Source organism: Rhizobium sp. Leaf341 (assembly GCF_001424325.1).
Classification (GTDB): domain Bacteria; phylum Pseudomonadota; class Alphaproteobacteria; order Rhizobiales; family Rhizobiaceae; genus Ferranicluibacter.
The window spans coordinates 1-55,224 of record NZ_LMPE01000016.1 but is presented as its reverse complement, the minus strand read 5'-3'; the positions used below and the strand labels follow the sequence as shown (position 1 = coordinate 55,224).

Sequence of the window (55,224 nt, the reverse complement as noted above, 5' to 3'; positions counted from 1 at the left end):
CGAGCGCGCGGGACATCGCACCGATCTCGTCGGTGCGCGTGGCGAACGGAATTTCAGCCGCATAATTGCCGCCGGAGAGCACGTTCATCGCGCTGCCGATCTCGACGAGCGGTCGGATCGCACGGCGGCGCACGAACCATAGCCCGGCAAGAAAGATGAGGACCGACGCGCCGCTGCTGAGCGCTCCGATCATCGTATAGGTCGTGCCGGTAAGGTCGGCATCCGCGACCGAGGTCTCGAGCCTGCCGCTTGCCAGCTCGGCGAAGGCCCGAACGTGTGCGTCGTGGCGATAGAACGCGTCCATGACCGGCTGCAGGTCGGCGGCTTCGCCGTTCGCCTTGGCCTCCTCGAAGGCCGTCGCCACCGCCCAGAAGGCCTCGCCGCTCGCAACGACCTGCTCGGCCAGTCCGTCGGCGAGTTTCGGGTCGAGATGCGCCGTTGCCCAGAAGTCCCTGCGCGTTTCAAACTCGTGCTTCAGCGCCTTCATCTTCTGGAGGTTGGAGGCCGCACGTTCCGGATGCGCCATCGTCTCGTTGGCGAGCATGTAGGCTTCCAGCGTGTAGAGCGGGGGCGGCAGGATGTCGGCGATCACGTCTTTCCCGTTCGCAATCTCGGCATAGACCGGTCCGCCGACCTTCAGCGTCTGCAAAGCCATGGTCTGCAGGCCGATGGATGCGACGAGGCCGCTGGTTACAACCACGCCAAAGAGTGCGAGCAGGCGCGAAATCGTCAAGCTTGGCATGAGACCCTCCAGGTCATGCATGCACGTGCGCGATCCGCCGTTCAGCATGCTGGCGACAAGTGATGGTCTGCGCCGGCTAAGAACTCGTAAATTCGGCCCGGTTTTTATCCTAATTTTGGGGTTGGCTTACAATTGCAAAGGAAGGTTGGCGGGCATGCATTCGACAGACCGTATCAGTTGCGAGAATGTGCCCGATCAAGCATCCGAGGTGAGGTCGGCATGCCACGCAGCATAGGGCGTGTTCCGTACGAGGTGCCGATTGTAGTCCGGTTCACCGTCCGTCCACCAGACCGGGCCGCGTTCGCCCAGAGCCGTCTTTGCCGCATCGACCCGCGCCCGCGCCTGTCGCGTCTGGTCGGGTTCTCCGCGCGCGTCGCGAATGGCGCGTCGCGCCGCCATCAGTTCGGAGACGAGGGTCACACGCTCGCTCACCGGGATGTCAGGATTGCTCGTTCGCCACAAGCGCCCGCGAACAACGAAATACCGGCCGTCCGGCGTATGGGGATGGGGCTCGGTCAACATCCGCTCCAGTCTCTCTCCGTCCCGCAACGGTTCAAGGCAGAGGCCGGTTCCCGGCCAAAGCGGGCGGGCTCAGCGTGTCGGCCAGCAGATCACGCATCTGGCTCATCGGGATCTCGCCCCCGGTCGCCGATGGAGCAAGGCCATCGCCGAACCCGTGCTGCCTGAACTGGTCGATGACGGCCTGGTCCCGGCTGATGACATGGAGCGGCACGGCGCGCGAGGCATTGGCGCCGGTGATGATGTTTGCCGGCTGATGGTCGCCGATGATGAGAAACAGCGCATCGCCACCGTAGCGGCTGATATAGTCGCCGAGCGTTTCCAGTGCGTAATCCACCGTGCGGATGTAGTGGTCCTGAATCTTCGCCGGATCGGCCCAGACCTCGGTCGGCGTCTCATCGGCGGTCGCCTGATCGTTGAAGGCCGATCCATCGCCGACGGCGGTCCAGTCGATCAGATGGGGAACGGGGGTCCAGGGCGCGTGGCTGGAGATCAATGCGATCTCGGCCATGACGGGCTTTCGGTCCGACCCGTCACGGACAAGGCGATGGAACGCGGAAAGCGTGAACTGGTCCGGCATCGTCACCCAATTGAAGGGTTTTCCGCGGTAGCCGAGGTCTTTTGCGGCAAGAATGCGGTCGTAGCCGTACCAGGCCGCCTCGGGCCAATCCATCGTGATGGCCGGCATCACCGCGACGCTTTGCCAGCCGGCAGCGGAAAACTGCCGGTTGAGGCTGGTTCGATCGCTGGTCATCAGGCGGTCGTAGCGCAGCTGGCTGTCGATCCAGAGGCCCGACACGAAGGTGCCGTGGGCAAGCCAGCTGAGGCCCGCCACCGTCGGCGAGCCGATCCACCGACTGGCCGTCGAGAAGCCGGCATCACCCAGTTGTCGGGTCATCTCATCGAGCCGCCGGTCGATCCGTGGTGCGTAGCGGGGATCCTCGATCGCGCTTCTGCCATAGGACTCGACGAAGATCAGGACGACATCGCGTCCGGCGACGGCGGCAAAATTCGGCGCTGCCCCCCTTCGGGGATCGACGCGCCGAAGCTCTGCGTCGAAGCGCCGGGTATCCTCGACCGACCGGGCGATCAGGCCGACGCGATCGGAGAGGTAGCTTGCCGAACTGGACGTAAAGCGCGGAAATGGCAGATGCTCGACCAAGGCCGGCCGTGCGACCGCAAGGCCTCCAAGCGCCGCAACCATCAGGAGCGGCAGGCCAAGCATCATGCGCGATCGTCCGGACAGCGATGCGGTGACCCTCATGCTGCGGCCGAGCAGGCCGAGAATGAGGAGGAAGACGGAGAGAATGGCGAGGCAGACGATCAGCGCGGCACCTCCGCCAAGCGTGCCCGACAGGAGGTTCCAGCCGTCCCGGAGCATCTTGCCGTCGAGATAGGGATTGAACGAACGCTGAAAGGCCGACTGCGTGCCAAGATCGGCAAGCTTCAGGAAGAGGAGGACGCCGAGGACGATGACCGCGAGGACAATGATGGGCGACCTCATCCGCCGGGGCATGACCAGCAGGAGGAGGCCGAGCAGGACCGCGTCCAGCGGAATTCTCAGAAACGCCGAGAGACCGATCGCATCCGGACGATCGGGCAGGTTAAGGATGGTACCGGCAATGACCACGAACAGCAGGAACCACAGGATGGCGAACCGGGGTCGTGGGGAAAGGGATGGACGGCCAGTCGGGTGATTCATTGGTCGGATCCAGTTGCGTGTCCGTTGCGTAGAGATTCGGATAGATTGTGTTCTCGGCTGCCAACCCGCTTGCCGTGCGCGAAAGGCCTCCTCTTGCTGCTTTTCAGATTTGCCACCGGGATCCTGTTGATCGGCGTTCTCGCCGCCTTGCTCCTCAACGTGGATATCTCCGCGGTCCTGTCGGCGCTGAACAAGGTATCGCCGGGACATCTGATGGCCGGCCTGGTCCTGGTGCAGGTGCAGATTGTCGTCTCGGCAGTCCGATGGCAATTCACGGCTCGGCGATTGTCCTTCTCGCTGTCGTTTCTGCATGCCGTCCGTGAATATTACGTGGCAACGGCCGTCAATCAGCTCGCGCCCGGCGGCATCGCCGGCGATGCGCTGCGGGCCTTTCGGCTCCGCCATGGTCAGTCCGGCGGCTTGAAGCGATCGGCGAAAACGGTCGTGTTCGAACGTCTATCCGGTCAACTGTCCTTCTTCCTGCTCTTTGCCGCGGGCGTATTCTTCTGGCCGCTCTTGCCCGGCGGAAGTGCGATGCCGGGCGGGATGCTGCTGCCGGCGGCGATCGGCCTTGCGGGTACGATGGCGGTTCTGGTCGTGGTCGTCATGCGCTACCGCGGGTTCGGCCGCGAGCTCGGCGCCGTCTTCGTGCGGCACTATGCCTGGGCGGTCCAGGCGAGCCTGAGCATCACCGTGGTGCTCGCCTATGTCGCGCTGTTCATGCTGGCGTCGCATGCCGTCGGTGCGCCATTGCCCCCCGTGTCCGCGCTGACCATCGTGCCGGCCAGTCTTCTCGTCATGCTTGTTCCCACAGGACTTGGAGGCTGGGGTACGCGCGAGGCCGCCGCCGCGGCGCTCTGGCCTCTTGCCGGTTATGGTGCAGCCGATGGTGTCGCGGCGAGCCTTGTCTACGGAGCTCTCGCGCTTGTCGGCGCGCTGCCCGGCATCGCCATTCTCCTGCTGACGAGAGGCTTGTCGGAAACTCCGGTCGCCGGCAACGCGGCGCAGACAGAGACAGCCGGTCACGATGAAAGCCGGGCGTAGATATCGCCGGAGCGCGCCGAGGTCGGCAGGTGGAGAAGGATGTCGCGAAGCGCCCGTGCGGTCAGCCATTGCCCATGGACGAAGTGCTGCTGTTCGCCAAGGACGCGATTGTACCGATAGTCGCCGAGTTCGCAGACGGCGTCGAGGGCCTGCAGGGCAAGGTCCGGCATGGCCGGAAGATACTCGAAGGCGATCCATGGAATGGGGTGCGACAGGCCTCCGATGATCTCGGCTTCGGCACCCTCGACGTCGATCTTGCAAAAGGCGGGACGACCGTATCGGGCGATCAGTCCGTCCAGCGTCACCATGGGAACCCTGATCGTCTGATCCCAGATGACCGCTTCGAAACCATGCACCGTTTTCGCCTTGGCAAGGAAATCCGGGGAAATGCTGGTCACGGTCGGATGACGGCTCGAGATTCGCAGATCGATCTCACCCGCCTGTCGGCCGACGGCGACGCGTTCCAGGCCTTCGAGCCGCGGCAGAAAATGCGTCTGGAGGAAGTCGGCAAAGATCGGTTGGGGCTCGACCGCCACGACCCGCGCGCCTGCCGCCAGCAGCGCCCGGCTGCGACTGCCGACATGCGCCCCGATGTCGAACACGAGATCGCCGGGTTCGATCAGCTGGCCGTAGAAACGTTTCAAGCGGGAGCGCTGCCACGGCCTGCCGTAGTAGACCACCAGCGAACGGGCCAGTCCGAGCGACGTTGCAAGGGAGCGGCTCACACGGTCTCTCCACGGCGCGCCATCAGGTACCGAACATCGACGAAGAACGAAGAGACCAGCAGGGCGAGGCCAACGGCACACAATGCGCCCGAGACGGGCTGCGAGACGATGGGCAGCAGGACGCCGCACAATGTCGCGACCTGAATGACGCACACCAGTTTGCGCCGAAACGACACGCGCAGCGATTTGGTCATCCAGGGAAACGGCCATTGCGCAAGCACGAAGGCATAGCGCAGCAGACCAATGAGCAGCACCCAGGGCCCCGCCTTTTCGAGGACGAGGGCGGCGACTGAGAGGACAAGAATCAGAAACGCGTCCAGCTCCATGTCGAACCGTGCTCCGAAGGCCGACTCTTGGCGATACCTCCGGGCGAGATAGCCGTCGACGCCATCAAGGAGGAGCGCCAACATCACCGTGGCGGCGGTCGCCCAAATGAGGTTTTCGTTCTGCTGCTCGCCAAACGCACCGGAAGACAGGACGATCGCGCACACGAGACTGATCATGCCGGCTCGGAGAGACGTGATGAGATTGGCCCAGCCGAAGCGCGGGTGGGCATGAAAGGGCAGGGCGCGGAGCACGAGGGCACAGATGGCGGCGAGCACCAGGCCGGCGACCACGGGAACATGATGCTCGATCGGCAGGGCGGCGGCAGCAGCGTACCAGCTCATCGCCGAAGCGAAATAGACGATCGCCAGGACTGTCACGCTATTGGCAAGCAGCCCATCGGGTGGAGCAGCGCCTCTACGCTCCGGTGCTCCATGATCTCCCTCGTCGATCGTCGCCATCGCGTCTCCTCCCGCGCCCATCGCCGCACCTATTCGGCAGCAACGAGCGTCTCGATGTCCAGCATATGCCCGGCACGCAGCGCCTTCGTGCGCAGGTAACGTTCGTTTTCGTTCGTCACCTGTCCCGTTACCTCTGCCCGCGAGTGAACGATGATACCCCCATCCTGCAAGGCCGCAATCTTGGTCGGATTGTTCGTGAAGACGATGACCTCGGAGATGGACAGAAGCCGGAGGATGGCGAGGGCCGCCTCGTAGCGGCGATGGTCGTCGCCAAGCCCGAGTTCGGCATCGGCGTCGATGGTATCGAGGCCGGCGTGTTGGTAGCCATAGGCGCGCATCTTGGCGCCGATTCCGGTGCCGCGCCCTTCCTGGTCGAGATAGACCAGCACGCCGCCGCCGCTCTGCTTCAGAAGATCGAGCCCATTGCGCAGTTGGTCGCCGCAATCGCATTTCAGCGAGCCGCAGAGGTCCCCGGTGATGCAGGACGAGTGTATCCGGACCGGGACCGGCTTGGCCATATCCGGGTTGCCGACGATGATCGCCACCTGATCCTTTTGCGCAAGCCCGCCCCGGAAAATGACGAACTCGCAGTCGCCGTAGTCTCTTGAGGGAACGCGCGTTCTCGCGACCTGCTGGAACGTCTGCCGGGCGACGGACGATTGCTGGAGCCGCGAGACATGCAGGCTGCAGCAGGCGCTGAAGAGGGGCTTTCTGTTTGTCACATCGGCGATGATCATGGCCGGCAGCAGGAGGGCCGTTCTCGCTAGGTCGGCCGATCGGGAGTCGAGTTCAGGGGCCGCCGTCCAGGTTTCCGGACGTTTCGCCCGAAGCGTGTAGGCGAGCCGGGAAGCATCGTCGAAACCCACGTCGGAGAGAGGGATTGCGATGTCCGTCCCGGACCGGATGCCGAGCCTTCCGGCGCGCGCGCGCGTCAGGAGCAAGCTGTGCGAGGACTCCACGACACGCGCGAACGTGCCGTAGACAGCGGGCGTAACCGCATCGAGCGCCAGCACGGCGAGGCTGCGCCGGTCGTCTTCGAGAAGCACCGGCCGGCCGAATCGCAGCTCGGACACCGCACGTTCGACATCGGCAGCAGGATCTGAAAAGTCTTTGGCAAAGGGGCTTGGATACGGCACGACAATCTCCCTGATGAAAGTGCCCGCGCTACGGCCTGCCTGACAAAACGGATTGCGAGGGGCCTGTAAACTAATAGTGATATGTCCTTGTCCGTGCGTTTGCACGGCTGCCCTCTAGATGCGATGTGCCATTCGAAACACCTTTGTCGACCTGCCAGCCTGAAGGAAGCCATGACCAATCCGACGCAGCCGAAGGACGTGCCCGCGAGCCGACCGGCAGCGCGCGCTCTGTGGTTCCCCGAGCGTGGCGCGTGCCACATCCGGGAGGAAGCACTTCCTGACCTCGGGAGCGGCGACGTCCTCGTCCGCAGTCTCTATTCGGGTATCAGCCGGGGCACGGAAGCCACCGTGTTCCAGGGTCTGGTGCCGCGATCGGAATACGACCGGATGCGCGCACCCTTCATGGCGGGTGATTTTCCGTTTCCGGTCAAGTACGGCTACTGTTCCGTCGGCGAGGTGATCGAGGGCGGCACAATGCACAGGGGCACCCGCGTCTTCTGCCTTTACCCCCATCAGGACTGCTTCATCGTGCCCAAGATGGCACTCGTCAGTCTGCCGCCGGATCTGTCGCCGGGCCGGGCGGTTCTCGCAGCCAATATGGAAACGGCTCTGAACATCCTCTGGGATGCGGAGGTACGCCCGGGCGACCGCGTTGCCGTCTTCGGCGCAGGCGTCGTCGGCGCTCTGACGGCCTATCTCGCGACCGGCATACCCGGCACGGAAACACAGCTGATCGACACCAATCCCGAACGCGCGGCGCTTGCCGAACGACTGGGCCTCTCCTTCGCGCCGCCCGGCGCGTTGAAAGGCGAATACGATGTCCTGATCAACGCATCCGGGAGGCCGGAAGCGCTGTCGAGCGCGATCGATCATGCCGGGCTCGAGGGGCGCATCGTCGAGGCCAGCTGGTATGGCGAGCGCCAGGCGACGCTGTCGCTGGGCGGGGCGTTTCACTCGCGGCGGCTCTCCATCAAGAGTTCGCAGGTGGGGCATGTCCCGGCGAGCCAGCAGGCACGGTGGCCGCTCGCGCGCCGTCTCGCCAAGGCGCTGGATCTGCTCGGCGACCCGCGCCTCGACGCGCTGATTTCGGGCGAGACGGCCTTTCCTGATCTGCCGGATCACTATCCGCGTATCCTCCAGGCAACCTCCACGCTCTGTCATCGCGTGCGCTACTGACAAGGAATTCTCCATGTATGCCGTCGAAGTCCGCGACCACATCATGATCGCCCACAGCCTGCCGCGTCCTGTCTTCGGTCCTGCCCAAGGCATGCATGGCGCGACCTTCGTGGTCGATGCCGCCTTCTTTACCCGCGATCTCGATGACGACGGGCTGGCGGTTGACATCGGTCTTGCCACCACAACGCTTGCCGACGTCCTGAAGCCGTTGAACTATCAGAATCTCGATGCACTCGAGATCTTCAAAGGCCGTGTTTCCACCACCGAAGTCGTGGCCAAGCATATTTTCGACAGGCTGGTCGACGCCGTTTTCGAAAACAAGCTCGGTCCGGGCAGCGGCCGCATTTGCCGGATTCGCGTTCTCCTGCACGAGAGCCATGCCGCCCGTGGATGGTATGAGGCCGACCTTTGAACAACCGGCTCGTCTTTGCCTATCCCGGGGATCTCTCGCTGAAAACGGGCGGCTATGGCTATGACCGGCGGCTTATCCACGGCTTGGAGCAGCTGGGTTGGCACGTCGAACCTGTGAGCCTTGGTGAGGGCTTCCCGATGCCGACGACGGATGTCCTGGCACGGGCCGAAGCGCAACTCTCAGCGCTGCCGGACGGTGCTTTGGTGATGATCGACGGTCTCGCTTTCGGGTTGATGGACCGGTGGGCGAAACGGGAAGGCGCGCGTTTGCGTATTGTGGCGCTCGTGCATCATCCACTTGCGCTGGAGACCGGGCTCCCTGCCGCTGTCGCCGCCCGCCTGTGCGAGAGCGAGCGTGAAGCCCTGCGCTTCGTGCGCCATGTCGTGGTGACGTCGGCGGAAACTGCGCGAACACTCTCCGAAGATTACGGTGTAGCCCCGGCCGAGATCACGATCGCCGTGCCCGGTACGGATCGACCGCAGCCGGCAAACCAAGCCGCACGTGACGCCGGTCCTCCCCATATCATCCCTCCCCACATCATCAGCGTCGGCACCCTCACGCGCCGCAAGGGTCATGATGTGCTGCTTGCCGCGCTGGCGAAGCTGAGAGACCTTCCCTGGCGCGCCAGCATCATCGGCAACCAGACACTTGATCCCGTGACCGCTGCGGCTCTTGCCGACCAGGTGGTGGCGCTTGGTCTGTCCGATCGCGTGACGCTGTGCGGCGAACGCGATGACGTCGCCGGCGAACTGCAGACCGGCGACATCTTCGCCCTGGCAAGCCGCTACGAAGGTTACGGCATGGTCTTTGCCGAGGCTTTGGCGCAAGGCTTGCCCATCGTGGCCTGCCACGCGGGCGCGATACCCGAGGTCGTGCCCCCGGAAGCAGGCGTGCTGGTGGCGGTCGACGACATCGATGGATTTGCGGACGCCTTGCGAACGTTCATCACCGACCCTCTTGTCCGGCGCCAGTTCGCCGATGCGGCCGCCACAGCCGGACGCCTGCTGCCGCGTTGGCAAGACACGGCACGCACGGTTTCCGATCGATTGGAAGGCGTGACATGAGCGGTTTCGAGACGGCATGGCTCGCCCTTCGCGAACCGGCCGACAAAGCCGCCCGAGCCGCCAATCTGATGGCTGAGCTCGTCGCGCACTGCGAACGTCTCGAAGCGCCGACCATCATGGACATCGGATGCGGCACGGGCGCCACCCACCGCGTCCTTTCGGCCCATCTCCCGACAGACGCACGCTGGTACCTCGTCGACAATGATCCGCGACTGCTTGGCGAAGCCGAAAGGCGGATCGGAAGCATCGGTGTCCGCTATATCCAGAAAGACCTCACGGACCTGGAGTCGCTCGACCTGCGCGGCATCGACCTCATGACCGCGTCCGCCTTCTTCGATCTCTGTTCGCAGGCATTTTGTGACGATCTGGTCGAACGTCTCAGCAGGCAGAACATCGCCTTCTATGCCGCCCTCAATTATGATGGTCGCATCCGCTGGAGCGATCCGCATGAACAGGATCGCGACGTCGTCAACGCGTTCAACCGTCACCAGCGCGGGGACAAGGGGTTCGGTGCGGCACTGGGGCCGGAGGCTGCAGCCTGGCTCGAGCGTGCGCTCCTGTCCCGCGGATATCGAATAGCGCGCGCGGACAGCCGCTGGGAACTCGATGGATCGCACGCCGCGCTTCAGGACGCATTCTTGCGCGGCATGATGCCCCCGGTCGCCGAGATCGGTGACATCCGTCCGGATGATCTCGAGGCGTGGCTCGCATTTCGTCTTGGCAAGGTTCGGGATGGCGGATGCCTTGTCGTCGGCCACACCGATCTATTGGCGCTGCCGAAATGAGCCGGCCGGGCGTCCTGCGGCGAGGTCACAGTCGTACAGGATGTCGCGCCCGACGCTGTAGAGGGTAGTCTCGGGTCGACGGGCCTCGGACAGTGTCCGGATCGGCGGGAGACAGATGCCGGACGGGCCCGAACCAATGATGAGCGGTGCAATGGACACATGCAGGCGATCGACAAGATCGCGATCGAGAAAGCGCGAGATCGTGCGCGCGCCGCCTTCGACCAGCACCTTCAAGAGATGGCGTTCCGCAAGGGCGTCCAGCATTTCTTCTGGACAGAGGCCGTCCGACGTCTGGTGCAGGCGGATGACGTCCACGGGATAGTGTCGTCGGGGCGCTTCTTGCGACTGGATAAGAATGACCGGCGCGCCGCCGTCGCAAAACACGCTTTCTTCGCCCGTGAGGTCGGCTCGGCAGTCGACAATGACCCGGACAGGATCAGGGCCTTCCACGTCGCGTACGGACAACCTCGGATGATCGGCCTTGACCGTGCCGACGCCGACGATGACCGCATCGACAAGCGCGCGGCATCGATGCAGATGCGCAATACCCTCGGGCCCGGATATATTGCGCGCATCCCCGGACGGCGTGGCGACCCGACCGTCGAGCGATTGTCCCACCTGCGCCAGAACAAACGCGCCTGTCGCAAACGCGATCGGCCCGTAAAGCGCAGCGCCTGCATCGGCCGCTTCATAGGGCGTTTTCGCGCGCGCGGACGATGCCGCGAGCAGCCTGCACCAGGTTTCATCTGTGATCGTCAGGCGACGAATGATCGACTCATCACATGTCATCAGAGCATTTTATACAAGGTGTCGTCCCGGCGCAGGACATGATGAAACAGGACGCCGCCAAGATGCAGAGCAAGGAGCCCAAAGAGGATCCAGGCACTCCATCGGTGAACCGTCGACAGCAGCGGGGCGATCCCGGGCGTCTTGTCGAGCGGGCTATAGACGGGAAGGATGTCGAACCAGACGAGTGCAAATCCATGGGCATTGGTGGCCAGGAAGCCGCTGACCGGCATCAAGATCAACAGGAGATACAGGCCGGCGTGCACCAGGCGCGCCATCCCGGCCATCGCGTCGGCGTCGCCGCTGCGGGGAACGCGCGACGTGAGACGAATGCCGATACGGGCAAGCATCAGCCAGAGGGCCATGAAGCCGAGCGACTCGTGCAGAAGGTAGGCGTCTGGCTTGATATCGTCGCACACGAATTTGATCACCATCCCGAGAGGCCAGGTGACGAACACCAGCATGGCGACCAGCCAGTGCATGATCCGCATGGCACCGGGATAGCGGATCGTCTGAATCTGATGGTCGTGTGTCACTTGAGAACACCCAGCACAGTCCCTCTCGCTCCCAAACTAGACAATCTCTTGCAAATCGCCTCATCACGAGCGCGCGAGATATCCAGCATTCAAGCGTAGGGCAGCCGGCGGGGCGGACGGACGGATGGCCTACGCAGCCTCGCGCGGAGATTAGCTCAGCCCTGCTCCTCGGGTCGAGCGGCAATCTTGGCCTGCAGGACGACCACGACCAGAAGGAAGAGGCCGCGAATGACGGACTGCCAGTAGGCCGACAGCGAGATCCAGCCCAAGCCGTTTTCGAAATTCAGGACATTGAAGACCATGCCGAGCAGGAGCACACCGGCGAGGGTCGCCCCGACCGATCCTGCACCCCCGCTGAGCAACGTGCCGCCAACCACCACGGAGGCGATGGCGAAAAGCTCCCAGCCAACGCCCTCTGTCGGCTGGCCCGCTCCGAACTGTGCGGCGAGCACCGTTCCGGCAAGCCCGGCGAGCAGGCCGGAGACGGCGTAGACGGAGAAGACGGTGCGCCGGACCTTCAGTCCCATCAAGAGCGCCGTGGCCTCCCCGTCGCCAACGGCCAGCACATGGCGGCCGGCCGGCAGCCGCTCGAGAAAGATCCAGCCGAGGATGTAGGCGGCAAGGGCGATCCAGGCAGGGATCGGGAAGCCGAGGATGTCGTCCTGCCCCAGCATGGTGAAGGCCGTGTCGTAGGAAACGGAAACGGACTGGTTGTCGGCCAGAAGCAGCGCCGTACCGTAGGAGGCCAGCATCGCGGCCAGCGTCGCGATGAAGGGCTGTATCCGCATCTGCGTGATCATGATGCCATTGAGCACACCGAAGGCAAGCCCCGCCGCCATGCCGGCGGCCAATCCGGCGGCCCAGCCGTAGGGGGAAGCGAATGCCGAGACGACGCTGGCAAGCGCCGCAACGCCTCCGACCGACAGATCGATCCCGCCGGTAATGATGACGAAGCACATGCCGAGCGCGATCAGCGCAAACATCGCATTGTAGCGCAGGAAGCTCAGGATGTTGAAGGACGAGAGAAAATTGTCGTAGCGCAGGGCGCCGAAAAGGATCAGCGCAAGGAGAGCGACCATGACGCCGAGGCGGGCCAGATCGCCCGAGGTTTTCGGACGGAGAAAGGCGGGGATGAAGCGAGCTGCGGACATCTGGACACTCCTCACGAACGGTCTGCGCGTTGCTGCACGTAGACGGCCACCACGATCAGGCCCGCCTTGACGACGAGCGCCGCAGCATCGGGGACGCCGTTTGCCAACAGCGTGTACCGCACGAGCTGAATGACCAGCGCGCCGAGAAGCGTCCCGAAAATGTTTGCCCGGCCACCCGTCAGCAGCGAGCCGCCGACGGCGACGGCGGCAATGGCGTCGAGCTCCATGCCGAGGCCGACGAGGTTGGCGTCGCTTGCGGAATTGCGCGCGACCACAACAAGCCCTGCAAGCCCGGCGAGCGCGCCGGAGATCAGATAGACGAGCATCTTGACCCGCCGGACAGGGATGCCGGCCAGGCGCGCCGCCTTCTCGTTGCCACCGACGGCAAGGACATGCCGGCCGAACATCGTCAGCCGGATCAACGCGAAGGCGAGGGCGGCAACCACCAGCATCAGCACCACCTGGGCTGGAACGCCTGCGACATGGCCCATGGCGATGAACTGGAAGGACGGGTTCTTGAAGACCTGCAGGTTGCCGTTGGTGGCGACTTGCGCAATGCCGCGGCCTGCAATGAAGAGCACCAGCGTGGCGACGATCGGCTGGATCGCGTATCGCGTGACCAGCAGGCCGTTGAACCATCCGAAGGCCATCGTGACAAGGATCGGCAGGACGAAGGCGAGACCCACGGCAAGGCTCGGATTGTCGATGGGAAACAGCGTACCGAGAAAGATCATCGGCGCCACAGCCCCGGCGATCGCCATCAGCGAGCCGACAGAGAGGTCGATACCGCCTGTCGCGATGACCAGCGTCATGCCCGTGGCGACGATGACGATCGGGGCGACCTGCGTCAGGTTGACGTTGAGCGTCTGCCACGAAACGAAATTTGGCGTCATCACCAGATTGAAGACGATGAGCAGCACCAGGGCAGCAGCGGTGCCGTATCGGCTGGCGAGTGCGAGCATCGACAGCTTCGGGCGCGTCTGCGGCGCTGGCGGGGCGGTGTCCGTGATCGTCATGTCATTCCCCCTGATGCGCCATGGCGGCGAGAAGCGCTTTTTCGGACATGGCGGAGCGTGGCAGGACGGCGACCGACGCGCCGTCGCTGAGGACCGTGATCCGGTCGGCGGCAGCCAGCAGTTCTTCGAGTTCGGACGAAATCATCAGGACGCTGAGGCCCTCGTCGGCCAATTGGCGCAGCAGCTTGAGGATTTCTGACTTCGCTCCGATATCGATGCCGCGCGTCGGTTCGTCGACGATGAGCACCTTCGGATCCGTGCACAGCCAGCGGGCCAGCAGCACTTTCTGCTGATTTCCGCCGGAAAGCTCCTTGATCGGCTGATCGGGTGAGGCGCATTTGATGCGCAGCGCCGTGATGAAACGCTGAACGATCTCATCCTGCCGTGCGCGGTTGATCACGCCGGCCTTGCGCAGCTTCGGCAGCAGCGCCAGCGTCATGTTCTCGCGGATGCTCATGTCCGGGATAATGCCGTCTACCTTCCTGTCCTCGGAGACGAGACCGATGCCGTCTGCAATGGCGTCGGCGGGTTCAGTGTAGGTCCGCGCCTGGCCACCGACCCGCAGCGAACCGCGCTCCAGCCGGTCCATTCCGAAGATGATGCGCGCGGTCTCGCTGCGGCCTGAGCCAAGCAGGCCGGCCAGCCCGGAGATCTCGCCTTCGCGCACGGTCAGATCCACCTGACGCACGCGGGTTCCCGAGCCGGCAGCTTCGAGCTCCAGGCGCACGGGGCGCTCTTCATGACCCTCCGCGCTCTTGCTCAGCGCTTCGAAGGCCGCAAGTTCGCGCCCGAGCATGTGCCGCACCAGCTCCATCTTCGAGATGTCCTGCATGGCGCTGACGGCGACGGTTTGCCCGTCACGCATGATCGTGACGCGGTTGCAGATCGCGTAGAGCTCGTCCAGCCGGTGCCCGATGAAGATGACGGCGACGCCGCGCGCCTGCAGGGTGCGGATCGTGTCGAACAGGATGGAGACTTCACGCTCGTCCAGCGAAGACGTCGGCTCGTCCATGATCAGGAGCTTGGCATTCTGTTCGACGGACCGGGCAATGGCCACCATCTGCCGCGTCGCGGCATTGAAGCTGGCAACGGGCCTGTCGACATCGATGTCGAGATGGAAGGCCTCCAGAACACGCCGCGCACCTTCGCGCATGCGGCGATGGTCGAGCAGGCCGAAGCGGCGGGGCTCGCGCGCGAGATAGATGTTCTCGGCAACCGACCGCTGGGCTGCGAGATTGATTTCCTGGTAGATCGTCGCAATGCCCGCCGCCTGACTGTCGGCCGGCGAGGTGAAGGTCACGTCGCGACCATTGAAGGCGATCCGGCCCGTCTCGACCTTGTAGGCTCCGGTAAGGATCTTGATCAGTGTCGATTTGCCGGCGCCGTTCTGACCGACCAACGCCATGATCTCACCGTCGGCGACATCGAGCGTGGCCGACCGCAGGGCCGCGACTCCGGCGAACGACTTGGAGATGTCCTGCATGGAAAGCAGCATCGAAGGTCCTCTTGCACAGGAAAACATGTCGCCGGCGGGATACCCGCCGGCGACAGCCATGATCGGCAGGTGTCCGGTCAACCTCTTAGGGTCGGCCAGACATTGCCTTGCCTGCTTTGCCTTGCACGCCTTGCCTCAGTAGGCGTTGGCGAGTTCGGCCTTGGCGTTCGAGCTGTCGTAGAACTTGTCGTCGTTGATGACGCGGGGCTCGATCTTTTCGCCCTTGGCATAGCGCGCCATGGTTTCGAACGCCTTGGGTCCGAAGCGCGGATTGCACTCGACGACGGCCGCGATCTTGCCTTCGGCCACCAGTCCGACGGCTTCCTTGCCGCCATCGATCGACAGCACGAGGACGTCCTTGCCGGGCACCTTGCCGGCGGCCTCGATGGCGGAGATCGCACCGATGGCCATCTCGTCATTGTGTGAATAGATGATATCGGCATCTGGATGCGCCTGCAGCAGGGCTTCAGCCACCTGACGACCCTTGTCGCGGGCAAAATCGCCGGACTGGGATGCCACGATCTCGAAGCCGCCGGCGGCCTTGATCGCTTCGTCGAAGCCCTTCTTGCGATCGTTGGCGGGCGAGGAACCGGTCGTGCCTTCCAGCTCGATGATCTTCGTCTTTCCGCCGGCATTCTTCGCGAGCCATTCGGCCACGCGCTGGCCTTCCTGGACGAAGTCGGAGCCGATGAAGGTGAGGTAGTCCTGGCCGGCCTTGGCGAGCTTCGGATCCACACTGCGATCGAGCAGGATAACCGGGATGCCGGCCTTCTTGGCCGCCATGACGGCGGGGATCAGCGGCTTTTCCTCACGCGGAGCGAGGAAGATGACATCGACGCCCTGCGCGATCATCGAGTTGACATCGGCGACCTGCTTGGCGGCCGAACCCGCGGCATCGGTATAGACCAGCTGATAGCCGAGCCTTGCGGCTTCCGCCTTCATGCTCTCGGTCTGGGCGATCCGCCAGGGATTGTTGGATTCGGTCTGCGCGAAGCCGACCTTGTAGGTGTCCTTCTGCTTCAGGGCAGGTACCTGCGCTGTTGCCATTCCGGCAAAGGTCAGGGCGCCGATCATGGTTGCGACCGTCAAGAATGTGCGACGTGAGAATGCGGACATCTCAGTTTTCTCCTCCCGATTTATTCCGACCTCCTCAGATCGGATGCAAGCTTCAGCCGCTTGCGGGCTCACTCTGTTGCTAATGATATTAACAGTCAACCTGAAAAATATTAGTCCTGGCAGGCCGGGCGACACGACGACAGCCGCATGCCCGAAGGCCGCGAGGCTGTCGTCGCTCCACGATCAGGTCGGGTCTGCGCCCATGACGAGACCTTCGATGTCGTGCTTCTGGGTGATCGGCACGAGTTCGTCGACGACCCTGCAGACGAGGTGCTTGCGGGCGATCTCGGGCAGGGCGTCATACCAGTCTTTGGTCACCATCATGTCGTGCAGTTCGGCATGGCCGGCACCGGGCGCATCGACGCCCAGAACCATTACCGGGCGGGCGATCGGCGACAGATGCTCCGTGCCGCGATGCACCGTCAGGGCCGACCGGCAGGAAATGTCCCCGCGCTTGGGGAATTTGCGGGTGGCACGTTCCTGGAAACGACCCCACAGAGCCTTGTCGGGGAACATCTCGTGCTTCCACTCCCGACCATCGTCATACTGCGTCCCTGGCGCCACCTCGAAGGGGCCCATGTCCTCGGTCACGTCGACGCCGGTGAGGTTGAAGGCGAGCGAGGTGATCTTCCGGTCCTGGTAGGTATCGACCGGCGACGGGAAGTCCCGGTGCCAAGGCTGATACTTTGCACCCTGGAAAGGCACATCGAGCCCGATTTCCACGATCTGATAGTCCGGTCCAAGCAGGTTGGTGCAGACGTCCACGAGCCAGGGGTGGGTGACGAGATCGACGAAACCACCGAAGTTCTGCGGGTGGATCTCGACATACCAGCGCCGGGGGCCGCGACCGACGGCGCCGCCCGGGCGCTGGATCGCCGACCAGAAGGCCGTCATCATGTCTTCACGCATTGCATCGGCCCACTCCGGCGTGAAGGCGCCCTTCAGGCCGATGATGCCGTCCTCGGCCAGCGTCTTCAGCTGGGCGGCGATGTCATAGTCAAATTGTGCATGTGCATTCATGGCGTGTCCTCCTCGACATCCGGAATCTAGCGCAACTAATAATTATTAGTCAATGGATAATCCTGTCGGGCTCGGTTAGGAAGGATGAGACATGTCGAATGGACGAGAGCGTGAGCAGCCGAAAGCCTTCCAAGCGGATAACGATGATGGACGTGGCCAAAGCCGCCGGCTGCTCGCAGGCGACGGTATCCGTGGTGCTGAACAACATCATGGACATCAAGATCTCCGCGGATCTCCGGGCGCGCGTGGTCGAAGCGGCGCGGTCGCTCGGCTACGGCCTTGCCAGCCCAATCCGTCGTGCAGCGCTCGAGGAGCTGCGGGACGGCTGCATCGGCTTCATCGTCGATCAGCTGACCACGACGCCCGAGGCCGTCAACGCGATCGAGGGCGCGCGGCAGGAATCCTGGAACGCCGATGTGACGATTCTCGTCGCACAGACGCAGGGACGGGCGGAATACGAACGCCGTGCGGTTGACCGTCTCCTGCGGGCCGGTGCGCAGGGCATCATCTACATGTCCGTCTTTACCCGGCGCGTCGCGCTCGATTCGGCTTTCAATGAACTCCCGGTGCCGCTTGTCCTGCTCAATTGCCATACGGGCGATCCCCGCTTTCCTTCGGTCGTGCCGGACGAGGTCAATGGCGGCAAGCTTGCGACGTCGACGCTGATCGAGAAGGGGCATCGGCGGATCGGTATCATCACCGGCGAAACCTTCATGGAGGCTTCGCAGGATCGCCTGATCGGATATCGCAAAGCGCTGGGGAAAGCCGGCATCGACTATGACGACCAGCTGGTGGGCGAGGGCAACTGGACCCCGACCGCCGGTTATGAGGCGACGCAGAGGCTTCTGTCGCTCGCGGACCGGCCGACCGCGATTTTCTGCCAGAACGACAAGATGGCGATGGGATGCTTCACCGCGATTCGCGAACGCGGCCTCTCCGTTCCCGGGGATATCTCCGTGATCGGCTACGACGACGACGAGATCGCCCGCCATCTCCGCCCGCAACTCACCACCATCGACCTTCCGCACCGCGCCATGGGCGCCTGGGCCGTGCGCCACCTCGGACGCCAGACAGGCGATGTCCTGCCCAACACGCACAAGATGGTCTGCGGCCTGATCGAGCGCTCGTCCGTCGGACCATTTGTCGCCTGACGAGCAAGGCGATCGCCGCTAGCCCAGGCCGCGACGCGAGTGTCGATCTTGGAATATGACGGGGTGGCTGACGAACGGCGCACCGCGTGCGGGGCTCGTGCGAGCAATCAAGCGGGGTTCGTCGAGATCTTATGACGACCGGACTGCGACTGTCACGTGTGCTTCTGCACGTATCGAAGAGGACGATGCAGAGGTTTCGGTCGACCGAGTCGAGCATGGTCTTGCATTTCGAGCTCGCAAGCCGAGCCACATTCTCGGATGCGCCAAGGACGGCGCATCGCCTGCTGCGCGTTAGATCCGAATGTGGGAGAGCGTGAACGTTACATTCACGCTCTCCCGTCTTCTCAGCTGCAGCCGCTTGTTGCGCCGCAGGTGTCGCACTTCTCGCAGGTGCCGTTCCGCACCATCGTGAAGTTTTGGCATTCCGAGCACATGTTGCCGGTATACCCCTGGGCGATCGAGCGGATGCGGCGTTCGGCTTCCAGTTTCTTGGCGTCCGATTTCGCGGCAGCGGCTTCCGCAGCTGCCTTGTCGGAGAACAGCGCGGTGACATCACGGGGAGACTCCGCAATCTCCGGGACAACCACCTCGATCGCCTCGACGGCCCGCTCTTCGTAGTCGCGCTTGAAGGCGACGACTTCGGAGGTCGAGATCGAAGTCGCCGGTTCCAGCTTGCGGGCGACCGAGCCGGCAAACGGGGTTACCGTGCCGCCGGCGGCCGCGCCGCGGGCCGGGGTGGCTGTCGCCGATCCCTTGGGCTCGCCGGATGCGCGATCAATCCCGGATCCGGTGGTCGTGCCCGATACGAGGGTCGGCTTGTGACCGCGGGTCCAGCCGGTCGACAGCAGGTTGGTCTTGCCTTCCTGGATGCCCTTGCCGAGTGCCGTATTGCCGAAGTCGGACGTGTCGACATGTGCAAGATCGTGCCGGCCGAGATAGGAAACGGCAAGCTCGCGGAACACGTAGTCGAGGATCGACGTGGCATTCTTGATCGCGTCATTGCCCTGCACCATGCCGGCGGGCTCGAACTTCGTGAACGTGAAGGCCTCGACATATTCTTCGAGCGGCACGCCGTACTGCAGGCCGAGCGAGATGGCGATGGCGAAATTGTTCATCATCGCGCGGAAGGCGGCGCCTTCCTTGTGCATGTCGATGAAGATCTCGCCGATCCGGCCGTCACCGAATTCACCGGTCCGGAGATAGACCTTGTGCCCACCGACGATCGCCTTCTGGGTGTAGCCCTGGCGGCGGTTCGGCAGCTTTTCGCGCTCGCGGGTGATCCGCTCGATCACACGTTCGACGATCTTTTCCGTGACGGCGACCGCCTGGGCGGCAGCCGGCTGCTGGATCAGCGTCTCCAGCGCATCCTCGTCTTCCTCGTCCTCGATGAGTGAGGCGTTCAGCGGCTGCGAGAGCTTGGAGCCGTCGCGGTAGAGGGCGTTCGCCTTCAGCGCGAGCTTCCAGGACAGCATGTAGGCGTTCTTGCAGTCCTCTACGGTCGCCTCGTTCGGCATGTTGATCGTCTTGGAGATCGCGCCGGAGATGAAGGGCTGGGCTGCCGCCATCATGCGGATGTGGCTTTCCACCGAGAGGTAGCGCTTGCCGATCTTGCCGCAGGGGTTGGCACAGTCGAACACCGGCAGATGCTCGGCCTTCAGGAACGGTGCGCCTTCGAGCGTCATCGCGCCGCAGACGTGCACGTTGGCCGCTTCGATCTCCTTGCGGGAGAAGCCGATATGCTCAAGCAGGTTGAAGCTCATGTCCGCAAGCTGTTCGTCGCTGACCTTCAGCGTTTCCTTCAGGAAGTCGACGCCGAGCGTCCACTGGTTGAAGACGAACTTGATGTCGAAGGCTGCCTTCGTCGCGCCGTTGATGGCCTCGATCTTGTCCTCCGTGAAGCCCTTGGCCCGCAGCGAGCCCGGGTTGACGGCCGGTGCCTGGTTGATGTTGCCATGGCCGACTGCATAGGCCTCGATCTCGGCGATCTGGCTTTCCGAATAGCCGAGCGTGCGCAAGGCTTCTGGAACGGCGCGGTTGATGATCTTGAAGTACCCGCCACCGGCAAGCTTCTTGAACTTCACGAGAGCAAAGTCAGGCTCGATGCCGGTCGTGTCGCAATCCATGACGAGACCGATCGTGCCCGTCGGCGCGATGACCGAAACCTGTGCATTGCGATAGCCGTGCTGCTCGCCGAGCGACAGGGCCTTTTCCCAGGCCGCGACGGCATGCGTCACGAGTGTCTGGTCAGGGCATTCCGAATGGACCAGCGGGACGGGCGCGACGGACAGGCCTTCATAACCGAGCGCTTCGCCACGGGCGGCACGGGCATGGTTGCGGATGACGCGCAGCATGTTGTCACGGTTCGGCTTGAAGCCGGGGAACGGGCCGAGCTTGGCCGCGATCTCCGCCGAGGTCGCATAGGACACGCCGGTCATGACGGCGGTCAGGGCGCCGGCGATCGCGCGGCCTTCCCTGCTGTCATAGGGAATGCCGGACGACATCAGGAGGCCGCCGATATTGGCGTAGCCGAGACCCAGCGTGCGGTATTCGTAGGAGCGCTCGGCAATCTCCCGCGACGGGAACTGGGCCATCATCACCGAGATTTCGAGCACGATCGTCCAGAGGCGGACCGCATGCTCATAATCGGCGATATCGATGTTCTTGGTTGTCTGGTCCTTGAACTGCAGCAGGTTCAACGAAGCCAGGTTGCAGGCGGTATCATCCAGGAACATGTATTCCGAGCACGGATTGGACGCGCGGATGGAGCCGGCGGCCGGGCAGGTGTGCCAGTCGTTCATGGTCGTGTTGAAGTGCAGGCCCGGATCGGCGGAAGCCCAGGCAGCGTAGGAAATGCTTTCCCACAGATCGCGCGCCTTCAACGTCTTCATGACGCGTCCGTCCTTGCGGGCGGTCAGGTTCCAGTCGCCATCGGCTTCGACGGCACGCAGGAAATCGTCGCGCAGCGAAACCGAGTTGTTGGAATTCTGGCCGGAAACCGTGAGATAGGCCTCCGAATCCCAGTCCGTGTCATAGGTCTTGAAGTCGATGTCCTTGTAGCCCTGGCGCGCAAACTGGATGACGCGCTGGATGTAGTTCTCCGGCACCTGATCCTTCTTGGCGGCCTTGATTTCGCGCTTCAGGGCCGGGTTCTCGTTCGGGTCATAGCAGGCGCCGTCGGGCCCCTCGCAGTTCACGCAGGCCTTCATGATGGCCTTGAGATGCTGGGCGACGATTTTCGAGCCGGTCACGAGGGCCGCGACCTTCTGCTCTTCCTTGACCTTCCAGTTGATGTAATCCTCGATATCGGGATGGTCGATGTCGACGACCACCATCTTGGCAGCGCGGCGCGTCGTGCCGCCCGACTTGATGGCGCCGGCGGCGCGGTCGCCGATCTTCAGGAAGCTCATCAGGCCAGAGGATTTGCCGCCGCCCGAAAGCTTTTCGCCTTCGCCGCGCAGGTAGGAGAAGTTGGAGCCGGTGCCGGAGCCGTACTTGAAAAGGCGCGCCTCGCGCACCCACAGGTCCATGATCCCGCCTTCGTTGACGAGATCGTCACCGACCGACTGGATGAAGCAGGCATGCGGCTGGGGATGCTCGTAGGACGACTTGGACTTCACGAGCTTGCCCGTGAAGGGGTCGATGTAGAAATGGCCCTGTCCGGGACCGTCGATGCCATAGGCCCAGTGCAGGCCCGTGTTGAACCACTGCGGCGAGTTCGGGGCGACGCGCTGGGTCGCCAGCATGTAGGCGAGCTCGTCGCGGAAGGCGAGGGCGTCTTCCTCGGAGGCGAAGTAGTTGCCCTTCCAGCCCCAGTAGGTCCAGGTGCCGGCGAGACGATCGAAGACCTGGCGGGCGTCGGTTTCCGAGCCGAAATGCTCGTCCTTGGGGAGGTCCTTCATCGCGGCTTCATCGGCGACGGAGCGCCAGAGCCACGAGGGAACGGAATTTTCCTCGACCTTCTTCAGGCGCGCGGGGACGCCGGCCTTGCGAAAATACTTCTGGGCCAGAATATCGGCTGCGACCTGACTGAACTGGGCGGGCACGTCGATATCGGCAAGCCGGAAAACGATCGACCCATCGGGGTTCTTGATTTCGCTCACGGCCTTGCGGAACGCGATGTCTGCATAGGCCGACTGGCCGGCCTTGGTAAAGCGACGTTCGATCTGCATCTGTCCCAATCCTTGTTCTGTCCGAAGCATGCGCTTTTCAGGCACGCTGATATCCTTCCGGAAAGCAACATCGCCGGCCGGTGGTCCGTTTCTGCGGCTACACACTCGTATCCGATATGTAGTGTTAATTAAATGGTCTATCTACTAGATGTAGAGAGAATTATCGATCTGCTGGTGGGTTCCCCCGGCGTGCAACGTTTTCTACAGATCATTTTCGACACGCGTTCCCGCCTCAAGGGCAGGATCTCCAGCAGAATGAGGATGTTGGCGCAGATCGGGGAAAGCCACCGTCCGAGCCGTGGTCTGGCGTCATGCCAGTCTCGATTATGATTAACCGCGAGTCCGATGGCGTCGTCAAGGGCTTGCGGCTCGCCGTCCACCGGCGTCTATATCTTGTGGAAATTTTCTTTTTGAACGGGAATCAAGGAAATCAGTCACTTGTCGCTGGCGCAAACCGAAGAGGCGGTTGGTTCCACGATTTCTTGTGGACAAAAACTTACGCCGATCCGCAGGTTATCCGCGTGAAAAGGAATGCTTGGTCCCTGAACGGCACAGGGCGCGGGATGGTGTCCCGCGCCCTGTGCCGTTCAGGGACCTGTCGTGCGACCGGCGAAGGCCTAGCCGCGGGATCCTTTGGCGATCGGCTCCTGATAGGAGAAGCCCATATCCCAAGGGAAATAGATCCAGGTGTCCTGGCTGACCTCGGTCACGAAGGTGTCCACCTGCGGACGCCCTTTCGGCTTGGCGTAGACCGCCGCAAAATGCGCCTTGGGCAGCATCGCCCGCACGATCGCGGCCGTTTTCCCGGTGTCCGTGAGGTCGTCGACGATCAGGACGCGGTCACCGCCGTCGGCGCGAATTTCCTCGGAAATCGTCTTGATCACCTCCATCTGCCCCTGCGACGCGTAGTCGTGATAGGACGCGACGCAGACCGTCTCGATCATGCGGATGTTCAGCTCCCGCGAGATGATCGCGGCCGGCACGAGACCGCCTCGCGTGATGCAGACGATCGCCTTCCACTCGACGCCCTGATCCGCCAGCCGCCACGCGAGTGCACGCGCATCGCGATGAAACTGGTCCCAGGACACGGGAAAGGCTTTTTCGGGAAGGGACATGGCGGACTCCAAGCATATCTAGCAGATGCGTGTCTGACGGAAGGAGCGTTTCTGCGATAAAGCCCGATCATTTTCAAGACGGGATAAAAGGCAGTCCGTCAGTGGCTGGTGCGGACGACGGGGGTCGAACCCGTACGAGTCTCCTCGAGAGATTTTAAGTCTCTTGCGTCTACCAGTTTCGCCACGTCCGCAGTGGCAACAGTCTTTCCGATACCGCGAGGATTTCGTCAAGCTGCATCGGCAGCAGTTAACCCTTCCCGTAAAGCTTAACAACAGCTTGTCGTTGCAAAGCGATGACTTACGAGCGATACAAAATCTGCCGATCCGCACATCGGTCTTTTCATGACCTAATCCTTCAGCCTCTCTCCTCGCGGAGAGAGGCACCATCCCTTTTTGACCGTCAGGCCTTGTCTTCGACCACAGCTTCCGGGCGATCTCCGCCGCTGGCATGTTCCTCGTGCCACTGCCCGGAGGCATCCTGGAAGCTGATGTCTTCGTCCGATCCTCCGACCTGCTGCTCCGCCGCAGCCGCCTTGGCCGCGCGAAGTGCATGTTCATGCGTCGGAAAACTCTCCGAAAAAACGTCGCCGACCTTGTAGGCCCATCCGCCGTCGTGCTCGACGATGTGATAGATAACCTTGACCATGCTTGTGTCCCTCTCTCTGGTGATGCGATTGTCGTGTGCGGGGTAACGAGCGACGGGTGCCGTTCGTTCCGGCGGTCGGTGGTGCCGCCGCGGGCTTTGCACGACCATCGAAGGTGGCACCGCAACCAAGGGGCGGCTCGGCGTGCGAACAGGAAGAAGGGCTATCGTTGACATGACGATCTCCGTAAACAGACGAAAACGGTTTGCCGGTGGGAACGGCCACTGGGTCGGTCTCCCGGCGCGGGCCTCGGCGGCCATGCTGTTCGTCATCGCACCGGCGCAGGCGCAGCAGGCGCCGACGGATGTGACCTTCGTGTTTGCGACAGACGTTCATGCCTGCCGGATGGCGGAAGGTCTCTCGCCGGACTGCGACAAGGAGGGCAAGACGGATGCGGCGCTCCTTCGACATATCCGGGCCCTCAATCGCCTTCCGGCGCAGCTCTGGCCCCAGACGATCGCCAACACGCCCAGCGGGTTGACGCGGGCTGGGCGAGAGATCGGCGCGCCGGCCGGTCTGGTCATGGGTGGGGATATCACCGACGATGGAGGCGGCCAGGTGGCCGTGCCAGGTGAGGGATGGCAACTGCGCCAGTTCAGCCAGCGGTATGCCCAGGGACAGGACCCGCAGCACGTGCACATGCCCGTCTATGTCGGGCTCGGCAACCACGATCTTGATCAGGATGGACCACCGAGCCATCCGGACTGGTACAGGCGGGAACTCCGCGACTATGTCGAGGTCAATCACCGTCCGAGCGTCTTTTTCACGCCGTCGCTGCCCGCCGACAATTACGATGTCGACTCCGACAATTATGCCTGGAACTGGGGGCGCCTCCACCTCGTGCAGCTTCAACGCTTCGGTGGCGACGATCGCAAGGGCGCCGTCAGCGGATTGGACTGGCTGAAGAACGACCTGGCCACCTTTGCAGCCGACGGACGCCCCGTGGTGCTGTTTCAGCATTATGGATGGGACCGGTTCTCGATCGAGCGGTGGGATGCCGGTCACGGGACCTTCGACGATGAGGCCGCAGGTGCGCCGCATTGGTGGAGCGACGCCGAACGTGCAGCTCTTCTCGAAGCCCTCAAAGGCTACAACGTCATTGGTATCTTCCACGGGCATGAGCACGACACGCCCATGGTCTACAAAGCCGGCGGCATCGACGTCTTCAAGCCCAAGGCAGCCTTCAAGGGCGGCTTCGCCGTCGTCCGGGTGACGGACGACGCCATGGACGTTGCCCTCGGGGAGGCTGTTGATGACAAGGGGGGCGTGACGTTCACGACCGGCTTCTCGAAACGGCTTGACGGCCCGAAGGCTCGATAGCCGGCGTCCTCGTCGATCACGGTCTGGGCGTCGTTTCGGCTCTTCGTTTTCCCTGAGTTCGTTTTCCTTGAGACAGCGCGATCCCGGCCAGAACGAGGACGACGCCGATGGTCGTCGGGCCGAGAGCGGTCGGTACCGATAGAGCGAGATCGAGAACCACGCCCGACACCATCTGGCCTCCGATCATCATCAGGGCGGTATTGACGGCGCCGATTCGGGCAATGACCCAGCTGCCTGCGGCGACAAAGACGACGCCGACCGGGCCGCCGAGAAAATCGTACCACGGCACTTGGCCCACGCCTGTCGGAAGCAGGTCTCCGACACCGAGGCCGAGAACCGTCAGGAAGGAAAACCCGATCAGGTGGTTCCAGAAGGACGCGATCAGGGGTGACGTCGACAGGCTGAGGCGCCCGTTGATCTGGCGACTGATGCCGATGAGGATGCCGGCCGAGCAGGCAAGAAGGATCGCCAACGTCATGCCGGGATCCGCCCTTCCAGGATGATGAGTGCGCTTCCGCCGAGGATCAGCGCGAGAGCCGCAAGATTCCGGCCCGTCAGTCGCCGTTTTGCGAGGCCGAACAGCCCCCACTGGTCGGCTGCAAGGCTGAAGATCGCCTGCCCCGAAAGGCCGAGCGCCAGAGTGCCGGCAAGGGCCAGCGGCGAGTTCACCGCGGTCGATGTGAGCATGACGGTGGCGGCACCCGAGATCCCGCCTAGATACGCCCACAGGGGAGCGGGAGGGCGTTCTCCGGAGGTGATGCGGCCGCGCCTGTAGAGGAGGCCGAGAAAGACGATCGCTGCCACGGTTCCCGTACCGTGTGCCGTCCAGGACGAGAACAGCGGGTTGCCGTATCGGGCGAGTTCGCCGTTGAAGTGCACCATGAGTGTCAGCAGCCCGCCTGTCGCAAAGGCTGCGAGAAAGACGAGTGGGCGGGGCTGGTCAAGAGGCAGGGGGACTGGCATGGCGGATCTCGAGACGATGCGGATGGAGCATCCCTCGGAGATCTCGGCGAGTCGTGCAAGTCCGTTCGACGGCGGTCAGCAGAGGTGCCGCGTCTCGCGTGGGCGAGAGCAGGCGTGCTTCGCGCCGACAAAGGCCGCCCGCACTAGAAAGCGGGCGGCCCGTGAAGCGTGGAGACGGACGGTATGATCAGGCGGTCAGCTTGGCCGCAATCTTGGCAACGTGAGCGCCCTGGAAACGCGCGCCTTCGAGTTCGACCTCGGACGGCATGCGCGAGCCGTCACCACCGGTGATCGTGGAGGCGCCGTATGGCGTGCCACCCTTGATTTCCTCGAGGCCCATCTGGCCCTGGAACGCGTAGGGGAGGCCGACCACGACCATGCCGTGATGCAGAAGCGTGGGGATGAAGGAGAGAAGCGTGGACTCCTGGCCGCCGTGCTGGGTCGCCGACGACGTGAAGGCCGATCCGACCTTGCCGACGAGCGCGCCCGAGAACCACAGGCCGCCGGTCTGGTCGATGAAATTGCGCATCTGCGACGCAAAGCCGCCGTAGCGTGTGCCACAGCCGAAGATGATCGCGTCGTAGTCCGCCAGTTCCGCCGCCGTTGCAATCGGGGCAGCCTGATCCATCTTGTAGTGCGAGGCCTTCGCGACGTCATCCGGCACGAGTTCCGGGACGCGTTTCACGACGACGTCAGCACCTTCTGCCTTTGCGCCTTCCGCAACGGCGTAGGCCATGGCTTCGATGTGACCATAGGCCGAGTAGTAGAGAACCAGAACTTTTGCCATCGTCATCTCCTAGAAATGGGCATGAATGCCGGAACGCCGCTCTAGCACGTCTGACGGGCGCTGTCCGAAACGCTGGGGATAACAGACTGTTCGCTAATATTTGACAATGACCGGCTCAAGATGAACGATGGGCGTTTGAACGCCCGAGATATCCCCCAAGATACCCGATATACCAATGAGGAATTGCGCGATGACCACGGAAACGATTGTAACAGCCGCCATGCTGGCCATCGGCGACGAACTTCTGTCTGGACGGACCAAGGACAAGAACATCGGGCATCTCGCCGATCTCCTGACGATCTCCGGCATCGACCTGAAAGAGGTGCGAATCGTTTCGGATGAGGAAGAGGCGATTGTCGCGGCGCTGAACGCCCTTCGCGGGCTCTATGATTACGTCTTTACATCCGGCGGCATCGGTCCGACGCACGACGACATCACCGCCGATGCGGTCTCGCGCGCCTTCGGTGTCGAATGCATCCACGATCCCGAAGCCATGACCTTGCTGGGCGACATGTATGCCCGCCGGAACATGGAATTCACCGAGGCGCGCCGCCGCATGGCGCGCATGCCGAACGGTTCGACCCATATCCCCAACGCCGTGTCCACGGCGCCGGGCTTCGTCATCGGCAACGTCTATGTGATGGCCGGCGTCCCCCAGGTTTTCCAGGCCATGCTGGAAGCCGTCCTTCCGACCTTGAAGACGGGCGCCACCGTGATGTCGCGCTCCGTGGCGTCGCCGTTCGGCGAGGGAGACATCGGCGGACCCCTGGGCGATGTCCAGAAGGCGCATCCGGAGACGAGCATCGGCTCCTACCCGAAATTCGACGGAACCTCCTTTTCGACGGAGCTCGTCATCCGCGCCCGCAACGAAGCGGTGCTCGCCGCAGCGGAAGCAGACGTGCGCGCCATGCTCGAGACGATCGCCGCCAAGAAGCAAGCCTAAGCGTTCCGGTCGATCGCCGCGATCAGGTCGGGTACGGCAGAGAGGGACGCGGCCTGAAAGAAGCGTGGCGCATCAACCGGCGTCTCGGCATGTTCGTGGGCCCAGGTGAGGTCGTGTGGGATGAAGATGGCGCTTCCACCGCATTGCAGCACCGGCAGGATGTCGGATTTCAGCGAATTCCCGACCATGACACAGCGGTCCGGCGAAACGCCGTGCCGCGCAAAAATGCCCTGATAGGTCGCTTCGGTCTTGTCGCTGACGATCTCGATCCCGTCGAACAATGGTCCGAGGCCGGAGGCGGCCAGCTTGCGTTCCTGGTCGAAAAGATCGCCCTTGGTGATCAGGACCAGCCTGTGCCGTCCTGATAACGCCTCCAGCGTCTCGCGTGCCGCCGGGAGCAGATCGACGGGATGAAGCAGCATGTCCCGGCCGATCTCCAGAATGCGACCGACAACCGACCCGGGCAGTGCGCCGTCGGTGAGTTCCAGGGCCGTCTCGATCATCGACAGCGTGAAGCCTTTGATGCCGAACCCGTAGAGCGCAAGGTTGCGCCGTTCCGCAGCGAGAAGACGTTCGGAAAGATCGACAGCATCGCAATGATCGGCGAGAAGCCCGGCGAACGCCTCCTCCGTCAGGCGGTAGAACTGCTCGTTCTCCCAGAGCGTGTCGTCGGCATCGAAACCGACCAGAAGGGGCGACGCGGAACGACCTTCGCCCACGATCGAAGGGCCGGTGCTCAAGCTGCGGATGTCGTGGCCGCCAGTGCTCATTGCGCGGCCTTGATCGAGAAGGGAAGGTCGACCACCGCAGCCTTGCCGGAATTGCTATCGTTCAGATGATAGCGCAGCACATAGCTTCCGACCGTCGCATTGCTCACATCCACCGTCAGGGTCGCGAAAACCCCTGCCGTCTTGGTGGCCGCCGTGAAAGCGAAGTTCCCGAAGGATTTCTGGCTGGCAAGGACGGCGCCCTTGTCGTCGAGAAGGTCGAAATCAACCGAGAATCGCGATTCGAACCGCCCGGGCGCGGACGCCGGCTTCCAGGTCAGGCCCAGGGGTTCGACATAGGCGACCATCTTCTCGCCCGGCCGGAAGACGCTGTCGGGCCGCGGGTCGAACAAGCCGAAACCGGAGGGATCGGCCGTGACGAAGGTCGCGGTGCCGACGGCAAACGGCAGTCCGGAGAGGAAGTCGCTCATGCCATTTCGAATGGCGGCCCGCGCGCCGGCAGCATCGCCGGCCGCCGCCAGCCCTTCGGCGCGGGTGGCTGCATCTGCCAGAGGGCCCGCAACGGCAGGAACAGAGACGAGCCCCACGGCAGCGACCGCAAGGCAAAAGGTCCATGCCGGCCTCGATTTCGTTCGCATCTCTCCCGCCCTCCGCAGCTTTGATCGTGCTGTCCGCTCCGACGCTGTTCTCGTGCCTTCCGGCACAGCCAGCATAACCGCCTCATCCCGAAGAAAGTTTCGCAATTTGCCGGAGCGAGTCAAGTCCGGCCCAGCTGAGCCCGGAGAAGCGGGCTCAAGGGGCGCACCAAGGGTCGCATGGCGTCCGCGTCTGGTCTGTGCCATAGGATGCGGCTGACGGGCGGATTGCTATGGCACCGTGTACAGAGCGAGATGACAGGGACAGGATCATGAGCTTCAAGCAGGATGTGGACGCGGCGGCGCTGGCCTTGCGCGACCTGTTCCCCGAAACACCGCTCCAGTTCAACGATCACCTGAGCGCCCTGTATGGCGCGAAAATCTACCTGAAGCGCGAAGACCTTTCGCCGGTCCGCTCCTACAAGATCCGCGGGGCCTTCAACTTCTTCCGGAAGGCGATCGCCGCTGGCGCGCGCGATCGGATCTTTGTCTGCGCCTCTGCCGGCAACCATGCACAGGGCTTCGCCTTTGTCTGCCGTCATTTCGGCGTCGAAGGCATCGTCTTCATGCCGGTCACGACGCCGCAGCAGAAGATCGACAAGACGCGGATGTTCGGCGGTCGATTCATCACCATCCGGCTGGTCGGCGATATCTTCGATCAGTGCTACAAGGCCGCGCGTGAACATGTAGATGCGACGGGCGGGATGATGGTGCCACCGTTCGATCACGCCGACATCATCGAGGGGCAGGCGACCGTTGCCGCCGAGGTCGTTGCGCAGATGCCCGACGGTGCCGTTCCCGACATGGTGATCATGCCCGTCGGCGGCGGCGGCCTTTCCGCCGGCATGACGGGTTATCTCGACGACCGGGTCGATCCGGACGGCTTCGTCTTTTGCGAACCCGAGGGGGCGCCCAGCCTCAAGCGCAGCTTGGAGACCGGAGCCGTCGTGACGCTCGAACAGGTCGACAATTTCGTCGACGGCGCCGCCGTCGGGCGGATCGGCGATTTGAATTTCGAGCGGTTGAAGCACTTCTCCGCCCGTCAGACCCTGCTTTTGCCCGAGAACGCCATTTGCGTCACCATCAGCGAGATGCTGAACCTCGAGGGTGTCGTGCTGGAACCGGCGGGGGCACTGTCCATCACCGCCCTTGCCGAGCTGGATGCGACGCAGCTCGCCGGCAAGACCGTCGTGGCCGTGGTCTCCGGTGGCAACTTCGATTTCGAACGGCTGCCGGACGTCAAGGAGCGGGCAATGCGGCATCTTGGTCTGAAGAAGTATTTCATTCTGCGCATGGCGCAGCGGCCGGGCGCCCTCAAGGACTTTTTGGGCCTCCTCGGAGAAGAGGACGACATTGCCCGTTTTGAGTATCTCAAGAAATCTGCGCGCAACTTCGGTTCCATCCTCATCGGGATCGAGACCAAACGGCCGGAGAACTTTCGCCGGCTGATGGCCGCCTTCGACGCAGGGGGCCTGAAGTATCAGGATATCACCGACAACGATATCCTTTCGAACCTGGTGATCTGACGGCACCCACAGACGTCGGGCTCTTCAACGAGCCATGCCGTCGGGGACTTTGACAACGATATCGCGCGAGGCTAAATCTTCATCATGGCATCCTTTTTCTCCCGTCTTTTCGGTCGCGCGTCGTCCGATACCCCTTCCGAAGCCGCCAGCGGCGCGACCGAAACCTACGGCGATTGCCGGATCCGGGCGACGCTGATGAAGGAGGGCAGTCAATTCCGGCTTTCCGGCGTGATCGAGAAGGATATGGGTGGGCAGATCCTGTCGCGCAGCTTCATCCGGGCCGACATGTTCTCCTCGGCGGACGAAGCATCCTCGGCGGCCCTGCGCAAGGCGCATCAGATCATCGATGAAAATGGCCCGTCCCTGTTCTCGGACGGCGCCGCCTCGCGTTCGGTCTGAACGCTTTTACGGCACCCTGCTCAAGGCGGCGAAATGCATCCTCGGGGGCGGTACCGGGTGCCTTCTAGCGACCGATCCGTGGACCTTGCAACAACGTCGGCACGACCCGTCGTGCCGACGTTGTTTCCGACATTCAGAGCTTGCGGACGAGGTCGAGCATTTCGCTCTCGCTCAGCGGGACAAGCTGGTCTTCCCGGGTGGCGACGGGCGAGAATCCGAATCGCTGATAAAGCTGGATGGCGCGGGGATGGTCGAGATTGTTCGTCTGCACCTTGACGACCTTGGGGCCGTAGCTCCAGCAGCCATAGAGGGCCTGCAGCAGGAACCACTTCCCGAGCCCGAGCCCGAGTGCGCGCTCGAACAGGCCGAAATGCGTGAGCTCGACGGTGTCCTCGTCCGCGTGAAGGACCTCGAAGAACCCGGCCGGCGCGCCGTTGACGTAGAGCACGGTCACGCAGTTGCGCTTGTCGTGTAGCACGGCCGCCAGAGCCTCGTCGTCCAGCCGCAACCGATCGACCCAGTGCCAGCGGCGACCGACCTGCAGATACAGGAAGCGGTAGTAGGCCGGCGGGATATCGGCGACGCGCATCAGTGCGGTCTGGATGTTGACCGGGAAGGGCAGGCTTTGCTTCGGCGCGGCCGTCATCTCCAATTCAGTGATGTGGATCGTGACCGCTCGCCCCGGGACGAGAACGACCCCGGCATCGGCCTGTGCGCTGGTTTCCGTGCCATTCGATGCGACTGCGTCTACCAATTCCATGCGTGTTTCACTCTTCCCGCTCAAGGCTTACCGGTTGCAATCGCGGTCTCTGCGCGACTCCCCCATTCCGACCATGATCCATCGTAGAGCGTATTATCGGTATGTCCAAGCGATTGCAGCGCCAGCGTGATGATCGCTGCCGTGATGCCGGAGCCGCAGCTGGTAACAACCGGCTTGTCGAGATCGATCCCGGCATCTGCGACAAGTTTGCGCAACTCCGGCAGGGACTTGAACCGGCCGTCCGCTGCAAAGCCGCCGGCCGGGAGGCTGCGGGCTCCCGGCATGTGACCGGAGCGCATGCCGGCGCGGGGCTCGGCTTCTTCGCCCGTAAACCGGCCGAGACTCCGCGCGTCGGCAATCTGTCGGCTGCCTTTTTCGACGATCGACGACATCGCGTGGAAAGACGTCACGGCGGTCTCGTCGAAGGTCGGGACAAACACGGCAGGCAAAACGGCCGTCACGTCTGTTGTCACCGCCCGGCCTTCGCTTTTCCATCCGTCGAGCCCGCCGTCGAGAACATAGACGTCGCGCGCGCCCATGACGCGAAACATCCACCAAGCCCGTGGGGCAGAAAAGAACCCGGGGCCATCATAGACGACGATGATGTTCTTTTCGGAGATGCCGAGCGCGCCGACGGAAGCGGCAAAGACGTCCGGACTGGCCAGCGTGTGCGGCAGTCCGCTCGTCGCGTCGGAGATGGCGTCATGGTCGAGGAAAACCGCTCCCGGAATGTGTCCCGCTGCATATTCGGCCTGCGGATCGCGCTTGTGCGCCGGCAGGTACCATGCGGCATCCACGACGCGCAGGTCGGAGTCCCCGAGCCGCTCCTGCAACCAGTCGCTGTCAACGACGAAAGGGCTTTTCTCTTCCTGCATGCTGGCAAATCCCCTCTGGTGAGAATGGAGGTCGGTGAGAATGGCGGCCGTCAAAGACAAGCAACGTCAGGCCGGCGCCGCCGGAGAACCGAAGCGGATGCGAAAACGCCGGTTCTCCTTGCCCTTCTTTTCGATCTTGGCGATGTAGACCTCTCCCACCTCCTGGGTTTCCGACACATGGGTGCCGCCGCAGGGTTGGCTGTCGATTGCCGCGTCCTCGCCGATGCAGACCAGGCTCACGCGACCAAGACCGAGCGGCGGACGAACATTCTTCGATTTGACGATATCGGGATTGGCAAGCAGTTCGTCGTCTGTGATCCAGCGCACCGTGATCGGATGGTTTTCCCGAACCAGCGCCATCATCTTTTCGGTCACGTCGTCCTTGTCGATCGTCTCGCTCATGTCGAAATCGACCCGGCTCTCGTCCTCGCCCACGGCTGCGCCGGTGATGGGATAGGGGCAGACGACAGACAGAAGATGGCAGGCCGTGTGCATCCGCATCAACCGGTAGCGCCGTGGCCAATCGATATGCGCCACGATGGCTTCACCCGTTTCCAGCGCCGGCTGACCCTCAGCCGGGACATGGACGATGACATCCTTCGATGCGCCCGTCCGCGTGGCGGCAATCTCGATCCGGCTGCCGTCGGCGCGCTCGAGGAAACCGATGTCTCCGGGCTGACCCCCCGACGTCGCATAGAAACAGGTGCGGTCGAGCACGATGCCGCCGTCATCGAGGACCTCGATTACGTGCGCCTCGCAGGTCGAGAGATAGAAGTCGTCGCGAAACAGAGCTTTCGTCTTGTCCGCGTGTGTCGCCGTTCCCGTGTCAGGCATTGGCGGCCTCGTAGGGAAGGTCGATCTGGCTTTGCCGGACGAGAAACTCAGGAACGGGCAAATTTTTGGACTTCAGGAAATCCGGGTTGAACAGCTTGGACTGGTAGCGATTGCCGTAGTCGCAGAGAATCGTCACGATCGTGTGGCCCGGCCCGAGATCCCGTGCCATCCGGATCGCGCCGGCGATGTTGATGCCGGAGGATCCACCAAGGCAGAGCCCTTCTTTTTCGATCAGGTCGAACACGAGGGGAACGGCTTCCGCATCCGGGATGCGATAGGCATAGTCCGGTGTGAACCCTTCCAGGTTTGCGGTGATGCGACCCTGGCCGATACCTTCCGTGATGGAACTGCCGGGCGACGAAAATTCGCCGTCGGTATAGTAGCTGAACAAGGCCGCACCTTCCGGATCGGCAAGGCCGATCTTGATGTCGGGATTGAAGCCACGCAGGCCCTCGGCCACGCCGGCAAGCGTACCGCCGGAGCCGACCGCGCAGATGAAACCGTCGACTTTGCCGTCGGTATCGCGCCAGATTTCCGGGGCCGTCGTCTCGACATGCGCGGCCCGATTCGCCGTATTGTCGAACTGGTTGGCCCAGATCGCGCCGTTCGGTTCGGTTCGGGCCAACTGTTCAGCCAGGCGGCCGGAGAGCTTCACGTAATTGTTGGGATTGCGGTAGGGGACGGCAGGCACCTCGACCAGTTCCGCGCCCAGAAGCTTCAGTGCGTCCTTCTTTTCCTGGCTCTGTGTCTCCGGGATGACGATTACTGTGCGATAGCCAAGCGCCTGGGCAACAAGCGCAAGGCCGATGCCCGTATTGCCGGCCGTGCCTTCGACGATCACGCCGCCGGGACGCAGTGTGCCCGCGCGTTCCGCTGCACGGATGATCGAGAGTGCGGCGCGATCCTTCACCGACTGACCGGGATTGAGAAACTCGGCCTTGCCAAGAATCGTGCACCCGGTGGCATCGGATGCCGATTTCAGGCGAATGAGGGGCGTGTTGCCGATGGCGTCGAGGACGGAGTTCAAGGCGGGCATGTCTAGGACCTCTTGACGGAGAATCGCTACGGGAACGTCGGCGGGGTTCAGCGCAACATAGCCGCGCATGAGGCAGCGACAAGGCCGGTGAGGTTCGAGAGCGAGGTTCGGGGTGAACGTAGCCATGTTTTGCCTCGGCCAAGGCACTCCGACAAGGAAAACGGTTTTGCAGAAGACGCCTTGAGCGCAAATTCTGTCTTCGACCGTACCGCGCACATTTCGGTGATCCATGCGGGAGACAGGATCGTAAGAAAACATTATCGTCTGAGGGAGGTCCTCGGGAGGGGACGATGGACAAGGTGTGATGACGACAAGCGAACTTGATACGGTCGATGCGCTGATGGCGCATTATGCGACAGGCATTCTGCCCGAGCCAGCCCGCGTTCTCGTTGCGGCGCATCTGGAACTGAAGCCGTCGAGCCGACAGACGGTCTCGGCCTTCGAGACGGTGGCGGGCGATCTGATGGAAACGCTCGATCCGTCGCCGCTTGAAAATCCCGAGCAGCGTATCGCTTCCATTCTTGCCAGTCCGCCGCTGCCGCCGGCATACGGGACGTCGCCCCACGATTCCGGCAGGACCAGCTGGCCGCGCGCGTTGCGGGAATTCGCAGGTTTCGATCACGACGACGTGCCCTGGCGTTGGAAGCTCCCCGGACTGAAGGAATATGCGTTGGGCAAGATCGATGGCTGCAACGTCTCGTTCTATCGGATCCGGCCCGGCCGCGCCATTCCCGAGCACACGCACGAAGGTTTCGAGCTGTCGCTGGTGCTTCACGGCGCCTTCAGCGATGTCAGGGGCCGATTCGGCCGCGGGGATATCTCGGTCGCCGATGACAGCCTCGATCACCGGCCGGTCGCCGAGAGCGGAGAGCATTGCATTGTCTTCGCCGTGACGGACGCACCGGTCAAGATGCGCGGTTCCCTGGGCCGCCGGCTGAGCGACCTCATCGGTTGAGCGCCGCATCTGGGATGTCTTCCCGGAACGGTCGACTGCTCTACTTCATTTTCGATCAACGAAACATGCCGTCCGCGCAGGTTCGGGAGAACGCTGATATGTCGTCTTTCATCGCACGTCCGGAGCACGGTCTCGCCTGGGTGACAGGTGCCAGTTCCGGCATCGGCCGGGCGCTCGCGCTAAAGCTCGTCGCCGAGGGGTTTGGCGTCGTGGTCACCGCACGCAGCCACGACAAGCTCGTGTCGCTCCAGCGCGAAGCGACCGGCCCCGGCCGCATCATTGTGCTCGACGGCGACGTGACCGATCCGGCGGATATGGAGCGGGTCATCGCCGCGATCGAGTATGATCACGGCACGCTCGCATTGGTGGCTCTCAATGCCGGTGTCTTCAAGCCCGTTCACGGCGAGGACCTGCATCTGGAGGACTTCCAGGAAACGTTCTCGGTCAATCTCAACGGCGTCGTGAACTGCCTGCTGCCGGCTATCCGCCACATGAAGGCGCGGGGTCAGGGACAGATCTCCATCGTTTCCTCCGTCACCGGCTATGGCGGCCTACCGACGAGCGGCGCCTATGGTGCGACGAAAGCGGCGCTGATCAACATGGCGGAAAGCCTGAAGTTCGATCTCGACAAGCAGGGCATCCGGATTCAGATCGTCAATCCGGGCTTCGTGGATACGCCGGCAACGAAGGAGAATGCCTTTCCGATGCCCGCTCTGGTTTCGCCGGAAGAGGCCGCAAGCGCCATCGTCGCGGGCCTTCGAGGTTCGGGGTTCGAGATCACCTTTCCCAAGCGGTTCACCTACGTCCTCAAGGTCGTCAACCTCCTGCCGTACTGGCTCTACTTCCCCTTGGTGAACGCGGCCACTGGCTGGAAGAAGCGTCCCTCCGTCAAAGCGCGGACACCGCACGGAAAGCCCGAAGAGCCTCAGGCTGTGTGAAGGACGACAACGGCGCCAAAGACCAGCGCCAATCCGACCCAGCCGATCGGCTTCAGTTTCTGGCCGAACAGCAGTCGTGCGCTGATCGCGGTTCCAAAAATGCCTGTTGCACCGAGAATGCCGTAGGCGACCGCGAGGTCCATGCCGTGGACCGCCTGTGCCAGGAAGGCAAAGGCGATGAGCACCAGGACAATTGACAGGATCCCCCAGCCTTTTCGAGAGAAGCCTTCGGACCTGCTGGAGGCAAGGTTGGCCGCGACGTCGAAGAGCCCGGCGAGCACGGCCAGGACAAAGGGCATCTCAACCATGCGCGCCGCCGGCGCCCGCCGCAGCGGATCCGTGATCCTCGCCTGCATTGACGAGGATGATCCCGACAACGGCCATGGCAAGGCCGATCAGTTCCCGCAGGCTCAGATCGTGATGGAAGAAGAAGACCGAGACCAAGGTGATCAGCGCAATGCCGGATCCTTCCCAGATGGCATAGGCAACGCCGACGGGAAGTGTCCGGACAGCTTTGGCAAGGCAGACATAGGACAGGGCGATCGCCACATACATGACGATATAGCCGCTCACGCCGCCATGCACGCTTGCCGCCTTCATGACCGTGAGACCGACGACTTCGATCACGATCGCGGACGCGAGATAGAGCCAGGCGAGGCGGCGGGCACGCCGCATGGCCGCGATCGGGGAGGGGTCGAAGGTCATGATATCTCAGCTGCCGGGTACGATTGCTTCGCGTAGCTGACGCTGCATGCGCTCGTCCAGCGGAAATGTCCACATCAGCGCGATAGCGCAGAGCTTCAGGCCGACGGGCACCCAGGCATAGAGAACCGCCAGGGCGAACAGCGCTTCGGACGTGTTGCCGGCGCCCTTGCCCGGATCGAAGCCGGCAGCCGACAGGACCGGAAAGACGAGGCCGGCGCCGATGGCGAGCGACAGTTTCGTCGCAAGTCCCCAGGCCGCAAAGTAGAAGCCGCCTCGCTGCTCGCCGGAAACGGCCGTATCCGCGTCGATGACATCGGCTTGGATGGACGGTGGAAGCGCGAGGTCGAAGCCGAGCAGGACGCCCGTGACCACGCAGATCGCGCCGAAGCCGTAGACGCTGCCGGGTGGCAGAAGGGGCGCCAGGAGAAAGACGGCACAGGCTGCAAGCATAGCAACAGCCCAGGCGCGGTGTTTGCCGAAGCGGCCGGCGCAGGCGCTGGCGATGGGAACACCGACAATGGCGCAGAGAAAATAGAGAAAAAGCAGCGGTCCCCGCATGTCCGGCAGATCGAGCCGCGCCGAGACGAAATAGAGAAACAGCGTCGCCGGAATGCCGTTGGCAAGCCCGTTGAGAAAGTAGGCAAGGACCAGTCGCAGAAAAGGCTTGTTCGAGATGAGAAAGCGCAACGCTTCCGGCAGCGACAGACGGGTCCGTGTCCGGTTTTCAGGTTCCGGCACGATGAAGACAGTCAGGCCGCCAAGGACGAGCAGGCCGGCGCCGACGAGGATCCCGAGGACAGCGAGGCCTGACAGCCCCTTCTGCTCGAAGCCGATCGCGAAAGGCAGGACGATGGCGATCAGCGTGCCGAGCAGCGTGAAGGTCTCGCGGAACGCCGACAGCCGCGTGCGGCCGTGATAATCGCCGACGAGCTCCGCGCCCCAGGCGGAATAGGGCACCATCGCCATGGTAAAGCCGAGCGACACGACGCAGCCCCAGACGCCGAGCCAGCCTGCACCAGCCGTTTCCGCCGGCCAGTACAGCATGGTCGCGGCGAGGGCAGAGATGGGAAGCGACGTCAGGAACAGAAGGCGCCGACGGCCGAAGGCGGGATCCATGCGATCGGCGGCATAGCCGACCAGCGGGTCGGAAACCGCATCGAAGAGCCGGATGAGAAGGATGACCCATCCGGCCGTGGCAATCGGTACGCCGAGCGTCTCGGTGTAATAGGTCGGCACGAGCGAGTAGAGCGGAAGCCCCAGCGCCGCCAACGGTGCGGCGGGCAAGGCATAAGCCAGCAGAATGCGGACCGGAAGCCGCGCGTCCGCACGACCTGTGCCGGTATTCCGCACGTCCGACGGCTCATTCATAGACGACCTGTCGGACGTCAATGTTTTTTGCCCGAAATCCCGCCTCGCAGTAGAAGAGGTAGAATTCCCAGAGCCGCTTGAAGCGGAGGTCGAATCCGAGCGGTTCAATCTTCGGCCAGACCAACCAGAAGCGTTCACGCCATTCGGCGAGCGTGCGGGCGTAGTCCAGACCGAAGCCGAGGTCGCCGACCATCGTCAGCCCGACCTTGGAGCCGAGCGACACCAGATGTTCTCGTGTCGGCAGCATGCCGCCGGGAAAGACATATTTCTGAATGAAGTCGGGGTTGGCGCGATATTCGCGATAGGATTCGGGCTTGATGGTGATGATCTGCAGTCCCGCGCGACCGCCCGGCTTCAGGCATCGGCGAACCTGGGAGAAATAGGTCGGCCAGAATTTCTCACCGACAGCCTCGAACATCTCGATCGAGACGACCCTGTCATAGGTACCGGTCTCGTCGCGGTAGTCCTGAAACTTGATATCGACCTTGTCGGCAAGGCCGGCCTTCTCCATCCGGGCGCGGGCAAAATCCAGCTGCTCGCGGCTGATCGTCAAGCCCGTGACGCGGCAGCCGATTTCGCTCGCCGCATATTCGGCAAACCCGCCCCAGCCGCATCCGATTTCCAGCACATGGTCATTCGGGCCGATACCGGCGGCATCCGCCAAGGCCTTGTATTTCGCCCGCTGGGCCGACTGGAGATCGTTGGCGCCCGTCGTGTAGAGCGCCGAGGAGTATGTCATCGATGGATCGAGCCACTGCGCGTAGAAGGCATTTCCAAGATCATAATGGGCGGAGATATTCCGCTTGGAGCCCGCCTTCGTGTTGGCGTTCATCCAGTGACGCAGTTTCTCCACGAAGCGAAGCAATCCGCGGGCACCGTTTGGAAAATGACGGCCCATTTCGGCGTTGACAAGGAACAGCTCGAGAAAGGCGCCCACATCGGGGCTTTCCCAGTCGCCGTCCATATAGCTTTCCGCCACGCCGATGGTCCCGTTCGCCAAAGCGCGCTGCGGCAGGTTCCAGTTGTGCAGCGTCACCGCCGCATTTGGCCCTGGCGCGCGTCCCTTGATCACGAAGGTCCGGCCGTCCGGCAGCGTCAGGCGCAGGCAACCGGCCTCCATGTGGACCAGGCCGCGAAGTACCATCTGAGCCTTCGCAGGCAAGCCTTTAATGAAACGAGAAATATTGTCCTTGGACAACATCTCTGCGGGCGATTTTTCATCGCGCCATGTCTCAGCTGAACACATCGCACAACCTTTCGGCTAACATCTACTTACACAAAATAGCCTTATTCGGCTGGGCTGCAAGTCTCGGAGTGGGTGGTGGACCGCGACGAAAACCGGCGATTTTCCGGCGCGTCACGACGGATGTCGTCGGGCCAGACACTGACCGGTGAAGGCGGCGAAGGCCGCGCAACATAGCGGGCGCCCTTCCACCACAGCTTGGCCGCCTCCCAATGAATGCCGGCAACGATCTTCAGGGTGAGATGCGGGATGCGCCCGACGAGACGGCAGATATTGGCCGTCGTCAGCGGCATGGCCTGCCCGGAGAAGGTGGCAGACAGCACAGGCCCCTCGGCATCCGTTTCGAGAATGCGCCAGCGGATGATCTCGCCGGGTGGAACCATGCGAAAACGGTAGCGCATCGCCATCGGCATGAACGGCGAGACGTAGAAAACCTTGTCGCATTCCTGGCGCACCCCGGCTTCGCTCACCTGTCCATCCGACACGGGGCAGACATAGGTATGCCGTTCTCCGAAGGTGTTGCGAACCTCGTAGACGAGGGCCACGAGCGCATTGCTCGCGTCATAGGCATAGTAGACTGCGAGAGGATTGAAGACCCAACCGAGGATCCGCGGATAGCAGACGAGCAGCACGCGGGCCGCCGGTTGCGCAATGCCGGCCTCCCGGAGAAGACCATCGACATAGGTGCGGAGGGGAAGGTCGCGTTGCCCGGAATGATCGCTCTGGTGAAACGACAGGAGGTTGCGGCGATCCACGGAAAAGACGCGGCTCAGCGTGTCCGCCGCGTCCAGCCTGTCCAGGTCCACCAGCAGCGAGAAGACGTCATAGGAAAACCTGTGTCCCAGCGGCTTCATCCGCTGGTGCATGACACTCCCGACATAGAGCAGCGCCGCTTGCGTCGGCGGGCCGTGCAGGCGTCCGTCTTCTTGGGGCCGATCGGTCATTCCGCAGCTTCGGCGAAGACAGGAGCCGATGCAAGGCGCCAGGGGATCACGCCGCCGAGCGCTTCGGCTGCGGCAAGCCCCGATGACAGCCCATCTTCATGAAACCCGTAGCCCGTCCAGGCGCCGGCGAAGTACGTCCCGTTGTCGCCCTGGATCGCCGCCAAGCGCCGTTGCGCCTCGACGGAACCGGCGTCGAACTGTGGATGGTCGTAGGTGAATTCGGCGAAGACGAGACGCGGATCCGGTTCGCGTTCCGGGTTCAGCGTCACGAAGAGCGGGCAGGCGGGGTCGATCGCCTGGAGGCTGTTCATCCAGTAGGTCACCGCCACCTGCGTGTCTGAACCCGGGCGTGAGGAACGCAGGTAGTTCCAGGACGCCCAGACCTTCTTGCGCTTGGGCATCAGGGCCGGATCCCGATGCAAGACGACCCGATTGGGTTTGTAGGGCACCGCTTCGAGAACCGAGCGTTCCTGCGGCGTCGCATCGGCGAGGATGGCCAATGCCTGATCGGAATGCGAGGCGATCACGACCTTGTCGTAGACGCGCATCGTTCCGTCGGCCTCCGTCACATGAACCTTGCGCCCGTCGCGACGAATCGTACGGATGCCGCAGCCAAGCTTCAGGCGATCGCCGAGCGGCGCCAGCAGTTTGTCGAGATAGACGCGGCTGCCGCCGGTCACGGTGCGCCACGGGTGCGGTGTTGCGTAGACGAGGCGGTGGTTGTCGAAAAACTGAATGAAGTGTTCCGCCGGGAATTCGAGCATCTTAGCGGCCGGCGCCGACCAGATCGCAGCCGCCATCGGCAGCAGATAGTTGTTGGTGAAGCCGGGCGAAAAGCGGCGCCAATCGAGATAGTCGCCGATCGACATTTCCGACAGTCGGCCCGCATCGCGGTCCACGAGGCAGATCTTGTTGAAGCGCAGGATTTCCCGCAGCATCAGCAGGAAGGACGGGCGCAGCATATTGCGCTTCTGGGCAAAAAGGCCACTGAAAGGGCCGCCTCGCCATTCGAGCGCGCCATGGTCCAGCGACAGGGAAAAGCTCATGCTGCTCGGCAGGGTCTCGACATCGAGCTCCGCAAACAGCGCCTTCAGATTGGGATAGTTCGGCTCGTTGTAAACGATGAAGCCGGTGTCGACGGCGATGCGTCGACCATCGTAGTCGACCTCGACGGTCGCCGTGTGCCCGCCGGGCCGCTCGGCCTTTTCATAAAGGGTGACGTCGTGAACGTCGCGCAGAGCCCATGCGGCCGAACTGCCGGAGATGCCGGAACCGATCACGGCGATCGACAGTCTTCCATTCGTTCCAGAGATGCTGTCGGGAAGGATAGGGGTCATGCGGCATCCTTGATATTGCGGTAGGCGGCAAGCGCGCGATCGCGCGCCTTGGCATGGTCGACGATCGGTTTCGGATAGGTTTTGCCCAGTGTGACGCCGGCTTTGGTGAGCACGGCGGCAGGTGCGTCGAATGGATGATGGATCCAGTCGTTCGGTATGTCCGCCAGTTCGGGCACGTGTTCGCGCACATAAAGCCCGTCGCTGTCGAACTTCTCGCCCTGCGTAATGGGATTGAACACGCGGAAGAATGGCGATGCATCGGCTCCGCAGCCGGCGACCCACTGCCAGTTCATTGCATTGCTGGCGGGATCGGCGTCGACGAGCGTATCGCGGAACCAACGCTCGCCGCGCTTCCAGTCGATCAGAAGGTCTTTTACGAGGAACGAACCGACGATCATGCGAACGCGATTGTGCATGGTCCCGAAACGCCACAGTTCCCGCATGCCGGCATCGACGATCGGGAAACCGGTCCGTCCTCTGGTCCAGCTTTCAAAGTCCTTATCGCCGGTGCTCCATCCGAGCCGGTCATACTTCCGATTGAGACTCTCGGTGGGCATGTCAGGATTGTGGAACAGGAGGTGATAGGCGAATTCCCGCCAGACGAGCTCCTTGCGAAACGTGATGACGTCCGCGGACTCTGCCTGCGAAAGCCCGCGCGTTGCGTGCCAGATGCGGGCAGGGGAGATTTCGCCCATCGCAAGATGCGGAGACAGACGTGAGGTTCCCGCCTCCCACGTCCGTTCGCGCGAGGCGCGATACCCGCAGATGGTGCTTTCGGTGAAGTCCTCGAGTTTCTCGAGCGCAGACGCTTCGCCCGGCACCCACCGCTGCGAGAAGTCGTCGGCCCATGTGCGCTTCGGAAGCAGGTTCCAGGCGTCGAGCGGCTCCGAGGAGGGGAACCGCGATGGCGCGGGAAGGGTCTCCGGCGCGTCGATCGGTTCGTCGGGCTCGCCTCCTGCTTCCACCGCGCGCCAGAACGGGGTGTAGACCCGGTACGATCCACCTGTCTTCGTCTTCACGCGGGATGGTTCATGCAGGAGAAAGCCGGAGAAGCTCGCGGCCTCGATCCCATCGGACGAAAGCGCTTCCTTCAGTGCGGTGTCGATGGCGATGCCGGCCGGATCGTATCGCCTGTTCCAGAAGATGGCGGAGGCGCCGGTCTCCTCGACGATCCGGCGAAGAACCGTTTCCGCATTGCCGCTGCGAAGAACGAGGCGCGTGCCCCGCTTCTCGATCTGCTCTAACAGAGATGTCAGCGAGTGATGCAGCCACCAGGCCTGCGCTTCGCCCAGCGGACCGGTCTCCGCGTTGTCTTCGCGGATATAGAGGGCAATGACCGGACGGCCGGCTTCTGCTGCGGAGGCCAGCGCACGGTTGTCGTCCGTCCGGAGGTCCTTGCGAAACCATACGATAATGGGGGCTTCGCCCCGGTGATGCACGTCGTCCATCTTGACCCGTCTATGTCCTTTGGCGGTCTTACGGCCAAGGACGAGATGTGGATCAAGAAGGTTTCAAAAACATGCGCATGCCGGCTGCGACGCAGCTGTGCCAGCCAAATAACCGCGGTGTCAGCAGGCAAATCCGATGCTGCCCGATGACGACAGGCGGGAGCGCCGCAGCAGGGTGAGGGATCTGTCGGTTTCGACGCGGTACGTCTCGATCGCCGGGCACCCCATCTCGTCGGTGACCTGGTTTGTGAAGGTGCTTCCGACCGGCGCCTTTGTCAGCTTCGTCCGCGGCTGATGTCCGCCATAGGTGATACTGCCGGGGATCGGCTCTACACGAACGGGTGCACAAGAGGTGAGCGCGACCATAAGGCCCGTCACGACGATCCCTGTCCTTATCATGGTGCGCATCTTCAGACCGCGCCGCCCGTAACCGGATTGACGGCAGGCCGGTCGCTCTCATCGCCGATCTCTTCAGGTTTGGCGAAGGTCGGGGCGATCGAGGGACTTTCGCTCGACGTCTCATCGCCGGCGGTCGGCAGGATGTCGCGCGGCTTTGCCTGCTCTGGCGTTGAAAGCTGATCCTGGCTGGTCATGGGTATATCTCCGTTTCCACCGCAAACACCCGGCCGGATCGGAAGTTCCAGGGCGGTATGACAGTCGCGGAGCGGTGTGGAGAAGGGTGCGGTAGATTTGCGGCGATGCCGCATGCCATGTTCATCAAGTGAAAATGGCTCCCCGGGCCGGATTCGAACCGGCGACCTGTCGATTAACAGTCGAATGCTCTACCGCTGAGCTACCAGGGAACATCTGCGCTGCAGAAGTGAGGCTGCTAATACGGATGCTTTTTCGATTTGCCAAGCGCTTTTTTCAAAAAAGCACGTTGCGCTGTGGACAAAGCGATCGACGAGGCACACCTGAGGGACGAAGCCGACGACAGCGGTCGTCCGATGGCAGAGCAGCCGGAATGGAGAGAGATGAACGAGCTTGATGCAGTTGCAGGCCCGGCAGACGATAACAACGCGGCCAGGTCTCAAGGATCCGGACAGGATCGATCGCCGCAGGCGGACGGGCGGCCCGCAGAGAGAGCCCGGACGCACGAAAGCTCCATTCCGCCACGACGTCACGGACCCCAGATCTCGGTCGGGTCCTGGCATATGCCGCTGCCTCGGCAAAAATGGCTGCGGGTCCTCATCGGATGCCTGCTGGTCGTCTTCGGTCTTCTCGGGTTTCTCCCGATTCTCGGATTCTGGATGGTGCCGCTCGGCCTTGTCGTGCTCTCCCATGATTCCGCGTTCATCCGCCGCAAGCGTCGCCGGATGGCCGTCTGGTGGGAGCGGCGCAAGCGGGCGAAAGCTGCGGCGAAGGCGTCTGCCGGTCCTCGATAGAATGGACATACAAAAAAGGCCGGGCAAAAACCCGGCCTTTCCAATGCAAGCGAAGCTCGATTATCCGTTGGTCGTTCCGGTCTGGGGCGTCGGATCGCGATCGGTCGGGGCCGGCTGCATCGGTTCGCCATTGGCCGGCGTATTGTCGATCGTCCCCTGATTGGCGGGCGTCGCCTGGCCATTCTGAACCGGCTCCGACTGCTGGCGATCGGTGGCCGCATCATTGTCGGTGCTCTCACCGAACATCTCCGCTGCGCCCCAGGCGATCAGGGCAAGGAACAGGCCGCCCACCAGAACCATCAGGACCGGACGTCCAACGCCGCCCTGCCGCGCTTCCGTCGGGTTCACGGTCACCGTCTTGTTCAGTTCCTGCGTCGATCTGACGTCGCCGCGCTCGTCCAGAATTTTGGCCATGTTCGCCTCCTTGGGTCCGGAGCGATCGCGCGCTCCTCGGGTTCTCGCAAAGAGCAACGGACAGGGGGGCCGGAAGTTCCCGTGGCACGGCCGCCAGCTCCCAAGCCGTATGGCTTTCCGCGATTCCGTGCTATGATTCATCAGCAGCCGTTGAGGAGCAACTGCGTCGGTATGAGCGGGAGGAACGCCATGCATTACAATGTTCAATTTTTCACCTGGACACCGCGCGACGGTGTTCACCAGGTGGGCAAGATGGTCGAGGTCGATGCCGTCAACGCCAAGCTGGCGGCGACATCCCTGCTCGGTCTGCGCCTGGGTGAAAGCGGCGAGGCGAGTCGGCTTGCGGCCCGTGTGTGGGCTGCGGAGGATGCTGCGAAGGCAGACTGCGTCTGCTTTTTCTACCAGTAGCCTTGGCCGACGTGATCGCCCTATCGGTGAACAGCTTAGATCTTGAGCGCGAAGGCTGAGATCACCCCGTCCACGACGAACTGAACGGCCAGCGCGGCAAGGATGACGCCGAGCAGGCGCGTGAGAATGGCGCGCCCTGTCTGACCGAGGAACCGGTCGATTCGCTCGGCGATCACGAGGGCTGCAAACAGGATCGCAATGCAGACAGCGATGACGAGGATGAGCTGCAATCTTCCGAAGGTGCCGGGATTGTCGCCGGCCAGAAGAATGGTTGCGGAAATCGCGCCGGGTCCTGCAATGAGCGGCAGCGCCAGCGGGAAGACGGCGATGTTCTCGATGTGGTCCCGAAGCGTGGCCGTCTCCCCGGTCTTCTCCTTCCGCTCATTGCGCTTTTCGAAGATCATCTCAAAGGCGATCCAGAACAGAAGAAGGCCCCCGGCGATGCGGAACGCGCCAATGGAGATGCCGAGCAGCCCAAGGATGCTGTCTCCGAACAGCGCGAAGACGGAGAGAATACAGAAGGCGATCAGGCTGCCGCGAGAGGCGACCTGCTTGCGCTCGCTCCTGCTCATCCCGGCGGTGAGGCTCAGGAAGATCGGGGCGAGGCCGGGGGGGTCGATCGTCACGAGGATGGTGGTCAGCGCGTTGATCAGAAGGTCGGTATCGGGCATGCCGCTCTCCGGTGCGCGTCACGCGCGGGCGGTCAGTTAGTCTCAAGCAGCGTAAAGGGTAAAGGGGCAGGGCCCGGAAGCCGCAAGTTTACCTTGGAAAGCGGCTCTTTTGCTGCCAGAAAGACAGAAGACTGTTCACAACTCCCTGCGGAAATTGGCTTATGGGCGCTGTGTCGATTATATATAGCCCTCTGATTCTGACCAACGATCGTGACCCAAATTGACTGAGCAAACACCTCCCGGCGGCGGCAAGAACCCACCAGGCATCGAGCCCATTTCCATCATCGAGGAAATGCAGCGCTCCTACCTCGATTACGCGATGAGCGTCATCGTCAGCCGTGCGCTCCCCGATGTTCGCGACGGCCTGAAGCCGGTCCACAGGCGCATCCTGTTCGGCATGAGCGAGCTTGGGATCGACTGGAACAAGAAATACGTCAAATGCGCCCGCGTCACCGGGGACGTGATGGGTAAGTATCACCCGCACGGCAACCTCGCGATTTACGACGCGCTCGCCCGCATGGCGCAGCCCTGGTCGCTTCGCCTGCCGCTCATCGACGGGCAGGGCAATTTCGGCTCCATCGACGGCGATCCGCCGGCGGCCGAACGCTACACCGAGTGCCGCTTGCAGAAGGCAGCCCATGCGCTGCTCGACGATCTCGACAAGGAAACCGTCGATTTCCGCGACAACTACGACGGCACCCTGTCGGAGCCAGTCGTCGTCCCCGCAAAGTTCCCCAACCTCCTCGTCAATGGCGCAGGCGGCATTGCGGTCGGCATGGCGACGAACATCCCGCCACACAATCTCTCCGAAGTCGTCACCGGCTGCATTGCGCTGATCGACGATCCGGCGCTCGAACTGCCGCAGTTGATGGAAATCATCCCCGGACCGGACTTCCCGACCGGTGCCATGATCATGGGGCGTTCCGGCATCCGCTCGGCCTACGAGACGGGCCGCGGCTCGGTCATCATGCGCGGCAAGGCCCATATCGAGCCGATGCGCAACGATCGCGAAATGATCATCGTTACCGAGGTTCCCTATCAGGTGAACAAGGCGACGATGATCGAGAAGATGGCCGAACTCGTGCGCGACAAGCGCATCGAAGGCATTTCGGATCTGCGCGACGAGAGCGACCGCCAGGGCTATCGCGTCGTCATCGAGCTGAAGCGCGACGCCAATGCCGAGGTCATCCTCAACCAGCTCTATCGCTACACGCCGCTGCAGACGTCCTTCGGCTGCAACATGGTGGCGCTGAATGGCGGCAAGCCGGAGCAGATGACGCTGCTCGACATGCTGCGTGCCTTCGTCGCGTTCCGCGAGGAGGTCGTCAGCCGTCGGACGAAGTATCTGCTGCGCAAGGCGCGCGAACGGGCCCATGTGCTGGTTGGTCTCGCCATTGCGGTCGCCAACATCGACGAGATCATCAAGCTTATCCGGGAGGCGCCGGATCCGGCGACGGCACGCGAACAGCTGATGACGCGCCGCTGGCCGGCGCATGACGTCGACTCGCTGATCCGACTGATCGACGATCCGCGCCACAAGATCAACGAGGACGGAACCTACAATCTGTCCGAGGAGCAGGCGCGCGCTATCCTCGAGCTCCGCCTTGCCCGTCTGACGGCGCTCGGCCGCGACGAGATCGGCGACGAACTGAACAAGATCGGCGCTGAGATCAGCGACTATCTGGAGATCCTGGGTTCCCGCCTGAGGATCATGACGATCGTCAAGGATGAGCTTTCCGCCATCCGCGAGGAATTCGGCACGCCGCGCCGCACGGAGATCGTCGAAGGCGGTCCCGACATGGACGACGAGGATCTGATCTCCCGCGAAGACATGGTCGTGACCGTGTCGCATCTCGGCTACATCAAGCGCGTGCCGTTGACGACCTACCGGGCGCAGCGTCGCGGCGGCAAGGGCCGCTCCGGCATGTCGACCCGCGACGAGGATTTCGTTACCCGCCTGTTCGTCGCCAACACGCACACGCCGGTTCTGTTCTTCTCCTCGCGCGGAATCGTCTACAAGGAAAAGGTCTGGCGCCTGCCGATCGGCACACCGACCTCGCGCGGGAAGGCCCTGATCAACATGCTGCCGCTCGAGCCGGGCGAACGCATCACGACGATCATGCCGCTGCCCGAAGACGAAGCCAGCTGGGCCAATCTCGACGTCATGTTCTCCACGACGCGCGGGACGGTTCGCCGGAACAAGTTGTCGGACTTCATCCAGGTCAACCGGAACGGCAAGATCGCGATGAAGCTGGAAGAGGACGGCGACGAGATTCTGTCCGTGGAAACCTGTACCGATCGCGACGATGTCCTTCTCACGACGGCGCTCGGCCAGTGCATCCGCTTCCCCGTGGACGATGTGCGTGTCTTTGCCGGCCGCAACTCGATCGGCGTGCGCGGCATCTCGCTCGGAAAGGATGATCGCATCATTTCCATGACGATCGTCAGCCATGTCGACGCCGAGCCGTGGGAGCGCGCCGCCTATATGAAGCGGGCATCCATCGAACGGCGTCTGGTCGGCGGGGAGGCTGTTGCCGGTGACGAGGACGAAATCGCCCTCGTCGGCGAAGAGGGTGCCGAGGTCGTCGGTGAACTGTCGCAAGAGCGCTTTGACGAACTTAAGGCGCAGGAACAGTTCGTTCTGACCGTGTCCGAGAAGGGCTATGGCAAGCGCTCGTCGACCTACGACTTCCGCACGTCGGGTCGTGGCGGCAAGGGCATCCGCGCCACGGATACGTCGAAGACGAACGAGATCGGTGTTCTCGTGGCCGCGTTCCCCGTGGAAGACGCAGACCAGATCATGCTCGTCTCCGACGGGGGACAATTGATCCGCGTTCCCGTGGGTGGCATTCGTCTCGCGAGCCGCGCCACCAAGGGCGTCACGATCTTCTCCACGGCGAAGGACGAAAAGGTCGTCTCGGTCGAGCGCATCAGCGAACCGGAGGATGACGAGGCGGCCGTCGCGATCATCGACGAACAGCTGGCACAGGATGCAACATCGTCTCAGACGCCGGATGCCGAGCCGCCGGTCTCCGAATAAGCCGACAGAGCGCTCGCTTTCGGCTGTAGGGTCAGAATAGCAAAAGCCGGACGGGAGGGAACCGTCCGGCTTTTTTGTATCCCGCAGCGCTGGAGGTCGCCTTGGGAGGAAACGGTGTTAGATCGAAAACCCTTCGCTGTGGCGACGGGAGGCCTGGATTGCCTCGCGGTCGCGCTTCAGCTGAAGAATGGTTTTCGTAAAATCGAACAGGAACACGATACTAATCACTGCCGACACGATCATCATGATAACGGCCATATCGCGCATCCTTATCTTGTAATGACAAACCGAGGAGCAGGCTTGGATTTCGAAAGAACTTCAGAGCGCATTGCATTCACCGTCGCGAAGATCATGGTGAAAAACATCATCATCGAAAACAGCATCAATCCCATGGCAGTCATCCTTTCTGCACCTTCAACGGGGCAGCGCGGAAAAAGGTTCCGCACGCTGTCACGATCTATTCTTGTCTCTACTGTCGCAGTGGCGTGACAGCGTGCAACGGCGAAGCATCAGTAGATCTTGCGCCGGTCTGGCGGGCATGACACAAGACTGCCGAAACGGAACACGGTGCGATGACGACAGCTTTCTACCCCGGCTCCTTCGATCCCATCACGAACGGGCATCTCGACATCCTCGCGCAGTCTCTGGCCGTGGTGCAGTCTCTTGTCGTTGCGATCGGCGTGCATCCCGGCAAGGCACCGCTGTTCTCCTTCGATGAACGCGCGACGCTGATCCGCCATGCTCTCGGGCAGGAACTGCCGGGCCGGAGTGACGATGTCACTGTCGTTTCGTTTGATGATCTCGCGGTTCGGGCGGCACGGCGCCATGGCGCGTCGATCCTGATCCGCGGACTGCGAGACGGCACGGACCTCGACTACGAGATGCAGATGGCCGGAATGAACCGCGAGATGGCGCCGGATGTCCAGACGGTCTTCATTCCCGCCGCAACCGCGTCGCGGCCCATAACCGCCACATTGGTCCGCCAGATCGCGGCCATGGGCGGCGATGTCGGCCCGTTCGTGCCGAAAGTGGTGGCTCAAGCGCTGGCAATTCGTTACGCGCAACGCTGACCTTGCCGCTTTCGACGCTATATCGATACAGCCACAGCAAAATCGCAGACGAAACACGGAGCCATCATGACATTCTTCAAGCTTGCCCTTGCAGGCGCAGTATCCCTGGCAATGCTCACCGGCGCGGCCGTCGCCCAGGCTAAGGACCTTCTGACGATCAACCTGAAAAGCGGGCCCGTCGTCATCGAACTGCTTCCCGAAATCGCCCCGAAGCACGTTGCGCGGATCAAGGAACTGGCCGCCGAAGGCGCCTATGACAACGTGGCGTTCCACCGCGTCATTCCCGGTTTCATGGCGCAGACCGGCGACGTCCAGTACGGCAACCTCGAAAAGAACTTCGAAGCCGGACGCGCCGGCATGGGCGGTTCATCCAAGCCCGATCTGCCTGCCGAATTCTCGAAGACGCCGTTCAAGCGCGGCACCGTCGGAATGGCACGCTCCCAGAGCCCGGACTCCGCGAACTCGCAGTTTTTCATCATGTTCGACGAGGGCTCGTTCCTCAATGGCCAGTATACCGTTGTCGGCCAGGTCGTCTCGGGCATGGAAAACGTCGACAAGATCAAGAAGGGCGAGGGCGAAAGCGGCGCCGTCACCAATCCCGACCGCATGATCAGCGTCAAGGTCGGCAAGTAACATCAGCATTCTTTGAAGGAGAAAAGCATGGCCGAGATCAAGGATCCGGAAAACACGATCATCATGGAAACGACCAAGGGACAGGTCGTGATCGAGCTGAAGCCCGATCTGGCGCCGGGTCACGTCGCGCGCATCAAGGAACTGGTCCAGGAAGGCGCCTATGATGGCGTCGTGTTCCATCGCGTCATCGAAGATTTCATGGCACAGACGGGTGACGTCCAGTTCGGCAAGCAGGGCGGCAAGGACTTCAATCCTGCCCGTGCCGGCATGGGCGGCTCGTCCAAGCCCGATCTGAAGGCGGAATTCTCCGCCACAAGCCACGTGCGGGGCACGTGCTCCATGGCGCGCAGCCAGATGCCGAACTCGGCCAACTCCCAGTTCTTCATCTGCTTCACGGACAGCCCCTGGCTGAACAAGCAGTACACGGTGTGGGGCCAGGTCATCGAGGGCATGGAGAACATCGACAAGATCAAGCGCGGCGAGCCCGTCAAGGATCCCGACAGCATCGTGTCGATGAAGATTGCCGCAAACGCCTGATCTGGGCTAGGACAGGGCCCGTCCGATCGCCCCTGCGGCTGTCGGGCGGGCCTTTTCCATTTTCAAGAAGTGCTTGCCATGCGTGTCGATCTCTTCAACTTCGATCTCCCGGACGACAACATCGCCTTGCGGCCGGCCAGCCCCCGGGACAGCGCCCGCATGCTCGTGGTGCGTCCGGGGCAATCGCTCGAACATGGCAGCGTGATTGATCTGCCGTCGTTTCTCGAGCCGGGTGATGCGCTCGTGTTCAACGACACGAAGGTGATCCCCGCGCAGCTTGAAGGCATCCGCTTTCGCGATGGTGCCACTGAACAGGCTGTCTCGACCACGCTTCACATGCGGATCGCGCCGGATCGCTGGAAGGCCTTCGCCCGGCCCGGCAAGCGTATCAAGCCGGGCGATCGGATCCGCTTCGGTCATGGCGGAGAAAGCTGCCTTCTCGGCGCGCTCGACGCGGTCGTCGAAGCAAAGACCGAAGGCGGGGAGGTGACGCTTGCGTTCGATCTGTCCGGTCCTGCCCTCGATGAGGCCATTGCCGTCGTCGGGCATATTCCGCTGCCGCCCTATATCGCCTCCAAGCGTCCGGAAGATATGAAGGACCGCGAAGACTATCAGACAGTCTACGCCCGCGAAGACGGCGCCGTCGCCGCACCGACGGCCGGACTGCACTTTACGGATCGACTTTTCGCCGCGCTGGACGCTCGCGGTGTCGAGCGCCACTTTGTCACGCTGCATGTCGGCGCCGGAACCTTTCTGCCGGTCAAGGCCGACGACACCGATGACCACACGATGCATCAGGAGATCGGTCATGTCTCCGCCGAGGTTGCCGAACGCCTGAACGCCACGCGGGCGAGGGGCGGGCGCATTGTCTGCGTCGGCACGACCTCGCTTCGCCTGCTCGAGAGTGCAGCGTCGGAGGACGGACACATCGCGCCGTGGTCGGGGCCGACCGGCATCTTCATCACGCCGGGCTACCGGTTCCGCGCCGTCGATATCCTGATGACCAATTTCCATCTGCCGAAATCGACGCTGTTCATGCTCGTCTCCGCCTTTTCGGGGCTCGACACCATGCGCAGCGCCTATACTGCGGCCATCGCGGATGGCTACCGCTTCTACTCCTATGGCGATGCCAGCCTGCTTTTCCGGAACAGCCCATGACAGAGACATTCCAGTTTACCGTGACCGCGACCGACGGCAAGGCGCGTCGCGGCGCGGTGTCCATGCCGCGCGGCACCGTTCGCACACCCGCCTTCATGCCGGTTGGCACCGTCGGCACCGTGAAGGCGATGTATCTCGATCAGGTGAAGGATCTCGGGGCTGATATCATTCTCGGCAACACCTATCACTTGATGCTGCGCCCGGGCCCGGAACGGGTGGCGCGTCTCGGTGGACTGCATGACCTCATTCGCTGGCAGGGCCCGATCCTCACGGACAGCGGCGGCTTTCAGGTCATGTCGCTTTCCGGCCTGCGCAAGCTGGACGAACAGGGTGTGACCTTCAAGAGCCACGTCGATGGCGCCCTGCACCATATGTCGCCCGAACGGTCTATCGAGATCCAGGGCCTGCTCGGCAGCGATATCCAGATGCAGCTCGACGAATGCATTCGTCTGCCTGCCGAACCGCGCGAGATCGAGCGCGCCATGGAAATGTCGCTGCGCTGGGCCGACCGCTGCAAGACCGCCTTCGGCGATCAGCCGGGCAAGGCGATGTTCGGCATCGTTCAGGGCGGCGACAACCCGGATCTGCGTGTGCGCTCGGCGCGGGCACTGGCGGGCCTCGACCTCAAGGGCTATGCGGTCGGTGGCCTTGCGGTGGGCGAACCCCAGGCCGTCATGCTCGACATGCTGGACACGACCTGCCCGGAACTGCCTGTCGAAAAGCCGCGTTATCTCATGGGCGTCGGGACACCGGACGATATCCTCAAATCGGTCGCTCGCGGCATCGACATGTTCGACTGCGTCATGCCGACCCGTTCCGGGCGTCACGGGCTCGCCTTCACGCGTCGTGGACGCATCAACCTGCGCAATGCCCGCCACGCAGAGGACATGCGTCCGCTGGACGAACACTCCACGTGCCCTGCCGCACGCGACTATTCGCGCGCCTATCTCCACCACCTCGTTCGCGCCAATGAATCGCTCGGCGGCATGCTCCTGACCTGGAACAACCTGTCCTACTACCAGGACCTGATGGCCGGTATCCGCCAGGCGATCGAGGAAGGCCGCTATGCTGATTTCATGGCCGAAACGCAGGACGAATGGGCGAGGGGCGATCTCGCGCCGGTCTGAAAAGATGAAACGCACGGCCCGGTCGGGCCGTGCCCGGACATCATGCCGAGGCTCACCGATCTGGCGTGTCGCGGCCGTGACGTCGCATCAGATTTCCGGGCCCGGCGCTTGCTGCAGCATCTGCACGCCGTTGATCTTGTAGCTCCCGTCCGGTTGGAGCGTCAGAGAATACAGCGCCGTCCAGTCCTTGCCGTCGGGACCGGAAATGAGAACCTCCTGCACGACCGTGGTTCCGTCCACCTTGCTCCGCCCATAGGCGTAATTTCCCGGACGGTAGACGGGACGGTAACCGCGTTTCACCATCTCGAAAAACAAGGCCTCGCTCGGAAACAGCCCCTTGATCTGCGGCGAAGCAAAGGAATAGGCCTTGGCTGCATCGTCGTTGAGAAAAGCTTCGATCTGCTGTCCGATCACGGACCGCGCCGTGTCCACCGGCTCGGCTGCCAGCCCTTGGGAGGCCGACACCAAGACCACAGCAAACCCCATCCCCAAAGCCGCACGCCTCATCGCCATCCTCCATCGCCGATCGGTCGGCATAGCTTACGCTGAACGCGATGAAAGGGAAGCGCGGCGGTGGTGATGTGCTGACAGCGCCGTTCGATCATTCCCGTCCGCTTGTCACGGCGTTTTCAAACGAGGGGAAGCGTAGCACTCTACCTTCGCAGGACCAGAACACTTCCATGTCGCGGTGCTGGTTCCAGCTTGAATGCAACGCTACCTCGAAAGCTACACGCATTGCCTTTCCAGA

The 55,224-nt window shown here is 62.9% G+C and carries 59 protein-coding genes and 2 tRNA genes (1 of these 61 only partly in view); 21 read left to right on the top strand and 40 right to left on the bottom strand.

The genetic code is table 11. From position 1 onward, the window contains the following. The 3 genes from ASG03_RS19705 to ASG03_RS19695 form a co-directional block, all read right to left on the bottom strand. Window positions 1-742, bottom strand: partial view of a methyl-accepting chemotaxis protein gene (locus ASG03_RS19705; RefSeq protein WP_062695690.1) — the 5' end (the start) only. It extends 1,079 nt beyond the left edge of the window; only the first 742 of its 1,821 coding nucleotides appear in the window; it begins with the start codon at window positions 740-742; its stop codon lies off the left edge, out of view. Window positions 743-937: 195 nt separating this feature from the next. Continuing rightward, on the bottom strand, window positions 938-1,264 hold the full coding sequence (locus ASG03_RS19700; RefSeq protein ID WP_062695405.1) for a hypothetical protein: 327 nt from the start codon (window positions 1,262-1,264) through the stop codon (window positions 938-940). Between the two features lie 31 nt (window positions 1,265-1,295). Continuing rightward, on the bottom strand, window positions 1,296-2,963 hold the full coding sequence (locus ASG03_RS19695; RefSeq protein WP_062695403.1) for a hypothetical protein: 1,668 nt from the start codon (window positions 2,961-2,963) through the stop codon (window positions 1,296-1,298). A gap of 93 nt (window positions 2,964-3,056) precedes the next feature. Here ASG03_RS19695 and ASG03_RS19690 point away from each other — a divergent pair, with 93 nt between their 5' ends. After that, a complete protein-coding gene (locus ASG03_RS19690; protein ID WP_082475878.1) occupies window positions 3,057-4,007 on the top strand; it encodes a lysylphosphatidylglycerol synthase transmembrane domain-containing protein in 951 nt (316 codons plus the stop codon). Here the strand turns inward: ASG03_RS19690 and ASG03_RS19685 are convergent. The 3 genes from ASG03_RS19685 to ribA are packed head-to-tail and all read right to left on the bottom strand — an operon-like array spanning window position 3,986 to window position 6,653. Continuing rightward, the gene (locus tag ASG03_RS19685) at window positions 3,986-4,732 is read right to left on the bottom strand and encodes an FkbM family methyltransferase (RefSeq protein WP_062695401.1); all 747 of its coding nucleotides are present in this window, start codon (window positions 4,730-4,732) and stop codon (window positions 3,986-3,988) included. The genes ASG03_RS19690 and ASG03_RS19685 overlap by 22 nt on opposite strands. Continuing rightward, window positions 4,729-5,517, bottom strand: coding sequence for a CDP-alcohol phosphatidyltransferase family protein (locus tag ASG03_RS19680; RefSeq protein WP_082475877.1), 789 nt, complete (start codon window positions 5,515-5,517; stop codon window positions 4,729-4,731). The genes ASG03_RS19685 and ASG03_RS19680 overlap by 4 nt, the downstream gene beginning before the upstream one ends. A gap of 29 nt (window positions 5,518-5,546) precedes the next feature. Next, window positions 5,547-6,653, bottom strand: coding sequence for a GTP cyclohydrolase II RibA (ribA, locus tag ASG03_RS19675; RefSeq protein ID WP_200934720.1), 1,107 nt, complete (start codon window positions 6,651-6,653; stop codon window positions 5,547-5,549). A gap of 171 nt (window positions 6,654-6,824) precedes the next feature. Here ribA and ASG03_RS19670 point away from each other — a divergent pair, with 171 nt between their 5' ends. From ASG03_RS19670 to ASG03_RS19655, 4 genes are read left to right on the top strand one after another with little or no spacing between them, the layout of a single operon-like run. After that, window positions 6,825-7,829, top strand: coding sequence for a zinc-dependent alcohol dehydrogenase (locus ASG03_RS19670; protein ID WP_062695399.1), 1,005 nt, complete (start codon window positions 6,825-6,827; stop codon window positions 7,827-7,829). Window positions 7,830-7,842: 13 nt separating this feature from the next. Continuing rightward, window positions 7,843-8,241 carry a 6-pyruvoyl trahydropterin synthase family protein gene (locus ASG03_RS19665; RefSeq protein ID WP_062695397.1) on the top strand — a complete coding sequence of 133 codons (399 nt, stop codon included), beginning with the start codon at window positions 7,843-7,845 and terminating at the stop codon, window positions 8,239-8,241. Then, window positions 8,238-9,305, top strand: coding sequence for a glycosyltransferase family 4 protein (locus ASG03_RS19660; protein WP_062695395.1), 1,068 nt, complete (start codon window positions 8,238-8,240; stop codon window positions 9,303-9,305). The genes ASG03_RS19665 and ASG03_RS19660 overlap by 4 nt, the downstream gene beginning before the upstream one ends. Continuing rightward, window positions 9,302-10,090 carry a class I SAM-dependent methyltransferase gene (locus ASG03_RS19655; RefSeq protein WP_062695393.1) on the top strand — a complete coding sequence of 263 codons (789 nt, stop codon included), beginning with the start codon at window positions 9,302-9,304 and terminating at the stop codon, window positions 10,088-10,090. Before ASG03_RS19660 ends, ASG03_RS19655 begins: the two co-directional genes overlap by 4 nt. Here the strand turns inward: ASG03_RS19655 and ASG03_RS19650 are convergent. The 7 genes from ASG03_RS19650 to ASG03_RS19620 all read right to left on the bottom strand — a co-directional run bounded on the left by ASG03_RS19650 (window position 10,070) and on the right by ASG03_RS19620 (window position 17,210). Further along, window positions 10,070-10,879, bottom strand: coding sequence for a RibD family protein (locus ASG03_RS19650; protein WP_244475334.1), 810 nt, complete (start codon window positions 10,877-10,879; stop codon window positions 10,070-10,072). The two genes, ASG03_RS19655 and ASG03_RS19650, sit on opposite strands and share 21 nt — an antisense overlap. Continuing rightward, window positions 10,879-11,412, bottom strand: a complete 534-nt coding sequence (locus tag ASG03_RS19645; protein ID WP_244475333.1) for a cytochrome b — start codon at window positions 11,410-11,412, stop codon at window positions 10,879-10,881. The genes ASG03_RS19650 and ASG03_RS19645 overlap by 1 nt, the downstream gene beginning before the upstream one ends. A 155-nt stretch (window positions 11,413-11,567) precedes the next feature. Continuing rightward, window positions 11,568-12,563 carry an ABC transporter permease gene (locus tag ASG03_RS19640; RefSeq protein ID WP_062468000.1) on the bottom strand — a complete coding sequence of 332 codons (996 nt, stop codon included), beginning with the start codon at window positions 12,561-12,563 and terminating at the stop codon, window positions 11,568-11,570. Between the two features lie 11 nt (window positions 12,564-12,574). Next, a complete protein-coding gene (locus ASG03_RS19635; RefSeq protein ID WP_062695681.1) occupies window positions 12,575-13,525 on the bottom strand; it encodes an ABC transporter permease in 951 nt (316 codons plus the stop codon). A gap of 55 nt (window positions 13,526-13,580) precedes the next feature. Beyond that, window positions 13,581-15,074, bottom strand: coding sequence for a sugar ABC transporter ATP-binding protein (locus ASG03_RS19630; protein WP_062467998.1), 1,494 nt, complete (start codon window positions 15,072-15,074; stop codon window positions 13,581-13,583). Window positions 15,075-15,209: 135 nt separating this feature from the next. Then, a complete protein-coding gene (locus tag ASG03_RS19625; protein WP_062695391.1) occupies window positions 15,210-16,190 on the bottom strand; it encodes an ABC transporter substrate-binding protein in 981 nt (326 codons plus the stop codon). Between the two features lie 183 nt (window positions 16,191-16,373). Further along, on the bottom strand, window positions 16,374-17,210 hold the full coding sequence (locus tag ASG03_RS19620) for a phytanoyl-CoA dioxygenase family protein (protein ID WP_062467993.1): 837 nt from the start codon (window positions 17,208-17,210) through the stop codon (window positions 16,374-16,376). Between the two features lie 110 nt (window positions 17,211-17,320). Between ASG03_RS19620 and ASG03_RS19615 the strand changes: the two genes are divergently transcribed. Continuing rightward, the gene (locus tag ASG03_RS19615) at window positions 17,321-18,361 is read left to right on the top strand and encodes a LacI family DNA-binding transcriptional regulator (RefSeq protein ID WP_244475332.1); all 1,041 of its coding nucleotides are present in this window, start codon (window positions 17,321-17,323) and stop codon (window positions 18,359-18,361) included. Window positions 18,362-18,705: 344 nt separating this feature from the next. Here ASG03_RS19615 and ASG03_RS19610 read toward each other — a convergent pair whose 3' ends face one another. From ASG03_RS19610 to ASG03_RS19595, 4 genes are all read right to left on the bottom strand, one after another. After that, window positions 18,706-22,530: a vitamin B12-dependent ribonucleotide reductase gene (locus tag ASG03_RS19610; protein ID WP_062695387.1), complete on the bottom strand. Its 3,825-nt coding sequence runs from the start codon at window positions 22,528-22,530 to the stop codon at window positions 18,706-18,708. Window positions 22,531-23,147: 617 nt separating this feature from the next. Beyond that, on the bottom strand, window positions 23,148-23,645 hold the full coding sequence (gene gpt / locus ASG03_RS19605) for a xanthine phosphoribosyltransferase (protein WP_062467985.1): 498 nt from the start codon (window positions 23,643-23,645) through the stop codon (window positions 23,148-23,150). A gap of 106 nt (window positions 23,646-23,751) precedes the next feature. After that, window positions 23,752-23,836, bottom strand: a tRNA-Leu gene (locus ASG03_RS19600). Between the two features lie 209 nt (window positions 23,837-24,045). Next, window positions 24,046-24,291, bottom strand: a complete 246-nt coding sequence (locus tag ASG03_RS19595) for a DUF2188 domain-containing protein (RefSeq protein ID WP_062467983.1) — start codon at window positions 24,289-24,291, stop codon at window positions 24,046-24,048. A gap of 172 nt (window positions 24,292-24,463) precedes the next feature. Here ASG03_RS19595 and ASG03_RS19590 point away from each other — a divergent pair, with 172 nt between their 5' ends. Then, the gene (locus tag ASG03_RS19590) at window positions 24,464-25,609 is read left to right on the top strand and encodes a metallophosphoesterase (RefSeq protein ID WP_082475875.1); all 1,146 of its coding nucleotides are present in this window, start codon (window positions 24,464-24,466) and stop codon (window positions 25,607-25,609) included. A 16-nt stretch (window positions 25,610-25,625) separates the two neighbouring features. Here the strand turns inward: ASG03_RS19590 and ASG03_RS19585 are convergent, their stop codons facing one another. From ASG03_RS19585 to wrbA, 3 genes are all read right to left on the bottom strand, one after another. After that, entirely contained in the window at window positions 25,626-26,087 is a 462-nt protein-coding gene (locus ASG03_RS19585) for a DMT family transporter (protein WP_062695385.1), read from the bottom strand. Then, window positions 26,084-26,572, bottom strand: coding sequence for a DMT family transporter (locus ASG03_RS19580; protein ID WP_062467980.1), 489 nt, complete (start codon window positions 26,570-26,572; stop codon window positions 26,084-26,086). Before ASG03_RS19580 ends, ASG03_RS19585 begins: the two co-directional genes overlap by 4 nt. Before the next feature lie 187 nt (window positions 26,573-26,759). Continuing rightward, window positions 26,760-27,359: an NAD(P)H:quinone oxidoreductase gene (gene wrbA / locus ASG03_RS19575; RefSeq protein WP_062467978.1), complete on the bottom strand. Its 600-nt coding sequence runs from the start codon at window positions 27,357-27,359 to the stop codon at window positions 26,760-26,762. A 190-nt stretch (window positions 27,360-27,549) separates the two neighbouring features. On the opposite strand from wrbA, the gene ASG03_RS19570 reads away from it, so the two are divergent. Continuing rightward, entirely contained in the window at window positions 27,550-28,302 is a 753-nt protein-coding gene (locus ASG03_RS19570; RefSeq protein WP_062695384.1) for a competence/damage-inducible protein A, read from the top strand. Here ASG03_RS19570 and ASG03_RS19565 read toward each other — a convergent pair. Both ASG03_RS19565 and ASG03_RS19560 read right to left on the bottom strand, forming a co-directional pair. Beyond that, window positions 28,299-29,072: an HAD family hydrolase gene (locus ASG03_RS19565; protein ID WP_244475331.1), complete on the bottom strand. Its 774-nt coding sequence runs from the start codon at window positions 29,070-29,072 to the stop codon at window positions 28,299-28,301. The two genes, ASG03_RS19570 and ASG03_RS19565, sit on opposite strands and share 4 nt — an antisense overlap. Next, window positions 29,069-29,617: a hypothetical protein gene (locus ASG03_RS19560; RefSeq protein WP_244475330.1), complete on the bottom strand. Its 549-nt coding sequence runs from the start codon at window positions 29,615-29,617 to the stop codon at window positions 29,069-29,071. Before ASG03_RS19560 ends, ASG03_RS19565 begins: the two co-directional genes overlap by 4 nt. Window positions 29,618-29,937: 320 nt before the next feature. Here ASG03_RS19560 and ilvA point away from each other — a divergent pair, with 320 nt between their 5' ends. Next, a complete protein-coding gene (gene ilvA / locus ASG03_RS19555; RefSeq protein WP_062695380.1) occupies window positions 29,938-31,191 on the top strand; it encodes a threonine ammonia-lyase in 1,254 nt (417 codons plus the stop codon). Window positions 31,192-31,275: 84 nt separating this feature from the next. Beyond that, the gene (locus tag ASG03_RS19550; RefSeq protein ID WP_062695378.1) at window positions 31,276-31,590 is read left to right on the top strand and encodes an HlyU family transcriptional regulator; all 315 of its coding nucleotides are present in this window, start codon (window positions 31,276-31,278) and stop codon (window positions 31,588-31,590) included. 133 nt (window positions 31,591-31,723) lie between these two features. Here ASG03_RS19550 and ASG03_RS19545 read toward each other — a convergent pair whose 3' ends face one another. The 4 genes from ASG03_RS19545 to ASG03_RS19530 form a co-directional block, all read right to left on the bottom strand. Further along, a complete protein-coding gene (locus tag ASG03_RS19545) occupies window positions 31,724-32,236 on the bottom strand; it encodes a GNAT family N-acetyltransferase (protein ID WP_062471738.1) in 513 nt (170 codons plus the stop codon). Window positions 32,237-32,370: 134 nt separating this feature from the next. Beyond that, the gene (gene sseA, locus ASG03_RS19540; protein WP_062695376.1) at window positions 32,371-33,225 is read right to left on the bottom strand and encodes a 3-mercaptopyruvate sulfurtransferase; all 855 of its coding nucleotides are present in this window, start codon (window positions 33,223-33,225) and stop codon (window positions 32,371-32,373) included. A 66-nt stretch (window positions 33,226-33,291) separates the two neighbouring features. Further along, the gene (locus ASG03_RS19535; RefSeq protein WP_062695374.1) at window positions 33,292-34,059 is read right to left on the bottom strand and encodes an alanyl-tRNA editing protein; all 768 of its coding nucleotides are present in this window, start codon (window positions 34,057-34,059) and stop codon (window positions 33,292-33,294) included. Beyond that, window positions 34,052-35,095, bottom strand: coding sequence for a cysteine synthase A (locus tag ASG03_RS19530; RefSeq protein ID WP_062695675.1), 1,044 nt, complete (start codon window positions 35,093-35,095; stop codon window positions 34,052-34,054). Before ASG03_RS19530 ends, ASG03_RS19535 begins: the two co-directional genes overlap by 8 nt. Window positions 35,096-35,399: 304 nt before the next feature. Between ASG03_RS19530 and ASG03_RS19525 the strand changes: the two genes are divergently transcribed. Beyond that, window positions 35,400-36,050, top strand: coding sequence for a ChrR family anti-sigma-E factor (locus tag ASG03_RS19525; protein WP_062695372.1), 651 nt, complete (start codon window positions 35,400-35,402; stop codon window positions 36,048-36,050). 98 nt (window positions 36,051-36,148) lie between these two features. Further along, window positions 36,149-36,988 (top strand): SDR family NAD(P)-dependent oxidoreductase, encoded by an 840-nt coding sequence (locus tag ASG03_RS19520; protein WP_062695673.1) that lies wholly within the window; start codon window positions 36,149-36,151, stop codon window positions 36,986-36,988. Here ASG03_RS19520 and ASG03_RS19515 read toward each other — a convergent pair. The 10 genes from ASG03_RS19515 to ASG03_RS19470 all read right to left on the bottom strand — a co-directional run bounded on the left by ASG03_RS19515 (window position 36,976) and on the right by ASG03_RS19470 (window position 44,836). Continuing rightward, on the bottom strand, window positions 36,976-37,296 hold the full coding sequence (locus tag ASG03_RS19515) for an SMR family transporter (protein ID WP_062467959.1): 321 nt from the start codon (window positions 37,294-37,296) through the stop codon (window positions 36,976-36,978). The two genes, ASG03_RS19520 and ASG03_RS19515, sit on opposite strands and share 13 nt — an antisense overlap. Further along, entirely contained in the window at window positions 37,289-37,693 is a 405-nt protein-coding gene (locus tag ASG03_RS19510) for an SMR family transporter (protein ID WP_244475329.1), read from the bottom strand. Before ASG03_RS19510 ends, ASG03_RS19515 begins: the two co-directional genes overlap by 8 nt. 6 nt (window positions 37,694-37,699) lie before the next feature. Continuing rightward, window positions 37,700-39,043: an MFS transporter gene (locus tag ASG03_RS19505; RefSeq protein ID WP_244475328.1), complete on the bottom strand. Its 1,344-nt coding sequence runs from the start codon at window positions 39,041-39,043 to the stop codon at window positions 37,700-37,702. Between the two features lie 10 nt (window positions 39,044-39,053). Continuing rightward, a complete protein-coding gene (locus tag ASG03_RS19500) occupies window positions 39,054-40,307 on the bottom strand; it encodes an SAM-dependent methyltransferase (protein WP_062467957.1) in 1,254 nt (417 codons plus the stop codon). Window positions 40,308-40,348: 41 nt separating this feature from the next. After that, entirely contained in the window at window positions 40,349-41,248 is a 900-nt protein-coding gene (locus ASG03_RS19495) for a DUF1365 domain-containing protein (protein ID WP_082475873.1), read from the bottom strand. After that, the gene (locus ASG03_RS19490; RefSeq protein ID WP_062695370.1) at window positions 41,245-42,585 is read right to left on the bottom strand and encodes an NAD(P)/FAD-dependent oxidoreductase; all 1,341 of its coding nucleotides are present in this window, start codon (window positions 42,583-42,585) and stop codon (window positions 41,245-41,247) included. Before ASG03_RS19490 ends, ASG03_RS19495 begins: the two co-directional genes overlap by 4 nt. Beyond that, window positions 42,582-44,033, bottom strand: coding sequence for a cryptochrome/photolyase family protein (locus tag ASG03_RS19485; protein WP_062695368.1), 1,452 nt, complete (start codon window positions 44,031-44,033; stop codon window positions 42,582-42,584). The genes ASG03_RS19490 and ASG03_RS19485 overlap by 4 nt, the downstream gene beginning before the upstream one ends. A 120-nt stretch (window positions 44,034-44,153) precedes the next feature. Beyond that, window positions 44,154-44,432, bottom strand: a complete 279-nt coding sequence (locus ASG03_RS19480) for a hypothetical protein (protein ID WP_443216644.1) — start codon at window positions 44,430-44,432, stop codon at window positions 44,154-44,156. A gap of 11 nt (window positions 44,433-44,443) precedes the next feature. Further along, window positions 44,444-44,626, bottom strand: a complete 183-nt coding sequence (locus tag ASG03_RS19475; RefSeq protein ID WP_062467951.1) for a hypothetical protein — start codon at window positions 44,624-44,626, stop codon at window positions 44,444-44,446. A 135-nt stretch (window positions 44,627-44,761) separates the two neighbouring features. Then, window positions 44,762-44,836, bottom strand: a tRNA-Asn gene (locus tag ASG03_RS19470). Between the two features lie 351 nt (window positions 44,837-45,187). Here ASG03_RS19470 and ASG03_RS19465 point away from each other — a divergent pair. Continuing rightward, entirely contained in the window at window positions 45,188-45,418 is a 231-nt protein-coding gene (locus ASG03_RS19465; RefSeq protein WP_244475327.1) for a hypothetical protein, read from the top strand. A gap of 60 nt (window positions 45,419-45,478) precedes the next feature. Here ASG03_RS19465 and ASG03_RS19460 read toward each other — a convergent pair whose 3' ends face one another. Continuing rightward, window positions 45,479-45,832 (bottom strand): hypothetical protein, encoded by a 354-nt coding sequence (locus ASG03_RS19460; protein WP_062695366.1) that lies wholly within the window; start codon window positions 45,830-45,832, stop codon window positions 45,479-45,481. Window positions 45,833-46,021: 189 nt separating this feature from the next. Here ASG03_RS19460 and ASG03_RS19455 point away from each other — a divergent pair, with 189 nt between their 5' ends. Further along, a complete protein-coding gene (locus ASG03_RS19455) occupies window positions 46,022-46,240 on the top strand; it encodes a hypothetical protein (protein WP_062695364.1) in 219 nt (72 codons plus the stop codon). A 35-nt stretch (window positions 46,241-46,275) separates the two neighbouring features. On the opposite strand, the gene ASG03_RS19450 is transcribed toward ASG03_RS19455, so the two are convergent. Next, window positions 46,276-46,911: a MarC family protein gene (locus ASG03_RS19450; protein WP_062695362.1), complete on the bottom strand. Its 636-nt coding sequence runs from the start codon at window positions 46,909-46,911 to the stop codon at window positions 46,276-46,278. Between the two features lie 220 nt (window positions 46,912-47,131). Between ASG03_RS19450 and gyrA the strand changes: the two genes are divergently transcribed. Then, window positions 47,132-49,951, top strand: a complete 2,820-nt coding sequence (gyrA, locus tag ASG03_RS19445; protein ID WP_062467943.1) for a DNA gyrase subunit A — start codon at window positions 47,132-47,134, stop codon at window positions 49,949-49,951. Between the two features lie 117 nt (window positions 49,952-50,068). On the opposite strand, the gene ASG03_RS21605 is transcribed toward gyrA, so the two are convergent. Continuing rightward, window positions 50,069-50,209, bottom strand: a complete 141-nt coding sequence (locus ASG03_RS21605) for a hypothetical protein (RefSeq protein WP_156379901.1) — start codon at window positions 50,207-50,209, stop codon at window positions 50,069-50,071. Between the two features lie 42 nt (window positions 50,210-50,251). On the opposite strand from ASG03_RS21605, the gene ASG03_RS21600 reads away from it, so the two are divergent. From ASG03_RS21600 to tgt, 6 genes are all read left to right on the top strand, one after another. Then, window positions 50,252-50,440, top strand: a complete 189-nt coding sequence (locus ASG03_RS21600) for a hypothetical protein (RefSeq protein ID WP_156379900.1) — start codon at window positions 50,252-50,254, stop codon at window positions 50,438-50,440. An 83-nt stretch (window positions 50,441-50,523) separates the two neighbouring features. Continuing rightward, window positions 50,524-51,021, top strand: a complete 498-nt coding sequence (coaD, locus tag ASG03_RS19440) for a pantetheine-phosphate adenylyltransferase (RefSeq protein WP_062467941.1) — start codon at window positions 50,524-50,526, stop codon at window positions 51,019-51,021. 66 nt (window positions 51,022-51,087) lie between these two features. Further along, the gene (locus tag ASG03_RS19435) at window positions 51,088-51,654 is read left to right on the top strand and encodes a peptidylprolyl isomerase (RefSeq protein WP_062467938.1); all 567 of its coding nucleotides are present in this window, start codon (window positions 51,088-51,090) and stop codon (window positions 51,652-51,654) included. A 27-nt stretch (window positions 51,655-51,681) separates the two neighbouring features. Next, window positions 51,682-52,191: a peptidylprolyl isomerase gene (locus tag ASG03_RS19430; RefSeq protein ID WP_062467936.1), complete on the top strand. Its 510-nt coding sequence runs from the start codon at window positions 51,682-51,684 to the stop codon at window positions 52,189-52,191. A gap of 78 nt (window positions 52,192-52,269) precedes the next feature. After that, a complete protein-coding gene (gene queA / locus ASG03_RS19425) occupies window positions 52,270-53,349 on the top strand; it encodes a tRNA preQ1(34) S-adenosylmethionine ribosyltransferase-isomerase QueA (RefSeq protein WP_062467934.1) in 1,080 nt (359 codons plus the stop codon). After that, on the top strand, window positions 53,346-54,476 hold the full coding sequence (tgt, locus tag ASG03_RS19420) for a tRNA guanosine(34) transglycosylase Tgt (RefSeq protein WP_062467933.1): 1,131 nt from the start codon (window positions 53,346-53,348) through the stop codon (window positions 54,474-54,476). Before queA ends, tgt begins: the two co-directional genes overlap by 4 nt. A gap of 87 nt (window positions 54,477-54,563) precedes the next feature. Here tgt and ASG03_RS19415 read toward each other — a convergent pair whose 3' ends face one another. Then, window positions 54,564-54,962, bottom strand: a complete 399-nt coding sequence (locus tag ASG03_RS19415; RefSeq protein WP_244475340.1) for a DUF4864 domain-containing protein — start codon at window positions 54,960-54,962, stop codon at window positions 54,564-54,566. Between the last annotated feature and the right edge of the window lie 262 nt (window positions 54,963-55,224).

Bases quoted from the DNA above. Each gene is read 5' to 3' on its own strand.
- gpt (WP_062467985.1), bottom strand. From the start codon at position 23,645: ATGTCCCTTCCCGAAAAAGCCTTTCCCGTGTCCTGGGACCAGTTTCAT.
- wrbA (WP_062467978.1), bottom strand. From the start codon at position 27,359: ATGGCAAAAGTTCTGGTTCTCTACTACTCGGCCTATGGTCACATCGAA.
- ASG03_RS19515 (WP_062467959.1), bottom strand. From the start codon at position 37,296: ATGGTTGAGATGCCCTTTGTCCTGGCCGTGCTCGCCGGGCTCTTCGAC.
- ASG03_RS19580 (WP_062467980.1), bottom strand. From the start codon at position 26,572: ATGCCAGTCCCCCTGCCTCTTGACCAGCCCCGCCCACTCGTCTTTCTC.
- ASG03_RS19520 (WP_062695673.1), top strand. From the start codon at position 36,149: ATGTCGTCTTTCATCGCACGTCCGGAGCACGGTCTCGCCTGGGTGACA.
- ASG03_RS19665 (WP_062695397.1), top strand. From the start codon at position 7,843: ATGTATGCCGTCGAAGTCCGCGACCACATCATGATCGCCCACAGCCTG.
- ASG03_RS21605 (WP_156379901.1), bottom strand. From the start codon at position 50,209: ATGGCCGTTATCATGATGATCGTGTCGGCAGTGATTAGTATCGTGTTC.
- ASG03_RS19630 (WP_062467998.1), bottom strand. From the start codon at position 15,074: ATGCTGCTTTCCATGCAGGACATCTCCAAGTCGTTCGCCGGAGTCGCG.
- ASG03_RS19695 (WP_062695403.1), bottom strand. From the start codon at position 2,963: ATGAATCACCCGACTGGCCGTCCATCCCTTTCCCCACGACCCCGGTTC.
- ASG03_RS19480 (WP_443216644.1), bottom strand. From the start codon at position 44,432: ATGATAAGGACAGGGATCGTCGTGACGGGCCTTATGGTCGCGCTCACC.
- ASG03_RS19460 (WP_062695366.1), bottom strand. From the start codon at position 45,832: ATGGCCAAAATTCTGGACGAGCGCGGCGACGTCAGATCGACGCAGGAA.
- ASG03_RS19485 (WP_062695368.1), bottom strand. From the start codon at position 44,033: ATGGACGACGTGCATCACCGGGGCGAAGCCCCCATTATCGTATGGTTT.
- ASG03_RS19475 (WP_062467951.1), bottom strand. From the start codon at position 44,626: ATGACCAGCCAGGATCAGCTTTCAACGCCAGAGCAGGCAAAGCCGCGC.
- tgt (WP_062467933.1), top strand. From the start codon at position 53,346: ATGACAGAGACATTCCAGTTTACCGTGACCGCGACCGACGGCAAGGCG.
- ASG03_RS19490 (WP_062695370.1), bottom strand. From the start codon at position 42,585: ATGACCCCTATCCTTCCCGACAGCATCTCTGGAACGAATGGAAGACTG.
- ASG03_RS19650 (WP_244475334.1), bottom strand. From the start codon at position 10,879: ATGACATGTGATGAGTCGATCATTCGTCGCCTGACGATCACAGATGAA.
- ASG03_RS19670 (WP_062695399.1), top strand. From the start codon at position 6,825: ATGACCAATCCGACGCAGCCGAAGGACGTGCCCGCGAGCCGACCGGCA.
- ilvA (WP_062695380.1), top strand. From the start codon at position 29,938: ATGAGCTTCAAGCAGGATGTGGACGCGGCGGCGCTGGCCTTGCGCGAC.
- ASG03_RS19565 (WP_244475331.1), bottom strand. From the start codon at position 29,072: ATGAGCACTGGCGGCCACGACATCCGCAGCTTGAGCACCGGCCCTTCG.
- ASG03_RS19450 (WP_062695362.1), bottom strand. From the start codon at position 46,911: ATGCCCGATACCGACCTTCTGATCAACGCGCTGACCACCATCCTCGTG.
- ASG03_RS19530 (WP_062695675.1), bottom strand. From the start codon at position 35,095: ATGCCCGCCTTGAACTCCGTCCTCGACGCCATCGGCAACACGCCCCTC.
- ASG03_RS19495 (WP_082475873.1), bottom strand. From the start codon at position 41,248: ATGACCGATCGGCCCCAAGAAGACGGACGCCTGCACGGCCCGCCGACG.
- ASG03_RS19510 (WP_244475329.1), bottom strand. From the start codon at position 37,693: ATGACCTTCGACCCCTCCCCGATCGCGGCCATGCGGCGTGCCCGCCGC.
- coaD (WP_062467941.1), top strand. From the start codon at position 50,524: ATGACGACAGCTTTCTACCCCGGCTCCTTCGATCCCATCACGAACGGG.
- ASG03_RS19465 (WP_244475327.1), top strand. From the start codon at position 45,188: ATGCCGCTGCCTCGGCAAAAATGGCTGCGGGTCCTCATCGGATGCCTG.
- ASG03_RS19700 (WP_062695405.1), bottom strand. From the start codon at position 1,264: ATGTTGACCGAGCCCCATCCCCATACGCCGGACGGCCGGTATTTCGTT.
- ASG03_RS19625 (WP_062695391.1), bottom strand. From the start codon at position 16,190: ATGTCCGCATTCTCACGTCGCACATTCTTGACGGTCGCAACCATGATC.
- ASG03_RS19655 (WP_062695393.1), top strand. From the start codon at position 9,302: ATGAGCGGTTTCGAGACGGCATGGCTCGCCCTTCGCGAACCGGCCGAC.
- ASG03_RS19620 (WP_062467993.1), bottom strand. From the start codon at position 17,210: ATGAATGCACATGCACAATTTGACTATGACATCGCCGCCCAGCTGAAG.
- ASG03_RS19590 (WP_082475875.1), top strand. From the start codon at position 24,464: ATGACGATCTCCGTAAACAGACGAAAACGGTTTGCCGGTGGGAACGGC.
- sseA (WP_062695376.1), bottom strand. From the start codon at position 33,225: ATGCAGGAAGAGAAAAGCCCTTTCGTCGTTGACAGCGACTGGTTGCAG.
- ASG03_RS19455 (WP_062695364.1), top strand. From the start codon at position 46,022: ATGCATTACAATGTTCAATTTTTCACCTGGACACCGCGCGACGGTGTT.
- ASG03_RS19525 (WP_062695372.1), top strand. From the start codon at position 35,400: ATGACGACAAGCGAACTTGATACGGTCGATGCGCTGATGGCGCATTAT.
- ASG03_RS19570 (WP_062695384.1), top strand. From the start codon at position 27,550: ATGACCACGGAAACGATTGTAACAGCCGCCATGCTGGCCATCGGCGAC.
- ASG03_RS19500 (WP_062467957.1), bottom strand. From the start codon at position 40,307: ATGTGTTCAGCTGAGACATGGCGCGATGAAAAATCGCCCGCAGAGATG.
- ASG03_RS19415 (WP_244475340.1), bottom strand. From the start codon at position 54,962: ATGGGGTTTGCTGTGGTCTTGGTGTCGGCCTCCCAAGGGCTGGCAGCC.
- ASG03_RS19535 (WP_062695374.1), bottom strand. From the start codon at position 34,059: ATGCCTGACACGGGAACGGCGACACACGCGGACAAGACGAAAGCTCTG.
- ASG03_RS19550 (WP_062695378.1), top strand. From the start codon at position 31,276: ATGGCATCCTTTTTCTCCCGTCTTTTCGGTCGCGCGTCGTCCGATACC.
- ASG03_RS19640 (WP_062468000.1), bottom strand. From the start codon at position 12,563: ATGTCCGCAGCTCGCTTCATCCCCGCCTTTCTCCGTCCGAAAACCTCG.
- ASG03_RS19635 (WP_062695681.1), bottom strand. From the start codon at position 13,525: ATGCTCGCACTCGCCAGCCGATACGGCACCGCTGCTGCCCTGGTGCTG.
- queA (WP_062467934.1), top strand. From the start codon at position 52,270: ATGCGTGTCGATCTCTTCAACTTCGATCTCCCGGACGACAACATCGCC.
- ASG03_RS19545 (WP_062471738.1), bottom strand. From the start codon at position 32,236: ATGACGGCCGCGCCGAAGCAAAGCCTGCCCTTCCCGGTCAACATCCAG.
- ASG03_RS19585 (WP_062695385.1), bottom strand. From the start codon at position 26,087: ATGACGTTGGCGATCCTTCTTGCCTGCTCGGCCGGCATCCTCATCGGC.
- ASG03_RS19680 (WP_082475877.1), bottom strand. From the start codon at position 5,517: ATGGCGACGATCGACGAGGGAGATCATGGAGCACCGGAGCGTAGAGGC.
- ASG03_RS19430 (WP_062467936.1), top strand. From the start codon at position 51,682: ATGGCCGAGATCAAGGATCCGGAAAACACGATCATCATGGAAACGACC.
- ASG03_RS19435 (WP_062467938.1), top strand. From the start codon at position 51,088: ATGACATTCTTCAAGCTTGCCCTTGCAGGCGCAGTATCCCTGGCAATG.
- ASG03_RS19595 (WP_062467983.1), bottom strand. From the start codon at position 24,291: ATGGTCAAGGTTATCTATCACATCGTCGAGCACGACGGCGGATGGGCC.
- ASG03_RS19610 (WP_062695387.1), bottom strand. From the start codon at position 22,530: ATGCAGATCGAACGTCGCTTTACCAAGGCCGGCCAGTCGGCCTATGCA.